The organism is Chryseobacterium sp. C2(2020) (assembly GCF_014218915.1).
Lineage (GTDB): Bacteria > Bacteroidota > Bacteroidia > Flavobacteriales > Weeksellaceae > Chryseobacterium > Chryseobacterium mucoviscidosis.
Genome location: NZ_JACLCT010000039.1, coordinates 1 through 41,969, shown reverse-complemented (window position 1 = coordinate 41,969; position 41,969 = coordinate 1). Strand labels below are relative to the sequence as shown.

General features: G+C 36.2%; 40 protein-coding genes. 17 read left to right on the top strand and 23 right to left on the bottom strand.

Annotated elements, in window-relative coordinates:
• Positions 1-94: 94 nt before the first annotated feature.
• The 3 genes from H6W52_RS17770 to H6W52_RS17760 form a co-directional block, all read right to left on the bottom strand.
• The gene (locus H6W52_RS17770) at positions 95-1,612 is read right to left on the bottom strand and encodes a hypothetical protein (RefSeq protein ID WP_116099449.1); all 1,518 of its coding nucleotides are present in this window, start codon (positions 1,610-1,612) and stop codon (positions 95-97) included.
• Positions 1,613-1,696: 84 nt separating this feature from the next.
• The gene (locus tag H6W52_RS17765; RefSeq protein WP_116099448.1) at positions 1,697-3,238 is read right to left on the bottom strand and encodes a glycine--tRNA ligase; all 1,542 of its coding nucleotides are present in this window, start codon (positions 3,236-3,238) and stop codon (positions 1,697-1,699) included.
• A 264-nt stretch (positions 3,239-3,502) separates the two neighbouring features.
• Entirely contained in the window at positions 3,503-4,015 is a 513-nt protein-coding gene (locus H6W52_RS17760) for a hypothetical protein (RefSeq protein ID WP_116099447.1), read from the bottom strand.
• Between the two features lie 153 nt (positions 4,016-4,168).
• Between H6W52_RS17760 and H6W52_RS17755 the strand changes: the two genes are divergently transcribed.
• From H6W52_RS17755 to H6W52_RS17745, 3 genes are all read left to right on the top strand, one after another.
• Complete coding sequence (locus H6W52_RS17755) at positions 4,169-5,224, top strand: alpha/beta hydrolase (RefSeq protein ID WP_116099446.1); 1,056 nt, start codon at positions 4,169-4,171, stop codon at positions 5,222-5,224.
• A gap of 23 nt (positions 5,225-5,247) precedes the next feature.
• Positions 5,248-5,943, top strand: a complete 696-nt coding sequence (locus H6W52_RS17750; RefSeq protein ID WP_116099445.1) for a pseudouridine synthase — start codon at positions 5,248-5,250, stop codon at positions 5,941-5,943.
• A gap of 278 nt (positions 5,944-6,221) precedes the next feature.
• Positions 6,222-7,259 carry a quinone-dependent dihydroorotate dehydrogenase gene (locus tag H6W52_RS17745; RefSeq protein WP_116099444.1) on the top strand — a complete coding sequence of 346 codons (1,038 nt, stop codon included), beginning with the start codon at positions 6,222-6,224 and terminating at the stop codon, positions 7,257-7,259.
• Between the two features lie 57 nt (positions 7,260-7,316).
• Here H6W52_RS17745 and H6W52_RS17740 read toward each other — a convergent pair whose 3' ends face one another.
• Complete coding sequence (locus H6W52_RS17740; RefSeq protein WP_116099443.1) at positions 7,317-8,561, bottom strand: DUF445 domain-containing protein; 1,245 nt, start codon at positions 8,559-8,561, stop codon at positions 7,317-7,319.
• 143 nt (positions 8,562-8,704) lie between these two features.
• Between H6W52_RS17740 and msrB the strand changes: the two genes are divergently transcribed.
• The 3 genes from msrB to H6W52_RS17725 all read left to right on the top strand — a co-directional run bounded on the left by msrB (position 8,705) and on the right by H6W52_RS17725 (position 10,425).
• Complete coding sequence (gene msrB / locus H6W52_RS17735) at positions 8,705-9,148, top strand: peptide-methionine (R)-S-oxide reductase MsrB (protein ID WP_108409118.1); 444 nt, start codon at positions 8,705-8,707, stop codon at positions 9,146-9,148.
• A gap of 14 nt (positions 9,149-9,162) precedes the next feature.
• Positions 9,163-9,561 (top strand): hypothetical protein, encoded by a 399-nt coding sequence (locus H6W52_RS17730; RefSeq protein WP_116099442.1) that lies wholly within the window; start codon positions 9,163-9,165, stop codon positions 9,559-9,561.
• A gap of 105 nt (positions 9,562-9,666) precedes the next feature.
• A complete protein-coding gene (locus tag H6W52_RS17725; RefSeq protein WP_116099441.1) occupies positions 9,667-10,425 on the top strand; it encodes a murein L,D-transpeptidase catalytic domain family protein in 759 nt (252 codons plus the stop codon).
• A gap of 175 nt (positions 10,426-10,600) precedes the next feature.
• Here the strand turns inward: H6W52_RS17725 and fabF are convergent, their stop codons facing one another.
• From fabF to H6W52_RS17645, 16 genes are all read right to left on the bottom strand, one after another.
• Positions 10,601-11,842, bottom strand: a complete 1,242-nt coding sequence (fabF, locus tag H6W52_RS17720; protein ID WP_116099440.1) for a beta-ketoacyl-ACP synthase II — start codon at positions 11,840-11,842, stop codon at positions 10,601-10,603.
• Positions 11,843-12,268: a PaaI family thioesterase gene (locus tag H6W52_RS17715; RefSeq protein ID WP_116099439.1), complete on the bottom strand. Its 426-nt coding sequence runs from the start codon at positions 12,266-12,268 to the stop codon at positions 11,843-11,845.
• Positions 12,269-12,273: 5 nt separating this feature from the next.
• A complete protein-coding gene (locus H6W52_RS17710) occupies positions 12,274-12,879 on the bottom strand; it encodes a TetR/AcrR family transcriptional regulator (protein WP_116099438.1) in 606 nt (201 codons plus the stop codon).
• Positions 12,880-13,163: 284 nt separating this feature from the next.
• The gene (locus H6W52_RS17705) at positions 13,164-13,583 is read right to left on the bottom strand and encodes an OsmC family protein (protein ID WP_116099437.1); all 420 of its coding nucleotides are present in this window, start codon (positions 13,581-13,583) and stop codon (positions 13,164-13,166) included.
• A 79-nt stretch (positions 13,584-13,662) separates the two neighbouring features.
• Positions 13,663-14,529: a helix-turn-helix domain-containing protein gene (locus H6W52_RS17700; RefSeq protein ID WP_116099436.1), complete on the bottom strand. Its 867-nt coding sequence runs from the start codon at positions 14,527-14,529 to the stop codon at positions 13,663-13,665.
• Between the two features lie 65 nt (positions 14,530-14,594).
• Positions 14,595-15,128, bottom strand: a complete 534-nt coding sequence (locus H6W52_RS17695) for a hypothetical protein (protein WP_116099435.1) — start codon at positions 15,126-15,128, stop codon at positions 14,595-14,597.
• On the bottom strand, positions 15,112-15,582 hold the full coding sequence (locus H6W52_RS17690; protein ID WP_116099434.1) for an N-acetyltransferase: 471 nt from the start codon (positions 15,580-15,582) through the stop codon (positions 15,112-15,114). The genes H6W52_RS17695 and H6W52_RS17690 overlap by 17 nt, the downstream gene beginning before the upstream one ends.
• Before the next feature lie 355 nt (positions 15,583-15,937).
• On the bottom strand, positions 15,938-18,625 hold the full coding sequence (locus H6W52_RS17685; protein ID WP_116099433.1) for a TonB-dependent receptor domain-containing protein: 2,688 nt from the start codon (positions 18,623-18,625) through the stop codon (positions 15,938-15,940).
• Between the two features lie 110 nt (positions 18,626-18,735).
• Positions 18,736-19,104: a hypothetical protein gene (locus tag H6W52_RS17680; RefSeq protein ID WP_116099432.1), complete on the bottom strand. Its 369-nt coding sequence runs from the start codon at positions 19,102-19,104 to the stop codon at positions 18,736-18,738.
• Between the two features lie 22 nt (positions 19,105-19,126).
• Positions 19,127-19,774 carry a hypothetical protein gene (locus tag H6W52_RS17675; protein ID WP_116099431.1) on the bottom strand — a complete coding sequence of 216 codons (648 nt, stop codon included), beginning with the start codon at positions 19,772-19,774 and terminating at the stop codon, positions 19,127-19,129.
• Between the two features lie 68 nt (positions 19,775-19,842).
• Complete coding sequence (locus H6W52_RS17670) at positions 19,843-20,529, bottom strand: response regulator transcription factor (RefSeq protein WP_027380477.1); 687 nt, start codon at positions 20,527-20,529, stop codon at positions 19,843-19,845.
• 85 nt (positions 20,530-20,614) lie between these two features.
• Positions 20,615-22,162 carry a sensor histidine kinase gene (locus H6W52_RS17665; RefSeq protein WP_116099430.1) on the bottom strand — a complete coding sequence of 516 codons (1,548 nt, stop codon included), beginning with the start codon at positions 22,160-22,162 and terminating at the stop codon, positions 20,615-20,617.
• 209 nt (positions 22,163-22,371) lie between these two features.
• Positions 22,372-22,713, bottom strand: a complete 342-nt coding sequence (locus H6W52_RS17660) for a hypothetical protein (protein WP_116099429.1) — start codon at positions 22,711-22,713, stop codon at positions 22,372-22,374.
• Positions 22,714-22,770: 57 nt separating this feature from the next.
• The gene (locus tag H6W52_RS17655) at positions 22,771-24,816 is read right to left on the bottom strand and encodes a S9 family peptidase (RefSeq protein WP_116099428.1); all 2,046 of its coding nucleotides are present in this window, start codon (positions 24,814-24,816) and stop codon (positions 22,771-22,773) included.
• A gap of 88 nt (positions 24,817-24,904) precedes the next feature.
• Positions 24,905-25,645 (bottom strand): uroporphyrinogen-III synthase, encoded by a 741-nt coding sequence (locus H6W52_RS17650; RefSeq protein ID WP_076391975.1) that lies wholly within the window; start codon positions 25,643-25,645, stop codon positions 24,905-24,907.
• Between the two features lie 12 nt (positions 25,646-25,657).
• Complete coding sequence (locus tag H6W52_RS17645) at positions 25,658-26,326, bottom strand: DUF4271 domain-containing protein (RefSeq protein WP_116099427.1); 669 nt, start codon at positions 26,324-26,326, stop codon at positions 25,658-25,660.
• A 75-nt stretch (positions 26,327-26,401) separates the two neighbouring features.
• On the opposite strand from H6W52_RS17645, the gene H6W52_RS17640 reads away from it, so the two are divergent.
• From H6W52_RS17640 to H6W52_RS17625, 4 genes are read left to right on the top strand one after another with little or no spacing between them, the layout of a single operon-like run.
• Positions 26,402-27,118, top strand: coding sequence for a polyprenol monophosphomannose synthase (locus H6W52_RS17640; RefSeq protein WP_087708623.1), 717 nt, complete (start codon positions 26,402-26,404; stop codon positions 27,116-27,118).
• The gene (locus tag H6W52_RS17635; RefSeq protein ID WP_116099450.1) at positions 27,115-27,492 is read left to right on the top strand and encodes a DUF4296 domain-containing protein; all 378 of its coding nucleotides are present in this window, start codon (positions 27,115-27,117) and stop codon (positions 27,490-27,492) included. The genes H6W52_RS17640 and H6W52_RS17635 overlap by 4 nt, the downstream gene beginning before the upstream one ends.
• 6 nt (positions 27,493-27,498) lie before the next feature.
• Entirely contained in the window at positions 27,499-28,632 is a 1,134-nt protein-coding gene (tgt, locus tag H6W52_RS17630; RefSeq protein WP_116099426.1) for a tRNA guanosine(34) transglycosylase Tgt, read from the top strand.
• Between the two features lie 22 nt (positions 28,633-28,654).
• Positions 28,655-29,767: an LptF/LptG family permease gene (locus H6W52_RS17625; RefSeq protein ID WP_116099425.1), complete on the top strand. Its 1,113-nt coding sequence runs from the start codon at positions 28,655-28,657 to the stop codon at positions 29,765-29,767.
• Here the strand turns inward: H6W52_RS17625 and H6W52_RS17620 are convergent.
• Positions 29,761-30,474: a biotin--[acetyl-CoA-carboxylase] ligase gene (locus tag H6W52_RS17620; protein ID WP_116099424.1), complete on the bottom strand. Its 714-nt coding sequence runs from the start codon at positions 30,472-30,474 to the stop codon at positions 29,761-29,763. The two genes, H6W52_RS17625 and H6W52_RS17620, sit on opposite strands and share 7 nt — an antisense overlap.
• 86 nt (positions 30,475-30,560) lie before the next feature.
• Between H6W52_RS17620 and rsfS the strand changes: the two genes are divergently transcribed.
• The 7 genes from rsfS to H6W52_RS17585 all read left to right on the top strand — a co-directional run bounded on the left by rsfS (position 30,561) and on the right by H6W52_RS17585 (position 38,537).
• Positions 30,561-30,923 (top strand): ribosome silencing factor, encoded by a 363-nt coding sequence (gene rsfS / locus H6W52_RS17615; protein WP_087708630.1) that lies wholly within the window; start codon positions 30,561-30,563, stop codon positions 30,921-30,923.
• 23 nt (positions 30,924-30,946) lie between these two features.
• Positions 30,947-32,959, top strand: a complete 2,013-nt coding sequence (gene ftsH, locus H6W52_RS17610; RefSeq protein ID WP_116099423.1) for an ATP-dependent zinc metalloprotease FtsH — start codon at positions 30,947-30,949, stop codon at positions 32,957-32,959.
• Between the two features lie 136 nt (positions 32,960-33,095).
• Positions 33,096-33,677 carry an LUD domain-containing protein gene (locus tag H6W52_RS17605; protein WP_076391567.1) on the top strand — a complete coding sequence of 194 codons (582 nt, stop codon included), beginning with the start codon at positions 33,096-33,098 and terminating at the stop codon, positions 33,675-33,677.
• A gap of 24 nt (positions 33,678-33,701) precedes the next feature.
• On the top strand, positions 33,702-34,574 hold the full coding sequence (locus H6W52_RS17600) for a phosphatidate cytidylyltransferase (protein WP_116099422.1): 873 nt from the start codon (positions 33,702-33,704) through the stop codon (positions 34,572-34,574).
• Positions 34,575-34,578: 4 nt separating this feature from the next.
• Positions 34,579-35,235 (top strand): phosphatidylserine decarboxylase family protein, encoded by a 657-nt coding sequence (locus tag H6W52_RS17595; RefSeq protein WP_108409246.1) that lies wholly within the window; start codon positions 34,579-34,581, stop codon positions 35,233-35,235.
• 349 nt (positions 35,236-35,584) lie between these two features.
• On the top strand, positions 35,585-36,562 hold the full coding sequence (locus H6W52_RS17590; RefSeq protein WP_116099421.1) for a helix-turn-helix transcriptional regulator: 978 nt from the start codon (positions 35,585-35,587) through the stop codon (positions 36,560-36,562).
• Positions 36,563-36,746: 184 nt separating this feature from the next.
• Positions 36,747-38,537: a hypothetical protein gene (locus tag H6W52_RS17585; RefSeq protein WP_123892006.1), complete on the top strand. Its 1,791-nt coding sequence runs from the start codon at positions 36,747-36,749 to the stop codon at positions 38,535-38,537.
• Positions 38,538-38,782: 245 nt separating this feature from the next.
• On the opposite strand, the gene H6W52_RS17580 is transcribed toward H6W52_RS17585, so the two are convergent.
• The gene (locus H6W52_RS17580; RefSeq protein WP_116099419.1) at positions 38,783-40,621 is read right to left on the bottom strand and encodes an ABC transporter ATP-binding protein; all 1,839 of its coding nucleotides are present in this window, start codon (positions 40,619-40,621) and stop codon (positions 38,783-38,785) included.
• Positions 40,622-40,793: 172 nt separating this feature from the next.
• Positions 40,794-41,714: a M28 family peptidase gene (locus tag H6W52_RS17575; protein ID WP_116099418.1), complete on the bottom strand. Its 921-nt coding sequence runs from the start codon at positions 41,712-41,714 to the stop codon at positions 40,794-40,796.
• Between the last annotated feature and the right edge of the window lie 255 nt (positions 41,715-41,969).

Here is a 41,969-nt window from a genome sequence, read left to right as displayed (position 1 = left end):
TTATTTTTGAAAAAAGGCTCAGATTATAAAATCCAAGCCTAACTTTTCTACTTACACACTTTACGGGATAGTGTCATAAAATTTAAATCAACGCTTAATAATTCAGTCTTTCCAGACGGATTTTATTGAATTTTTCTTTTTCGTTGAACTCGCGAAGCAGAATATAACCTTCTTTCGCAACATACGGCGTTACCACATAATTATCTTTTTCTGAAATAGGAACAACTTCCTGCTTGAATTTCCCGTCAATAATCGTATTGATGAAAAGATTCCACTTCTTTTCTTTGGTTACCTGATCTTTCTGATAATCGCGGAAGAAAAAGACAACATCTTTTCCGTCATTCAGATATTGAGAAAAAAGATAATCGCTGTTTACCCACTTGGATTTTTCTTTTTCAAAAACCTGTACATCTTTTACCCTAAAATCTTTATCGGTGTTAATGTAAACCAGATCAGTTGTTTTCGGAGCATTGTACTGTCCCGCAGGTTTGAATTTCTCCGAAAGAATTCCAACACTGCCGTCGCTCATAAAATACGCATCCTTCGTCTGAAGATAATAGCCGTTTTCTACGCCTCCGTCTGCACTCAGTTTTGGAATGTGGTTGGAAAGATCCGGTTTGTAGCTGATGGTTTTCAGATCTACATTATAATTGTTTTTATCAAGGATAAATCTTGCAAAGCCTCTGTTCTCTTTGGAAATATAATTTCTTCCCAGCAAAACTACTTTATCATCAAAAGTTTTATCATTATCAATTCCGCTTAAAGCATCAATATTATAAATGGTTTCCGGAGAAAGTCCCGTTATCGGCTTGTTGGAAAGTTCTTTTCCTGTCTTCATATCAATCACTACAAGAGAAAATGTTTTGTCGTCATCATTTACCTTTCTCAGGATTCCGTAGATGCGGTTTTCGTCCTTTTCCAAAATGGAAAGGTCGGAAAATACTTTTTTATCTCCGTTTGTATTGTAGCTGTATCGCCAGATTTCTTTCTTATTATCATCAAATTTTATCAGGCTGTTTTTATTGATGTATTTTCCGTAGTCGTTGTATTCTAAAGCCAGATAACCGCCTTCTTTAATTTCTCCGACCACGGAAACATAATTGTATCCTCTCTCTTTCTTCTCGGCGCGGTTTTCTTTTCTTTCTTCTTTAAAAGTTTTGGGCTGTGAGATTTCTTTAAACGTTCCGTCTTCCTGATAATCGTAATACACTTTGGGCTTTACTGTATTGGTTTTAGGATCAATAACCATAGAAACAGGAGCCGCTGCATCTTTGGAAAAAGCCTGAAGATAATTGATGTCCGAAGGCTGAAGAATAATCTGCCCTTTAAAATCCACATATCCGAAATAATTGGAAACCAGAAGTCCCGCTTCAAATTCTTTATTGGCAACCGGATTCAGGTTTTTATCTAAAATAACGTATTCGAATTTCTGTTTTTTATTGTCTGTTTTTCCGTAGGAATAGATAGAAACATAGCCGTAAAGATTGTCTTTGGTATCAAACAGCGCATTCATCCCTACATTTTTGCCTGAGGCTAAAGAAGCCAGATCCTGAGTCTGAGAATAAGCAATTGTCTGAATAAGACCAAAAACCAAAAATGTTAATTTTTTCATGGTTAAAATTTGAATTTCAAAAATAGCAAATTCGGGGATATGTTCTTAAAAAAATAAAAGCCCTGATTTCTCAAGGCTTTCGGTCTATATTTTAGAAAGTAAATTTCTGAAACTTGTCTTTTCGTCGATAATTCTTCTCAACTCTGAAACCGGAACTCTTTCCTGAACCATCGTATCTCTATCTCTTATCGTCACCGTATGATCGGTTAAAGAATCGTGATCGATCGTGATACAGTAAGGTGTTCCGATCGCATCCTGTCTTCTGTAACGTTTTCCGATTGCATCTTTTTCTTCGTAGAATAAGTTGAAATCATATTTCAGATCGTTGAAAATTTTCTCTGCATATTCTGCCAAACCATCTCTTTTCATTAACGGAAGAATCGCTGCTTTAATTGGCGCTAAAGCCGGAGGTAAAGATAAAACTGTTCTTTCGGAACCATCTTCCAAAACTTCGTCTCTTAAGCAATGAGAGAATAAAGCTAAGAACAATCGGTCTAAACCAACCGAAGTTTCCACCACATACGGAACATAGTTTTCGTTTCTTTCAGGATCGAAGAACTGAAGTTTTCTGCCTGAAAATTCTTCATGCGCTTTTAAATCGAAATCCGTTCTTGAGTGAATACCTTCCAGTTCTTTGAAACCAAAAGGGAAATTAAATTCAATATCCGCGGCAGCATTTGCGTAATGAGCCAGTTTTTCATGATCGTGGAATCTGTAATTTTCATCACCTAAACCTAAAGCCAAATGCCAGTTCAGACGTTTTTGCTTCCATTGCTCGTAGAATTCAAGTTCTGTTCCCGGAGCTACGAAAAACTGCATTTCCATCTGTTCGAATTCACGCATTCTGAAGATAAACTGTCTTGCAACAATCTCGTTTCTGAACGCTTTTCCGATCTGTGCAATACCGAAAGGAAGTTTATGACGGGAGGTTTTCTGAACATTCAAAAAGTTAACGAAAATTCCCTGCGCAGTTTCCGGTCTTAAATAAAGATCCATTGCAGAATCTGCAGAAGCACCTAATTTAGTCCCGAACATCAGGTTGAACTGTCTTACCTCCGTCCAGTTTTTAGAACCCGTGTCAGGATCAGCAATTTCCAGCTCTTCAATTAACGCTTTTACATCAGCAAGATCTTCATTTTCTAAAGATTTTGCTAGTCTGGAAAGGATTGCTTCCCTTTTGGCTCTGTATTCCAAAACTTTTGGATTTGTTGCCACAAACTGTTCTTTATCAAAAGCCTCACCGAATCTTTTCGCTGCTTTTTCAATCTCCTTATTCTCCTTATCTTCAATTTTAGCACAGTAATCTTCCACCAAAACATCTGCTCTGAAACGTTTCTTAGAATCCTTATTATCAATCAATGGATCGTTGAAAGCGTCTACGTGTCCCGAAGCCTTCCATGTAGTCGGGTGCATCAGGATCGCCGAATCAATACCCACAATATTTTCGTTAAGCTGTACCATCGCTTTCCACCAGTATTGCTTGATATTATTTTTTAACTCGGCTCCGTTTTGTCCATAATCATAAACAGCGGATAAACCATCGTAGATCTCACTCGAAGGGAAAATAAAACCATATTCTTTAGCGTGAGAAATCACTTTCTTGAAAACATCTTCTTGCTTTGCCATAATTTTTTAACGTCTGAAAGTGCAAAAATATGAATTTGAATCCCAATTCCATGAAATTCAATAAAAAAAGCCGTCAATAGACAGCAAATATTTACATTTTTAAATTTCAGGAGTCGGGAACCTGCTTTCACTACTCGCTTTTTTCTGTTTTCAGCGCGGCGGAGCCGCCGCGCTGAAAACAGAAAAAGAGCTCAGACATGCCGTTCAATCAGGACTACTAAGAACAGCAAAAAAAAGCAGTTGTAAAAACTGCTCCTGTATATCTTAGAAATTGTAGGATAATCCGATGCTGTTTCCTGTGATGTCTAACCTGTAAGAAGCGGTTTTTGTTTCTCCGCCTTCCGGATTCTGGTTTTGCGTATCCACAGCTTTCTTTAGATTTTTTCCGGAACTGATCGCAAAAGGAATCCCGATTCCCACAAATCCTGCTCCGATTCCTACCAATCCCCAACCGCTTTTATCTTTTACTTTGTAGGCTACACCATTGTGATAAGCCGTTTTGGTACGTAATATCTGTTTTGCTAATCCGAAACCGATAAAACCACCGCCAATTGCTCCGAAAATCTGAGAAACCGTACTGTTCGTGTTCGCTTTCTTCATATAGTTCAGCGCTTCAGGATTGGTGAACACTTTTTTATACTCGGAAAACTTAAATTTCTGATCTCCTTTGATAAAAAACTCTCTGTTGGATTTTCCCAACTTCAGTGAATCTGAATTCTGGGCAAAAGAAATTAATGGAAAAATACTAAGTAATAAAGTAAATAATAGCTTTTTCATAGTTAAAAATTTGCGCGAAAATAAAGATTCTCTCTTTTATCAAAAGAATTTAAAATGTTAATTTTTTTCAATATCAGAGGTATGAAATCATTTTAATTATTATTGTCTTAATTTGAGACAATTTATCGTAATTTGCTTTATCAAAATTGAGTCATGAAAAAATCAGGATTATTAATTGTTATTTTTCTTTTGGTAAGTCATTTGTTTTTTGCGCAGAAAATTTCAGAGGGAAAGATCGTTACAACTTATATTACTGCTAAAACATTACAGAATAGTGCAGGAGAAAATCCTAAGCGAAGAGTAACCGTTTATCTTCCGCCGGATTATGAAAAATCCTCCAAAAGATATCCCGTTATTTATTTTTTACACGGTTTTTTCTGGAGCGACAGTTTGCTGGTGAGCAACGATAAGATCAATCATATTTTTGATCGGGCGATTTATTCAAAAAAGATAAAACCCGTTATCGTTGTCATGCCCGATGAAAGCACCGTTTTTAAAGGAAGTTTTTACGCCAATTCAAAATCTTCAGGAAACTGGTCAGATTTTACGTCTGTTGAGCTGGTCGATTTTATTGATAAAAATTACAGAACAATAGCAAATAAAGACAGCCGCGGAATTTCAGGGCATTCCATGGGCGGAAACGGAGCGCTGAGAAATGCCATACTTCATCCCGAAGTTTTTTCTTCTGTGTATGCACTGTCTCCCGGAATTTTAGACGCCCGTTTCTTTGCACTTTCAGAAATGGAACTCTATAAAAATGCTGATCAAATTAAAAACATTCAGGATGTATCCAAACCTGAAAATGCAAGGTTAAATATTGTCTTTGCCATCGCAAGAGCTTACAACGGAAATAAAAATAAAGCTCCCTTTTTTGCAGATCTTCCATTTTCTTTTGAAGGTGAAAATGTAAGGATTAATTCAGCCATTTTAGACGAAATGAACAGAAACTCCACTTCAGAACTGCCTTTTTCACAATATGAAAATCTGAAAAAATTAAAAGCCATAAAATTCGACTGGGGTAGAAACGACGAGCTGAAACATATTCCGCCAAGCTGCCTGAATTTCAGCAAAACACTGGAAATGCTCGGTATAAAACATGAAGCTGAGGAATACATAGGAACGCACGGAAGCGAAGTAAGCAAAGAAAACGGAAGAATTGAAAATCAGATGCTGCCGTTTTTTAATATACATCTTAAGTTTGAAGAATAATATAAAACTTCTACTTTTGCCGGATGTTAGAAATTCTTTATCGCGACGAACATCTTATTGCCATCAACAAACCGAGCGGATTGTTGGTTCATAAATCTTTTTATTCCGGAGAAGCGGATACGTATGCGATTCAGGAACTGAGGAAGCAGATCGGACAAAAAGTGTATCCTGTTCATCGCATAGACCGGAAAACTTCGGGTGTTTTGCTGTTCACTTTAGATAAAGATACACTGAGAATGATGAGCACTCAGTTTGAGGAAAAACAGGTTGAAAAGAAATACATTGCCATTTTGCGAGGCTGGACGAAAGAAGAGGAAACAATCGATTACGATCTGGTTAACGAAAACGAAATTACGCAAAATGCAATCACATACTATCGCCGTCTGCAGACTTCAGAGATCGATTTACCCTTTTTAAAACATCAGACTTCCAGATACTGCTTAGTAGAAGCCATCCCTGAAACGGGACGATTTCATCAGTTGAGAAAGCATTTTAAACATATTTTACATCCGATTTTAGGCTGTCGAAAACATGGCTGCAACAAACAGAATAAATTGTGGCTTCAAACCTTTGATATTAATAAAATGACACTTCACGCTCATCAACTGACATTTAATCATCCGGTTTCCAACGAAAGAATCACGGTAAATGCGACTATTGATGATGATTTCAAAAAAGTAGGGGATATTTTGAAACTGGATTTGAGCGCATATTCTTAATTTCTTAAACTTCCATCAACTTTGTGAAGACTTCTCACATTTAAATTAATGACCGAGGTTTAGCCCCGATTGTAATGAAAATCCTTTTTTGCAAAAAAAGATTGTAATGGAAAGCGGGAAATAGCTCCTGAAAGCAATTTAACAAACGATCGTAGCTTTAGCACATTACACAGATCTTATGTTTTATAGATACCATTGATAATATCTTTTTCCATAAAATATCATACATTAACCGAACGTTAATTTTAAAATGAGTACTTTTGTAAAACTTTTTTTCAATGTACAAATCGTTCATTCGCCCGATTCTTTTCAAATTTGATCCTGAAGAAGTACACCATTTTACTTTTTCGATGCTTAAAAATTTCGGATTTCTTACCAAATTATTTTTTCCAAAACCTATTGAAGACAAGCGTCTGGAAAGAGAAGTTTTTGGCTTGAAATTTAAAAATCCTGTTGGTTTGGCGGCAGGTTTCGATAAAAATGCAGTTTTGTTCAATGAATTGGGAGATCTTGGTTTTGGATTTGTGGAAATTGGAACCGTAACGCCGAAAGCTCAGGCGGGAAATCCTAAAAAAAGACTGTTTCGTTTAATTGAAGATGGCGGAATTATCAACAGAATGGGCTTCAATAACGACGGTCTGGAAGCAGCGATTGAAAAACTGAAAGGCAATAAAGGAAAAATCATCATCGGTGGAAACATCGGAAAAAATACGAATACTTCTCCCGAAAATTACACGCAGGATTATCTGGAATGTTTTGAGGGGCTTCATCCTTATGTAGATTATTTTGTGCTGAATGTAAGCTGTCCGAACGTAGGAAGCCACGCCAAACTGGAAGATGTAGATTACCTTCGTGAACTGATTACGGAAGTGAAAAAAATTAACCAGTCGAAATCTGTACAGAAACCAATTCTCCTGAAAATTGCTCCGGATCTGAATAACAATCAATTAGATGAAATTATTGAACTGATTGCAGAAACAAAAATCGACGGAATCGTAGTTTCCAATACATCAGTGAACAGAGAAGGGCTGAAAGCGTCACCTGAAGTTTTAGCAGAAATCGGAAATGGTGGTCTTAGCGGAAAACCTATTCGTGAAAGAAGCACAAAAATGATCAAATATCTTTCTGATAAAAGCAACAGAGCATTTCCAATCATTGGAGTTGGCGGAATTCATTCTGCAAAAGATGCGCTCGAAAAACTGGATGCAGGAGCAACGCTGGTTCAGTTGTACACAGGTTTTATCTACGAAGGTCCGGAATTGATTCAAGATATTAATAAGGAAATTTTGACAAGAGCAAGTCGCCTCTCTGTATAATTTGTTGAAATTTCTGAAAAACAAAAAAGAGTTCTCCTGAGCTCTTTTTTTATGATTTTAAAGGAAAAAATGCGCAATCGTATAAATAATCAGCCCCACCAAACCACCGACGATCGTTCCGTTCACACGGATGAACTGAAGATCTTTCCCTACTTCCAGCTCCAGCTTTTCGCTTAATTCTTTTCCCTGCCAGTTTCCGACGGTCGAGCTAATGAGGTTTCCGAATTGATGGGTATTTTTTAGAATATATTTGTAAGCGGTAACACGAACCCAGTCGTCGATTTTTTTCTGAAAATTTTCGTCATTTTTTAAATTCTGTGAAAATTCATTCAGATTTTTAGATAAATATTTCTTTAGTGAAGATTCATCGTCCTGAAGTTCTTTCGTTAACGTATTTTTAATGGAAATCCAGATGTCGTTGGAATATTCATTCAGCTTGTCGTTTTTGAGGAGATCATTTTTAATATTTTTAAATTCCTCTTCCCATTTCGGATCCTGTTTGAGTTCATTGGAGAAATCATAGATTTTCTGGGTGATCAGATTTCGTATTTCGTGGTTCGGATCTTGTTCAATCTCTTTGAAAAAATCTGAAAGTCCGGAGGTAATTTTATCAGCAATTTTATTATCCACAAAAGCAGGGATAAAAGTATAGCTTCCTTTTTTCACGCGGTCTTTAATCATTTCATCATTTTCAGCGATGTAATTTTTAATCTGAGAAGAAAGATTGGTAATAATCCTCTGATGATCGTTTTTGTCTAAAAGATAGTTAATTCCGTTGCCTAAAATGGCGTTCAGTTTGATGGTATCTGTCATTTCAGACACTTTGTTGCTGATAAAACGGCTTACTTCCGAGTCATCGAGCTTATTTAAAATATCCAGAACAATATCCGAAAGGTTTTTAAGCAAAACATCCTGATTCTTTTCTTTTCCGAGCCATTCTCCCACAAAATTCGAGATTTTTAATTTCTGGATATAAGGTCTGATGTTTTCCGGAGAAAGAAAATTAGTTACGACAAAACTTCCCAGATTGTCTCCCAGTTTCTGTTTGCTGTTTTCAATAAGATTGGTGTGCGGAATCGGTAATCCGAGCGGATGGCGGAAAAGGGCTGTTACGGCAAACCAGTCTGCCAAAGCTCCCACCATTGCCGCCTCGGAAAAGGCACGAACATAACCTATCCAGTGCGAGTCTATGGTTTTTTGCAATAAGGTAGTCCCGATAAACAGAACTGCCATTAACACAAATAATCCTGTGGCAAATGCTTTGTATTTTCTGAGCTGTTTTCTTTTGGCTTCATCATTCATATGCTCAAATTTAGTAAATTTGGTTGTGAATTTTCAAGGACAAATTTTGCTGTAAAAAAATAGTAATTTATATGTCTGATTTCTCAGAATCATTGTTTTTACGGCTTAAATTTTGTCTCACTTATAAAAATATTTAAAATTCTATGGAAAACCAAGCAAAAAACAATCCATACTACTCCAGAACAGATACTTCAAAACTCGATATTTCCAATGAAGAATGGAGAAAAATCCTGTCTCCGGATTTATATGCCATTGCCAGAGAAGCCTCAACGGAAAGACCATTCACCGGAAAATATAATGAATTTGATGAATTGGGAGAATATTACTGTGCGGTGTGCGGAAACCATTTATTCCGTTCCACTTCGAAATTTTCTAGCAGTTGCGGCTGGCCAAGTTTTTTTGAAGCAGATAAAGAAGGAGTGTATTACAAAAGAGATACTACCTATGGAATGGAAAGGGTAGAAGTACTCTGTAAAAGATGCGATTCCCACTTAGGACACGTTTTCGATGATGGTCCTCAACCAACAGGATTACGCTACTGTATGAATTCCATAAGTCTGGAATTTGTTGCAGATTCTGAAAAATAATATCATGATGAGCTATGAAAGAAGTTATTAATTTTGATGAACGGAAACCTATTTGGATTGCATTATCTGATCTTTATTTGGATACGGAATTAAAACAGGATTTTCATTTAAAATATATAGCTACCACAATATCCCAAAGCTCGTATACTTTTGATGAGGTGAAAAAAATTAATAAGTATGAAGTTTTTCCTGTACTTTTTTCAAATTTGCTGCTTCCAGCAGGCGAATGGTTTGCGTTTGATGAAAGGATAACTATAAATAGTATTATAGAGTGGATAGAATCAAAAAAAACTTTAGATTTACTGGCTGTTGAATGGGTTTATATGGTATATAAAGACATCAATGAAGAATATTGGGATGAAATTGAATATCTATATAATAAAATAAGAAGTAGCTCATTATCTGGTAGTTAAAATTTCTTAAATTGCGTTAAACTTTGTGGAGTTATTGCGCTTACCCTAATTATGTTTTATACATTTGCTGACTCAATTGGATTTAACATAATAGTGAAATAGTGAATGAAAGCATTGTATAGCTTATTAGGTGCAGCTTACATCGTTACTACTTCATTCTATTTGTCTCCAAAAAAGGCAATCGAAAAGAATGAAATCAGTACAACAAAAATTGTAAGATTAGCCGACACGAAATCTGAGAAATCTGCGGCAACAGCAGAAAGTTCATCAGAAGAATTATACAAATCTATTGTTTTCGAGCAGGGACACGAACTTAATGAGGAGGTTTTTTTCAAAGCAGTAACAGGTTTTGAAAATATGAAGAAAGCAGGTTTGCTTAACGGGGATTCGCATTTACTTACGGTATGCGATTTTTCTATGTCTTCGAACACAAAAAGACTTTGGGTAATTGACATGAATGAGAAAAAGGTATTGTTTAATTCATTAGTGGCGCACGGAAAAAATACAGGCGAAGAATTTGCTACGAATTTTTCTAACACGGAAAGTTCGTTGCAGAGCAGCTTAGGATTTTATATCACGGATGCAACGTACGACGGCGACAACGGCTATTCTCTTAGACTACTTGGAATGGACAAAGGATTTAATGATGCAGCCTACAGAAGAGCCATCGTTATGCACGGCGCAGATTATGTAAGCGAAGAATTTGCCGCCATGCACAAAAGAATCGGCAGAAGTTGGGGTTGTCCCGCAGTTCCGAGAGATTTAACAAAACCGATCATTAATACCATAAAAGGAAGAAATCTTCTTTTTATTTATTATCCGGATCAGAATTACCTTTCCAAATCGGAGTGGTTAAAAGCATAACAGAAAAGCAGTCGGATTTGACTGCTTTTTTTATTTCTATTAAATTAAAAATTTCCTGCACGTTTGTCATTCTGACGAGGGAAGAATCTATTAAATTACTATTTTTCGTTCATTAAGAGCGGATGATACAGAATTGTTTTATCTGCTCAATCTTCCAGAGATTTATTCAAAAAGCTTAAGAAAACTTCTTAAAAATCAACGTGGCATTGTGTCCTCCGAAACCAAAAGCATTACTCAATGCATAATTGATATTCTTTTCTTTCGCTTCTCCAAAAACAATATTCAGGTCTTTCGGGATGTTTTCATCAATATTGTGAAGATTAATGGTTGGCGGAATAATTCCTTTTTCTATCGCTTTGATTGAAAGAATGGCTTCCGCAGCTCCGGCAGCTCCCAGCAAATGTCCCGTCATGGATTTTGTGGCACTAATGTCAAGATTTTTACTTCCTTTAAATAATTTATTGATCCCGTTTAATTCTACCAAATCTCCCATTGGAGTAGAAGTAGCGTGAGGATTAATATAATCAATATCTTCGGTGTTGATTCCAGCTTCCTGTAAAGCCAGTTGCATCGCTTTAATGGCTCCGACTCCATCGGGATGAGGTGCTGTCATGTGATATGCGTCGGCTGTCATCGCAGCTCCTGCCAATTCTGCATAAATTTTTGCGCCTCTTGCTTTGGCGTGTTCATATTCCTCAAGAATTAAGGCTCCCGCTCCTTCTCCCATCACAAAACCATCTCGTTCTGCATCATAAGGGCGGCTTGCGGTGGCAAAATCATCATTTCTTGTAGACATGGCTTTCATAATCGAGAAACCTCCAATGGAAGCGGGAGTGATCGCAGCTTCAGAACCGCCGCTCACAATCACTTTGGCTTTTCCTAATCTGATGTAGTTAAAAGCATCCATCAAAGCAGTATTTCCTGTTGCACACGCTGAAATGGTTGTATAATTGATTCCCTGAAGTCCGAATTTCATTGAAATCATTCCCGAAGCCATATTCGCAATGAATTTTGGAACAAAGAAAGGATTGAATCTTGGCGTTCCGTCTCCTTTGGTAAACTCCATCACTTCACTTTCGAACGTCCACATTCCGCCCTGTCCGGTTCCCCAGATTACTCCGGTGTCGAAAGGATCCATTTTTTCAAGCTCCAATCCGGAATCTGTTAAAGCTTCTGCTGTGGAATACATCGCGTATTGTGAAAAAAGATCACTTCTTTTGATTTCATTATGTGTTAAATGGACTTTCGGATCAAAATTTTTAACCTCACAGGCAAAATGAACTTTAAATTTTTCTGTATCGAAGTGGGTGATTTTGTTGGCTCCGCTTATGCCGTTGATGCTGTTGTTCCAGAATTCTTCAACATTATTTCCTAAAGGCGTTACTGCGCCAAGTCCTGTAATGACAACTCTTTTCATTTAGTTACTGATTTTGAATAAATTAGAGGTTCCTCTTGCAATTAAGCGCGTTTTATCTGCATTCCAGATTTCGCACTCTGCGTTTACAAACTGCTTTCCTCTTTTGATGATTTTCGTTTCAGCTACAATATTATCATTTTCTTTTGCTGTTGAAAAATAATCGATGCTGTTATTTATGGTTACGATAAAGTTTTTTTCGTTTAAAGAGAACATAGTGGCTCCGATAACATCATCAAAAATGGCTGCGGTAACCCCACCGTGAAGATTTCCCATGGGATTCAGCCATTCTTCCCGTACTGTATACTGAAATTCCAATTGTCCTTCTTCTGCCGAAAGAACAACAGGATTCAGCCATTTCATAAAGGGAGAAGGAGATTCTGTAAACTCTTTTCCGATGAATGATTTTAATATTTGTAATTTATCCATATGAATTATGAGATATTTTGTTTAATTTCTTTGTCGATAACCTGTAAGATTTTGTCTAAGGCGATGTTGAGATATTTTTCGTCTTCTATGGTTTTGGATAAAAGAATACCGCCTTCAATCATCATGATGAATAAGGATGCAAATTCCTCCGCATTAATTTCAGGCTTAAATTCTCCGTTTTTTTGTCCTTCCCCGATAGTATCTGAAATCATTTTTATCCAGTCCTGAAAAGAATGACGGACCTTTTTTCTTAATTCCGGAAAGGAATCATTACATTCTGTGGCAGCATTCATTAAAGGACAACCCCCGTGTTGAAAGACAACTTTCCAGTTTTTTCTGTAAAATGCAATAAAAGCATACAGTTTGGCAGACATCGTAGGATATTCTTCACCAAAAGATCTCTGCATATTTTTCTTAAGAATTCCTGCATTGAACTGATATACTTCAAGAGCCACTTTATCTCTGTTTTCAAAGTTTCCGTAAATGCTTCCTTTGGTTAAACCCGTCGCTTTTGTAATGTCCGAAAGGGATGTAGAGGTATAGCCTTTGGTATTAAACAAAGAGGCGGTTTTCTCAATGATGAATTGTTTTGTCTTTTCTGGTTTTGACATTTTTATGCTGAATTCCTGCAAAGATACAAAAATATACCAATCGGTATATTTTATAATAAGATTAAATGTATCCGTCTATATTAAACCATTAAGATTTTATTTAAGAAGTTTAGATTAATTAAGTTGAATATTTTATTTTTTAAATTTTGGCTAAAGCCTTATGGTTTATTTTTTGAATGAAAAAACGGGCTGAAGCCCGTTCCTATTCATGTTGATATTAAGATTTTAAATAATTTATGTGAAGAGCTTAATAGTCTTAACTAAAATCTTAATCGTTCAAACTCTTACTTCGCCAAAGTAGCTTCCAAAGTAATTTCGAAATTGAATGCTGCACTTACAGGACAACCTTCTTCCGCGATTTTTGCATATTTCTGGAATTCTTCTTCTGAAATTCCCGGAACTTTAGCTGTTAACGTTAATTCAGATTTTGTAATTTTTCCTGCGCTTGGATCCAAAGTAATAACAGATTTTGTCGTTAATTCTTCCGGAGTATAACCTGCCTGAGAAAGTTCTGCACTTAATTTCATGGTGAAACAACCTGCGTGAGCCGCTGCCAGTAATTCTTCAGGATTTGTTCCCACTCCGTCTTCAAATCGGCTGTTAAATGAATACTGAGTCTGGTTTAAAGTGGTGCTTTGTGTGGTAAGATGTCCTTTTCCTTCTTTAATAGTTCCGTTCCAAACGGCTGTTGCGTTACGTCTCATAATGTTTTTGTTTTAATATTGTTATTTTGATGTGACAAAGGTATTGCAGATTTCGTTCCAGATAAATACACAAAAAGAACTAACTATTGTACTTTTTTCCCGAATTGTAATTTTTTTTGAAATTTGCAGGAGTACTTCCGATTTTTTGCGTGAAAAGACGGTTGAAATAAGCAGGATCTTCATAGCCCAGATCGTAAGCGATTTCTTTTACGGGTTTATCGGTATAAAATAAAAGCCTTTGGGCTTCCAATAAAATTCTGCTGATGATAAACTGGTTAGGAGATTCCAGATTCAGATTTTTGAATTTATGCGTGAGTGTCTTTGGAGAAATATGAAGCAGTTCTGCATAATCAGCCACATTATGTTTTTCCCGAAAATAAACTTCAAGCAAACGGCTGAAATCCCTGAAAATATCCAGTTCGTGCGCCGGAATTTTTATTTCATCATTATTCAGATTCTGCTTTTTCCATTTTCTGGTGGCGCGAATGATGATTTGTTTAACGTAGGTTCGGATCATTTCCTCTGCGGAAGAATCTTTCCATTCCAGTTCGTTTTTAATGTTTTGAAATAAATGTTGAATTGCAGAATTTTCTTCGGCATCGAGTTCAACAAAAGGAATTTCAAACACGTTATGAAAAAGCAGTCCGTCGCAGGCGACTTCCTTATCATGAATCTGAATACAATAAAAATCGCGGTTATAGTAGATCAGATGCGATTCGTTGCTTCCATTTTCAATTTGCAGATGCTGATTCGTCAGAAAAAATAAAGCCGGATTTTCTGTTTTATAATGTCTGAAATCCACAGACAAGTCATATCCCGCAGGAACATAGAAAATTTTAATTTCAGATTTGTATTTGTTGTCTTTAAAATCGTGCAGATTGTTTTTGGAAAAAGTTTCGAATCCCAGTTTCTTGTACTGGTCTTCAAAGATAAGTGTTTGCGACATCCTTTTGCTTTCCTATAAATGTACAAAAAAGCATGATCTAAAATAATCATGCTGTAAATTTAATATTAAAAAGTTTCATTGAACTTTACCTGTTTTTCTATTTTGGGACGCCATTCTTTTTGATTAGACATAGTCGCAAATATCTTGTCCTGAAAATAAATCTCGTACCAGATTGTTTTATTAAATTTACCAAGGTTTTCAAAAACTTTTTCAGAATGTATGATAAGTTTAAGGATGAATTCCTCATTGGCATCACGATGATTATTAATGATCTGGCTTAGTAAGATGGGAGTGATATTTATATCTTTAGCAAATTCATTTCGTTTTGAATAAATGGTGTCAATATATGTTTCTAAAAATGCAGTAAAATGGTTTTGGTGATCGTATACAGGAGCTTTAAGATAGCTATCCATCTTTAATTTTAATTGCAAAAGTTTGGCTCTTATAATTTGTTCTTTGGAAGGTTTGTTTGCTCTTTCCAAACGGGCTTTTACTATAGCTTTATAGTCTTTTTTTCTTTCTTCAATGCCGGTATATCTTGAATCGACACCATACTCGGCATTTTCGTTTACTTTGTTTTTATTAGTGATCGTCTTCATATTCTTTAATTATATCTAATATTTCAGGGACTTCCAAACATAGTGACTGCCCTGCAATGTACATTTTATATTTATCTATATAGTGTTGATATATAGCTGTTTTAGGCTTTAGAGAAACACAGGCAAACTCTCCAAATTCCTTTACGGCAATTTTTGCAACATAAGCAATTAAGTTTCCTGCTATTTTGTCATATTTTTTATTTTTTCCTTTATTTTCTGCTGAAACAGTAAGAAGTCTGATGTGAACTCTTAACTCTTCCGGAATAATTTCAAAAGAGATTAATCCTAAAATATCCTTTGTCCTTTTAATGATGAGTTTACAAATATTTTGCTCTTTTTCTTCTTTCCAATTAAAGAAATACCTTTCCTTGTTTAATAAATTGTAGTCTGCGCTTTCTAAAGGCAGAATCTCTATCGGAAAAATTTCTCCTGTCGAAAGCTCTACAATATTCATGTAATAAATATACGAAAAAGTTTCCAGATTGTGCAAACTTTTTTGTTCCGTTTTTTATATCAATATTAAATAAAAAGCATGATTCCAACACTATTAAATTATTGAAACCATGCTTAATAATATACATTTAATTGCTGAATTTTCTGAACAATTAAGAGGATTTAAGTTGTTAAGTTTAGTTTAGAAAATCAAATTGATTTTAATAAGGATAAAACTAAAAATGCGAAGCTCATCTTAATATTCTAAACTCCTTAACAGAAATCTTAATAATTTAAACTCATTGCAAATAATATTAATTCTGGTTTTCAGCTTACAACTCAAACTCAATAACTCAAAAACCCTCAAACTCTCAAACTTAAAAAGTAACATCCAGTCCCACATAAAAATTAGCTTTCATGATCGGAGCATACACCATTCCGCCGTCAAAATAATTTCCGAAAGGATTTTTAACATCAACAATGGCATTTTTCTGATAATAGGAAGTTAAATTTTCTCCTCCTAAATACGCCCTGATTTTCTTATTGAAATTCCTTGAAATCTGTGCATTTAAAACCGCATAGGATTCGGAATAGGAAGGAAGCTGAAACTCTGCAGGATTCGATGAAGTATTGGGAAGCCTCTGTTTTCCGACTGCATTCAGTGTGGTGTCGAAACTCCAGAATCCACCTTTGCTGTTTTTGTTGGTAGAATAGGCAAAATTCACAAAACCTCTGTGTTTCGCCATGAAAGGAACTTCACGTCTTCCATCCAGATAATCTGCCTGAACATCGTAATATTTGTAAGCCAGTCTCACCTCAAAATTTCTGAAAGGAATGAAATCCCACTGAGTCTGGAAAGAATTTGCGAAAGACTTTCCCTCAAGATTATAGAAAGTTAATTGTTGAGGAGACCGGTCCAGATCCACCATCACCTGATTCTGAAAATCCGTTCTGAAAAAATCAGCAACAACGGTAGATTTTCTTCCGAAAAGTTTGAATTCCTGCTGTAAACTGGCTCCATAATTCCAGGCAATTTCAGGTCTTAAACCGTAAATATTCCCTCCGTTCTGCAATACCTGAATCGATCGGTTGGATGCAAAATACTGCTGACTTTCGGCAAAAATATTGGCTGTTCTGAATCCTCTTCCTGCGGAAAGTCTCAAAATCGTCTGCGGGGTAAAATCATATTTAAAATTCAATCTCGGAGTGAACTGTGTTCCGGCAAGATTATGAAAGTCTACTCTTGCTCCGGCAACTAAGGTGTACTTTAAACCCGTTAAAGTATATTCCGCAAAAGCTCCCGGAACAATCTCGTTTCTTTTGATCGTTGAGGTTAAGTATGTTTCGTCATATCCATCATACATGAAGCTTGCTCCGGCTTTGTATTTATGATTGGTATTTCCCAAAATACTTTCAAAAATTAAATTGGAATAATACGTCTGCTGCTTTCCGGAATAATTTCTCAGTCCGAAAAAGCTGTCCTGCTGATGAAAAGTGTACTGGTTCATCCAGCCCAGACTCTGATAAGGTTTTCCTTTAAAAACATAGCCTGTTTTATTCCAGACCTGAAATCTGGAGATGTCAATTCCAACTCCGTACAGCGACTGCTTTTCCTGTGGCACTTTTTTATCGAATCCGATCTGTCCCGAAGTTCTTTCGTCTTTGATGAAATTAATTCCAAAATGCGAACCCAATCCTGAGTTCTCCAAATCGTTGTAATTCAATAAATAAGCTGCGTTTAATTGAGTTCCTTTCGGTCTGTCCAGAAATCCGTCATCATTCATATCAGTATCTCCGAAAGTTCCGTTTCCATGCAGTAAAAATGTCTGCGACCATTTTTTGTTGATGGGTGAAACACTGGTGATATTGGCTTCTGCTCTTCCGTTAAAATCTGAAAATAAATTCAGTGAAGTTTCCGGCTTTTCTGCATTTTTCAGCAATTCTGTATTAATTTGTCCTGTAATGCTTTCATAACCGTTCGTTACGGTACTTCCGCCTTTGGTAAGCTGAATGCTTTCAATCCATCGTCCGGGAATGAAACTCAGTCCGTAAGCGGAAGCCAATCCGCGGATTTCGGGAAGTAATTCTTTTGTTAAGCTTGTATATTTTTGGTCTAAACCTAACATTTTCAGTTGTTTTGTCCCTGTAACGGCATTGCTGAAAGAAACATCAACCGTTGCGTTGGTTTCAAAACTTTCAGAAAGGTTACAGCAGGCTGCTTTCAGGAGTTCTTTTTTATCAATATTAAAAATAAGTCCTGCTTCTTTTTTGTTTAAAGACGTTGCTGCTTTTGATCCGGTTACCGTAACGCCTTCAATATTTTTTTCATGACTGCCGTGATTTTCACCCGCTTCTTCATGATCACTGTGGTCGGTGTGTTCCGAAGGATTTCCTTCTTCCGCATGAACTTTCGGATTTGCTTCTCCAAAAGGAGTTTCTCTGTCATACAGACAACAGGAAGGCAGGTTTTTATAGGTATTATCGCTGGATTTATACTTCTCGTTATCATGACCAACTTCCGCAATTTTCTTTAAAATTTTGTCTGATGATGTTTTATTCGGATCAAAATTCAGCGTTACAATTTGTCTTTCGGCATTCCATTCTGCGGAATCTGCTCCGGCATCTTTTGCCGCTTTTTCAATTCTTACTTTGCAGGATTCGCAATTGCCTTTTACATAAAATTCATTCTCTTTTTTAGCATGATTTTCATGATTTTCAATGGTTTGCGGTTGTAAATCTCTGGTGTAATGACAACATCCCGGAAGAGCTTCATACGTTTCAGCAGAGGCTTTGAATTTTTCATTGTCATGACCTGCTTCGGCGATTTTTTTTAAGATTTCATCAGAAGAAGCATTGTTGTCTGTTTCAATGGTTAATGTCTGTAAATCAATTGAATAGATTGCTTTTTTTGCACCTGCTTTCTTAGCGGTATTTTCGATTCTTTCTTTGCACATTTCACAGTTTCCTTTTACTTTGAACTGGTTTTTTGAAAGATTCTGGGCAAAAATACATTGTACGGATAATAAGAATACACCAAGAATAATCCTGGAAATATATAATTTCATTTTGTTTAAAATTTAGATTAATTAAAGCTTGAATGCTGCAATATAAACATCAGGTCGGTAACCAGTCATTGTGATGCCGGTCAACCGATGTTTAGTAACATTATTTTTAATTAAGCTATTTTCGGCGGCTGCCAGATTTCTTTTAAACGGCTTGAAAGATAAGGATCAGAATATTCGAACTGTGAATTTTTATTCGATTTGTAATACGAATATTCTAACTGTAAACTCTTTGAAAAAGGAGTTTCTATAAAAGTATAACAGGCTAAACACGTTGAGCAGCAATCGTCGTTACAATTTGATTTCTGTTCTTTTTTGTGATGATTGTTTTCGGAATTTTGAGAATGATCTTTTTTACAGCAGCTCATTTCAGCATCTTTTTTGCAACAGTTTTCCTGCATATTCTGTGCATAGAAACTGTCTTTAGGAACTAAAAAAATTCCCAAGCAGAAAATAATTAAGATGATCTGAAAAAATTTCATTACTACAAAAGTACAAAATTTCTTACAATGGCTCTCCAACTTTCTTCGCACAGTCATGCCAAGGCTCTCCATGCGGAGGATTTACTGCCGGTTTCGGACCTGTTGGAGCAGGTGTCGGAGCCGGAGCCGGAGCGTTTTGTGCGATATTTTGCTGTACAGGCTGCTGAACCGGAGCCGGTTTACTGTTCAAAGGTTGTCCTACCGGAATGTCGCATCGATGTCCCGGTTCTCCGTGAGGCGGATTCATCCCTTTCGGAGTTTTTACGGTTTTTGCTTTTCCGCTTTGGTCTACGGCAAATTTTCCGGGTTGTAAAGAATTCGGATCAATCTGAATGGTCTGTCCCTGCGGAGCATTTACCGCAACATTCTGAGTTCCCTGTTGAGGTTGTGCAGGAGCAGAATTTAATGGCTGTCCGACCGGGATATCGCATCTGTGGCCGGGTTGACCGTGTGGCGGATTCATTCCGGGAGAAGTGACGGTTGACGTTCCCGATCCTGTTGTTGTTTTAATTCCCGCCTGATCCAGAATAGAGGCTTTAGGAGTCTGATTAACCGCTACAGGAGCTTGCTGAACTCCGGCTTCTTCTTTAAGATAAGTAGCTCTCTCATCTTTCTTACACGATACAGTAAATATAGAAATGGCAAGTATGCCTAACAATGTATTTTTCATATAAAACAAAATTAGCAAAACATTTTTAAATGCTTTGCCAATTTTATAATAATAGTGATATTTTAGAATTAATTCTTAACTAAAAGTCTGAATCCTTCTCCGTGTACGTTGATGATTTCCAGTCCTTCGTCGTCTTTCAGAAGCTTACGAAGTTTAGCAATATAAACGTCCATACTTCTTGCTGTAAAATAGTTTTCTTTCTTCCATATCTTTCTCAATGCTAAGTCTCTCGGCATGAAATCGTTTCTGTGGATGCAAAGAAGCTTCAACAGTTCGTTTTCTTTTGGAGAAAGCTTGTATTCGTTATCGCCAACTCTCAGTTGTCTCAGCATAGAATCAAAGAAAATATTGCTGATCTTGAACTGTTCCTGCTCTTCATTTTCTAAGGTGGAACTTCTCTGAAGAATTGCTTTAATTTTATATAAAAGAAGCTCGGTATCAAATGGTTTTGTAATGTAATCATCTGCTCCCAACTGATATCCTTTTAAGATATCCTCTCTCATATTTCTTGCGGTTAAGAAAATGATCGGTGTATTTTTATCTATTTTTTTTACGTCTTCTGCTAATGAAAAACCGTCTTTTTTAGGCATCATCACGTCGAAAATACAGATATCGAATTCGTTTTCTGTAAATTCTTTCAACCCCTGTTCTCCGTCTGTAGCAAGAGTAACTTCGAAGTTATTTATCGTTAAATAATCCTTCAGCACTGCCCCAAAACTCTGGTCGTCTTCTACTAATAATATTCTGTTGCTCATAGTTTTAACTATTAATCGTTAATAATTTTGAATGAACAAGTCATTCTCCTCTTTTCTAATATTTGTTTATTGGTTAAATTTTTATCTATGCCATCGGAAGCTTTATTGTAAATGTACTTCCTTTTCCTTTTTGTGAATCTACAATAATCTGTCCTTTATGGAGTTCCACAATCTTTTTAACATAGGAAAGTCCTAAACCCTGTCCTTTCACATTATGAATATTTCCTGTTTCTTCCCTGAAGAATTTTTCGAAAATTTTCGTTTTATTCTGGGTTTCCATTCCCATTCCTTTATCCGAAACTTCAATTACATAAAAATGCCCTTCGTTTCTTGTTTTAATAGAGATTTCAGGCGTTTCCGGAGAATATTTATTGGCGTTGTCCAAAAGGTTTACCAGCATGTTCGAGATGTGAAATTCATCAATTTTAAAATTATAATTCGTTGCATTAAATTCTTCTCTCAGTGTACCGTTTCTCTGCTTTACAATAAGGCTGAAAGATTCCGCTGTTCTTCTGATGAGTTCTCTTACATTGGTTTCCTTCAGGAATAATTTTACCTCATTACGCTCAAGTTTAGACATATTCAGAACGTTTTCCACCTGCTTTTTCATCCTCAGATTTTCCTGCTTAATCAGTTCCGAGTAGTATTTTACCTTTTCCGGATTGGTTGCAATCTTATCATTCGCCAAAGAGTCTGTTGCCACGGAAATCGTTGCCAGAGGAGTTTTGAACTCGTGAGACATATTGTTGATGAAATCTGTCTTTACTTCCGCCAGTTTTTTCTGCCTCATCATATAATTAATGGAAATAATATAAATTCCCAAAATGGTAAGCAGAGAAAGAAAAGTTCCCAAAAGCATCGGCCAGTTGTTCATGGCTAAAGAATAATCTTTCTTTGGAAATACCAGAGCGAGACTGTAAAGTGTTCTTTCTTTCTGATCCGTAAAAAGCGGATAACTATATGTATTATTGTCTTTTTTCTCCTTATAATCTTTATTGAAAACTTTGGTGAGATTATTATTCTTATCAATAATTCCGTAACCAAATTTCGCGCTGATTCCTCTGATTTTTAATTCTTTGGTAATAACAGAATCTAAAATTTTTGCATCAACTCTTTTGCTGATTGGTAAATTATTTCCTATAATCTTCGCATATTCCTTCATCGCATAATCTCCATTCTCCAGATCCTGATTAATGTCTGCGGTAAGGATTTCCCGATTAGTCGTATCTCTTTTTATTTTATAAGCAGCTTCGTCAGAATATAATTTTGTAAGCTTGATGGAATCTCCCTGTTTGGAAATCGGAAGCTGACTTTTTTCAATAATATTTTTAGAGTAAATAATCTGTCTCTGCGTTCCGGAATCTTCTACCTGCTGAATCGTCGTTAACGTAGGTTGATCGCTGTTTGCTAAAATATTGTTTCTGAAATCTTTATTGTCAATATTTAAATATTTATCTACTTCAATTTCTTCCATGTTTTTGGAAGTGCTTTCCAATGCGGAATACACTTTATTGGAAAACTCCTGTTCCAGTGCACCGTAATAATTTTTCAGCCAATAAAACTGGAGCGTAACAAAGACAATCAGTGAAATTGTCATAAACACCGAAATTATTGGGATGAACTTATTATTCATTTACTTTATTTTAATCGATTTTGAAATAATGAGTGTTAAAATTAATTATTTTATGACTTGATAAACAAAAAACGCGCCAATAAATTGTGTAATTTTTCTTAAAAACGCGTTATTTAACATTTTTTTATAAATTTTTAATTTTTTATTATAACAACCGCTGTGCATTAAAATAAAAAAGGAAAGTAAAATGTACTTTCCTTTTTTTATCACTAAAATATTTCCTCATCCTGAAAATACTGAATAATTGCTTTCTTCATTAAAAGCTGCTGTTCGTTCGGTTTCAGTTCCGGAAGATCTTCCAGCTTATCAAAGTGTGGATATCCATCATCATCGTAATGCGAAAATTTATAATATCCGAAAGGCTCCAGTAATCTGCACACTGCAATGTGGATTAAATTCACCTTATCATCTTTTGTATATTTCTGCTGTCCGCTTCCCAGTTCCTGAAGTCCGATCAGGAAAAGGTAGGTTTCTATCGGAGCATTTTTTTCCGTATCGAAATTTTCAATAAAGAATTGCTCTATTTTTTGCCATAGTTCCGCTTCGTTCATTATATATCAATTCTTTTTATTGTTTATTCTGTTTTTTCGGGAAAATAAACATAATCCCTATATTTTGCCTTCCAGCTTCATCAGGAAAGCATATTCCAAAGCATCTTCTTTCAAAGATTCAAATCTTCCGCTCGCTCCGCCGTGACCTGCGCTCATGTCTGTTTTGAAAATCAGGATATTGTCATCCGTTTTCAGCTCTCTCAGTTTTGCCGTCCATTTTGCAGGCTCCCAATATTGTACCTGCGAATCGTGCAATCCGGTGGTAATCAAAAGATTTGGGTAATCTTTAGCTTCTACATTATCGTACGGCGAATATTCTTTCATATAATGATAATATTCTTCGTCATTCGGATTTCCCCATTCGTCGTATTCTCCTGTCGTTAAAGGGATGGTTTCGTCCAGCATGGTCGTTACAACGTCCACAAAAGGAACCTGTGCTACAATTCCGTTAAACAGTGAAGGTTCATAATTCATTACCGCTCCCACCAATAGTCCTCCTGCGCTTCCGCCCATGGCGTACAAGTGCTTTGAAGAAGTATAATTTTCTTTAATTAAAAATTTTCCGGCATCAATAAAATCGAAGAATGTATTTTTCTTGAACAGCATTTTTCCGTCTTCATACCATTCTCTTCCCAGATATTCTCCGCCTCGGATGTGGGCAATCGCGTAAATAAAACCTCTGTCTAAAATAGAAAGTCTCACGTTCGAAAAACTTGCATCAACGGTATGTCCGTAACTTCCGTAGCCGTACAGAAGTAAAGGTGTATCCGCAGATTTTGGGGTGTCTTTATGGTAGACCAGAGAAATAGGAACTTTGGTTTCTCCGTCTCTTGAATCTGCCCAGATTCTTTCAGAAATATAATTTTCGGCAAAGAATTTTCCGCCCAAAACTTCCTGCTGTTTCAGAAGCTTTGTGGTTTTTTCCTTCATATTATATTCGTAGGTGGAACTTGGCTGTGTAAGAGAAGTGTAGCCGTAACGTAGAACTTCCGTATCAAATTCCAGATTTACTCCGATGTAAGCGGTATAAGTAGGATCTGAAAACGGCAGATAATGCGATTCCTGCGTTTTTTCGTCAATGATCTTAATCTGTAACAGACCTTGTTCTCTTTCCTCAAGAACCAGATAGTTTTTAAAGATCTCAAAACCTTCCAGCAGAACTTCCGGACGGTGCGGAATAACATCCACCCAGTTTTCCATTCCGCAGTTATTAATCTTTGTCTTTACAATTTTGAAATTAAAAGCATCGTCTGCGTTGGTAATGATGTAGAATTCATCTTCGTAATGCTCAACCGAATATTCCAGATCATCTATTCTGGGCTGAATAATCGTCCAGTCTGCGAAAACATCATCCGAAGGAATAAATCTGTGCTCATCCGAAATGGTACTCGAACTGGCAATGAAAATATATTCCAGAGATTTGGTTTTGAAAACATTTACATCGAAGGTGTCATCCTCTTCATGGAAAATCAGCACATCATCCGAAGAATCTGTCCCCAGTTTGTGTCTGTACACCTGAAAAGCTCTTAAACTTTCATCTTTTCTGATGTAGAAAATATGTTCGTTATCATTTGCCCAGACTGCTTTTCCTGTAGTGTTTTCAATTTTATCAGGAAGAATTTCTCCGTTCTGTAAATTTTTAAATTTAATGGTGTAGATTCTTCGGCTCACATTGTCCGTTGAAAATGAAGCCAATTGGTTGTTTGGAGAAACAGCAACATTTCCGACTTCAAAATAACTTTCACCTTCTGCCAAAATATTAACGTCCAGAATAATTTCTTCTTCGTTTTCGAGACTTTGGTATTTTCTGCAGAAAATAGGATATTCTTTTCCCTCTTCGTAACGAACGATGTACCAGTATTCGTTAAAAAAATAAGGTAAAGATTCGTCATCTTTTTTATAACGGGCTTTCATTTCCTCAAAAAGTTCTTCCTGAAAAGACTCTGTATCCTTCATGATGAAATCTGCATATGCATTTTCTTCTTCAAGATATTGTATCACTTCCGGATTTTCTCTTTCATTGAGCCAGAAATAGGGGTCAATCCTTTTATCACCGTGTGTTTCAAGTATTTTTTCTATTTTTTTTGCCTTTGGAGCTTCCATTCAATATTAATTCTTGTTCAAATTTAGTTAAAAAAAAACCATCTTTCCGGTAAGAAAAGACGGTTCCTGTATATTTTTGTATTAAAACTTACTTGTGTAGCGCTTTAATATACTTTTCCAAAGCCATCGTCATGGACGGAGTTTCCTTTGTAGGAGCCATTAAATCTACTTTCAGCCCTGCTTCTTCTGCTGCTGCTGAAGTGGTTGCGCCAAAAACGCCGATTTTTGTTTCTTCCTGTTTGAAATCCGGAAAATTCTGCTGTAAAGACTTTATTCCCTGCGGACTGAAGAAGATCAGCATATCATAATCTTTTACATTAATGTCTGTAAGATCGCTGCAAACCGTTCTGTACATGATGGCTCTTTTCCAGTCTACATTAGAAGCCTCCATTGTTTTGGTAATATCCGGACTTAAAACATCTGATGAGGGCAAAAGATATTTTTCGCTCGGGAATTTTTTAAACAGTGGAAGAAGGTCCGAGAAATTCTTTTCCCCGAAGCTGATCTTTCTTTTTCTGTATACAATATGCTTTTGAAGATAATTCGCAATGGCTTCCGACTGACAGATGTATCTCATCGTATCAGGAACCGAAAAACGAAGCTCTTCAGCTAATCTGAAGTAATGGTCGATCGCATTTTTACTCGTGAAAATAATTCCGGTATATTGTGTAAGATCGATCTTTTGTGTTCTAAGCTCTTTATTGTCAACTCCTTCGACGTGGATGAAAGGGCGGAAATCAATCTTTATCTTTTCCTTCTTTGCAATTTCCAGGTACGGAGACGACTCACTTGGCGCTGGTTGAGAAACCAATATAGACTTTATTCTCATCATTGACAGTTATTAAAAAAACAATAGTTTCCAAAGCAACAAAACGGGTGCGATTTGGAGCGTGCAAATATACAAAAATTTATAATACCATTTCTCGGGTAAAATGTTGTTCTTATGAAATAAATAGAAAAACACCTTGAAAATGAATACAAAAGAGAAAAAGAAAATGTAATATAAAAACATTTTATTTCTGTCGATCGGGAAATAATAGTGGGTTACACATAAAATTATTAACAAAAAAGACAGGATAAAATAAAATTTTGTAGAGGTAAAATAAAAAACAGTCCATTTTTTTCCGTCACCAATGCTTTGGAAAAATAAAAATCCTAAAGTTGATTTTACTGCATAAAAAAGAATAACTGCAATTAAACAGAATCCGAATTTATTAAGCTGATATCCCAAAACCTGAAGATCAGCAACAAATTTAGGAACAACAGGAATATACTGTGAGATTAAAACCGAAAGCGTAAGAGTGATAACACAGGAAGTGATTACCCAGCTCGGAAGGTTGTTACTGGCATCAAAATATTTTTGAAGCAGAAAGTCTTTCAGGTTGGCTTCTCTTTCTACAACGTTCATCATAAAAAGGTATAAAAAGATACAGCCCAGCAATATAAAGATTACCCAATCGTTATTTTCAGGTATTCTTACATGATTTATAAATGTTTGTGATAACGGCAACGGAATTTTTTTGCAAAATTATAGATTATTTTGTATAAAATAAAAAGGTTAAATAAACTATCTTTGCAAACTGAAATGAAAAAACTGGTCATAATTCCGACTTACAACGAAAAGGAAAATATTGAAAATATTATTTCCGCAGTTTTTGCATTGGAAGATGACTTTCATATTTTGGTAGTGGATGACTCGTCTCCTGATGGAACGGCGGATCTGGTGAAGGATTTACAGAAAAAATTTCCGCACTATCTTCATCTTTCGGTACGAAAAGTGAAAGATGGTTTGGGAAAAGCATACATTCATGGTTTTAAATGGGCAATCGAAAACAAGTATGACTATATTTTCGAAATGGATGCCGATTTTTCTCACAACCCGAATGATCTTCCTAAACTGTATGAAGCCTGTTTAAACGCAGATATGGCAATCGGTTCCCGGTATTCCAAAGGAGTAAATGTGGTAAACTGGCCAATGGGACGCGTTTTGCTGTCTTATTTCGCTTCAAAATATGTGCGGTTTGTTTTAGGACTTCCGATTCATGATACCACGGCAGGTTTTGTCTGCTTTTCAAGAAAGGTGCTGGAAGAAATTGGTTTGGACAACGTAAAATTAAAAGGATACGGATTTCAGATCGAAATGAAATTCAGGGCTTTTAAAAAAGGATTCAGAATTGTAGAAGTTCCTATTATTTTTACAAACAGAATTCTGGGAGAAAGCAAAATGAATGGCGGTATCATTCATGAAGCCGTTTTTGGAGTTTTAAATTTAAAATGGAAATCCATCATCAACAGATTATGAAAAAGCTGATCTTCATTTTCGTTCTGATGTGTCTGTTTTCATGCGGAGACTACATCGATAAGCCTAAAAATCTGATCCCGAAAGATCAGATGGCAGAAATTATGGCTGATCTTTCCATCAACGATCAGGCGACTTTCATGTATCCCAACACAAATCTGGAGGCAGGAACAAGATATATCCTGAAAACGCACAACGTAAAATCTCAGGATTTTGTGGAAAGCTTCAAATATTATGTTGTGAAGGAAGAGATGAGCGGTATTGCAGATGATGCCCAGAAAATAATATTAGAGAAAGATCCGAAAGCGGATCAGTATGTAAAGGATAAAAAAAATAAAACAGGAAATCTTCAGAATCCTCCTGCTTTATCGAGATAATTTAAGATGCAAAAGTTTTTTAATATAGAAAAAACCTCTGAGAGAAAGGCAAGAGCCGGAGAACTTACCACAGATCACGGTACGATTCAGACGCCTATTTTTATGCCTGTAGGAACCGTTGCAAGTGTAAAAACCGTTCATCAGAGAGAATTAAAAGAAGATATCAAAGCTCAGATTATACTGGGAAATACTTATCATTTATACCTTCGTCCGGGAATGGAAGTCATGCAGAAAGCAGGAGGTTTGCATAAATTCATGAACTGGGATCTGCCGATTCTTACGGATTCGGGAGGTTTTCAGGTGTTTTCGCTTGCAAGCAGCAGAAAAATGTCTGAAGAAGGAGCCCGATTCAAATCTCACATCGACGGAAGTTACCATATGTTTTCTCCCGAAAAATCCATGGAGATCCAGAGACAGATCGGAGCCGATATTTTTATGGCTTTTGATGAATGTGTGGCGTATCCGTGCGAATACAATCAGGCAAAAACATCAATGGAACTTACACACCGTTGGTTAAAAAGATGTATTGAATGGACGGAAAACAATCCTGAGTTGTACGGTCACAAGCAAAGGCTTTTCCCCATTGTTCAGGGATCTACTTTTTCAGATTTAAGAAAAATTTCCGCAGAAGTCATTGCGGAAGCGGGTGCTGAAGGAAACGCAATTGGCGGTCTTTCCGTAGGCGAACCTGAAGAGGAAATGTACAGAATTACAGATGAGGTTACCGATATTCTGCCAAAAGAAAAACCGAGATATTTAATGGGAGTGGGAACTCCGTGGAATATCCTGGAATCCATCGGTTTGGGAATCGATATGATGGATTGTGTGATGCCGACAAGAAATGCCAGAAACGCAATGCTTTTCACTTGGAAAGGGGTAATGAACATGAAAAATGAAAAGTGGAAGAAAGATTTTTCGCCTCTGGACGAATTTGGAACAAGTTTCGTAGACAGAGAATATTCTAAAGCGTATGTAAGACATTTGTTTGTTTCTAAAGAATATCTGGCAAAACAGATTGCTTCCATCCATAATTTAGCTTTTTATCTGGATCTGGTAAAAGTGGCAAGAGAGCATATTATGGCAGGAGATTTCTATCAGTGGAAAAATTCGGTGGTTCCAATTCTTCGTCAGAGATTATAATTAAAAATAAAAACGCAGTAAAATGCTTAAAATAATAGACCGATATATCGTTAGAAAATACCTTGGAACATTCAGTTTCATGCTGATATTGCTGTCTATTGTTGTTTTGGTGATCGATGTTCAGCAGAAAATTCCAAGAATTGAAAATGCAACAGCATTAGACCCAAAACTTAACGTTACCTATTTCCTGATTCACTTTTATCCTTTCTGGATTGTGAATCTGGTGATGACGTTTCTTTCGATTCTCGTCTTTATTTCGGTGATTTATTTCACCTCAAGAATGGCAAACAATACCGAGATTGTTGCCGTCATCAGCAGTGGAGCGAGTTTTCACAGGTTTGCAAGACCGTATCTGCTTACGTCGTTGTTTATTGCTGTTTTATCGTTGGGAATCAATCACTTTCTGCTTCCGTGGGCGAATATTCAGAAAAACCAGCTTGAAGCCTATACTTACAATGCAACCAATAAAGAGAAAGTTTTAGGGACGGCTCCGGTTTCTGCGCAATTAAGCAAAACCGAATATATCTTTATCAATTCATGGAATAAAAAAGACAAAAGAGGTTCAGGATTCGTCTATCAGAAGTTTGATAAGGACAGAAGAATGGCGTACGAGCTGAAGGCTTCCGATGTTTCGTGGGATAAAGACAAAAAAGAATTTGTCCTGAATTCCTATACGGAAAAAACCATCAATAAAGACGATACAGAAAAGTTGTCCAGCGGTTTCGATCTGAAGAAAAAATACGGTCATGATCCGGAAGAACTTTTCCCAAATGAACTTTTAGGGCAGAATAAAACAACACCGGAACTGATAAAATTTATTAAAAGAGAAACCGAAAAGGGAAACAGCAACTTAAATGCGCACTTAAACGAGCTTCATCAGAGAACCTCAATGCCTTTTTCTATCGTTATTCTTACCTTTCTGGCGCTCTCACTTTCTTCGCAGAAAAAACGAGGCGGATTGGGGATTAACTTAGCTCTGGGTATTTCTTTAGCCTTTGTTTTCGTATTTTCCTTTGAGGCTTTAAAAGTGGTTTCGGAAAATAAAAGTATTTCGCCGGCTTTGGCGATGTGGCTTCCCAATATAATCTTTTTCCCGCTTGCTGCTTTTCTTTACATTAAAAGAGCCAATCAGTAAAGTAATTTTACCTCTTTGTGATAGAAAGACTGTAGTCCGTCATTTTCAAGATCAATCCAGAGTTCACCTTTTTCGTCAGCCTTTTTGATGATGCCATTTTGGCGCGTTTTTTCAATTTCGAAAACAGATATTTCGTCTTTGCGGAACAGGTTTGCATTGAAAAGCTTGAGAATTTCCTCTTCCGAAGGAATATTTTTCAGTTTTTCGGTTAAAAAATCATGAAGTTTTATCGTAAAATTATTCAGGTTAAAATTTCTTCCGGTCTGCGTTAAAAGCGATCCTGCATTGGAAATTTCAAATTTTTCCTGAAGAATATTAAATCCTGCTCCTACGATGAAATATTGATTATGATTAAATTTTTTCTTTTCAATAAGGATTCCGACGATTTTTTTACCTTTAAGAATCATATCGTTCGGCCATTTTATTTTCACGCCACAGTCAGTCAAATTGGCAAGGAAATCCCGTATTGCAATTGCGGTATAATAATTGAACATAAAATCCGAGACTGTAAAGTTTTCAGCCTTTACAGCAAGAGTATACGCCAAATTTTTTTCAGCCGTTGAAGACCATGTATTTCCGTACTGTCCGCGACCTTTCGTCTGATTGAATGTATGAACTGCAATAAAATCTGAATCTCCGTAAAGTAAAAACTTAGATATTTCGTCATTAGTAGAAGAACATTCTTTCAGATAAAACAGTGCACTCATTTAAGAAAACTTTAAGACTTTAAAAGGCTAAAAATAAGGCTAAAGTAAAAGAAAAACAATAAATTTGCAGATTATAGTATTTTTTAATGAATAAAACAGTAGAAAAACAAGCGCTAATAGATAAAATTGTAGAGGCTATCCAGGATGTAAAAGGTGAAGATATCATGATCTTTGATCTTTCCAATATCGAAAATTCAGTAGCAGAAACGTTCATCATTTGCAGCGGAAACTCAAATACGCAGGTTTCGGCGTTGGCGGGAAGTGTAGAGAAAAAAGTAAGAAACGACCTTAAAGACAGACCTTGGCACGTAGAAGGTACCGAAAATTCCATGTGGGTTTTGGTAGATTACGTTTCCGTGGTAGTCCACATTTTCCAGAAAGAAGTAAGAGAGTATTATGATATTGAAGAACTTTGGGGAGATGCTGTGATTACGAGAATCGAAAATTAATTATTAAATTTTAAAAAGTATAAATGAACAATAAAGGATTTAACTGGTTTTTTCCTATCATGATTGTAGCACTTGTGCTGTTCTTTGTTGCCAATTCTATGGGCGACAGCACAGGTAAGACAATTGATGAAGACGGTTTCTTCAGAGAAATGCAGGCAGGAAAAATCCAGAGAGTTTTAATTGACAAACAGGCTCAGAAAGCTGATGTATTTTTAACGCAGGCTGCCAAAACAGCTACCGTAAAAAAAGACGATAAATCTAATCCTTTTTCGGGGCTTATGATGGCTCCAAAGGCAGATTACTCGCTTAAATATGGAGATCTTAGACTTTTCCTTGAAAAATTTGATGCCATCAGAATGCAAAATCCGGCGATAAAAACGTCTAAAGATTATGCGGAAGGCGAAAGTCCGTTAACGAGCTTTTTAATTCAGGCTTTAATCTGGATTGCGATTTTAGGAATTTTCTATTTCCTTCTTTTCAGAAAAATGGGAAGCGGAGGCGGACCCGGCGGACAGATTTTCTCCATCGGAAAGTCTAAAGCGAAACTTTTTGACGAAAAAGAAAGAATTCAGGTAACATTTAAAGATGTTGCAGGTCTTGAAGGTGCTAAAGAAGAGGTTCAGGAAGTGGTGGATTTCCTTAAGAACTCAGAAAAATATACCAAACTGGGAGGTAAAATTCCGAAAGGGGTTCTTTTGGTGGGACCTCCGGGAACCGGTAAAACATTATTGGCAAAAGCAGTAGCCGGAGAGGCAAAAGTTCCTTTCTTCTCGCTTTCAGGTTCAGATTTTGTGGAAATGTTTGTCGGGGTAGGAGCTTCAAGAGTAAGAGATCTTTTTGCTCAGGCAAAAGCAAAATCTCCTGCGATTATCTTTATTGATGAGATCGATGCCATCGGACGTGCAAGAGGAAAAAATAATTTCTCAGGCGGAAACGACGAAAGAGAAAATACGCTGAACCAGCTTTTAACTGAAATGGATGGTTTCGGAACCGATACGAATGTTATCGTAATGGCTGCAACCAACAGAGCGGATATTCTGGATAAAGCTTTAATGAGAGCCGGACGTTTTGACCGTTCCATTTATGTAGATCTTCCGGAATTGCACGAAAGAAGACAGATTTTTGATGTTCATTTAAAGAAAATCAAACTTGATGATAATGTAGACCGCGAATTCCTGGCAAAACAAACACCGGGATTCAGTGGAGCGGATATTGCGAATGTTTGTAATGAAGCAGCATTAATTGCCGCAAGAAATAACCATACTTCGGTAACGAAACAGGATTTTCTTGATGCGGTTGACAGAATTATCGGGGGTCTTGAAAAGAAAAATAAAGCCATTAAACCTTCTGAAAAAAGAAGAGTTGCTTATCATGAAGCAGGGCACGCCACGATTTCATGGTTGGTAGAACACGCTTCACCGCTATTGAAAGTAACTATTGTTCCGAGAGGACGTTCTTTGGGAGCAGCTTGGTATCTTCCGGAAGAAAGACAGTTAACAACTACAGAACAAATGTTGGACGAAATGTGTGCAACATTGGGAGGTAGAGCTGCAGAGCAGGTGATATTCAATAATATTTCTACAGGAGCGCTTTCTGATCTTGAAAGTGTAACGAAAAGAGCTCAGGCAATGGTAACCATCTACGGTTTGAGTCCGAATATCGGGAATATCTCTTACTATGACAGTTCAGGGCAGTCTGAATATTCTTTCGGAAAACCTTATTCTGAAGAAACAGCGAAGAAAATTGATATTGAGATCAAAGGAATTATCGAAAATCAGTATGACAGAGCAGTTCAGATTTTAACTGAGAATAAAGACAAGCTTGATGCTTTGGCAAGTAAGCTGTTAGAAAAAGAAGTAATCTTCCGTGAAGATCTTGAAGAAATTTTCGGAAAAAGAGCATGGGATCCCGAATTAACAGAGAAACCTGTTACCAATACGATTCCGGATGGTAAAGAACCACAAGAACAGATTCTTGTTGAAGAGAAAGAAGGAGACAGCGAAATTCAGGCTCCTGAAAGCCCTACACAGCTTTAAAATTTCTTAGAATTTAAATAACACAAAACCTGACAGTTCCAAAATTGTCGGGTTTTTTTATATTTCTCGGTATGTTTTTGGATTTCTATATGATTAATTTATATTTTTGTATAAAGTTGACTAAAAATAGATCAAATTGAATTTATTTAAGAAGATTGTAAGCAAACTTACCAACCAGCCTGAGCAGGAAGAAAAGCAGAGTCTGGAAAAGTTAGGAGATTCCCTGAAAAATGCGGATCTCGACTATAAGTTTGCCCAACTGTTTACGCATTCCGGAGGTTTTTTTAACTACTGTGCTGATGAAGCGGAGGCGTTACAGACTTTGAACCAGATTATTAAAATTGAAGGAATTCACAATATATTCTGTTGGGATAAAGACCTTCAGAATTTCCTGAATGTGGTAAAGACACCGTATACTTCTGAACTTCAGAGTAATAACGATGCAAGTTTCATTACCTGCGAATATCTTATTGCGTACGACGGAAGAATTATGCTTTCTCACAATAATATCCTTCATTATCATTCTTCCAGACTGCCGGATAAAATTATCATTATGGCGAATATTTCACAGATTGTGAACAACCTGAATGATGCCATGGGAAAGATCAAAAGAAACGGAAATATCAAAAATCTTACTTCCATCAGCGGCGGACAGTCGAAAATGGATACTTCTTCCCATACCAACACAAAACTGTTTTTATTGTTGCTTGAAGATTAAGCATCAGATTTAAAATTTAACATCTTGGACAAAAATCTCATTCAAAGAACCTTATCAGGAATTGTTTACGTAGCAGTTATTATTCTTTGTACCACTCCGCTTGGAGCCCAGTTAATCAACAGTATTTCTCCGGATCTTGTAAAGCAGCAATATCTTTATTATGGATTAATTTCTCTTTTAATGGGAGTCGGTTCTTGGGAATGTTTTAAAATCATGAAATTCGGGAAAGGCTATGAACGATTTGTTGTTTTTCCTTTGGTGATTTTTATTTTTTATGTCTTCTCGAAAAGGTATTTCAATTTTGATTTCTTTTTTGATTTCAGACTGAGTGAAATCCTTGCAATGGTTCTTATCGTGATTGCTGCCGTTACGTTATTTAAATTCCCGAACGAATTATATTTTGACAGCGGAAAGCTTATTTTCACCGTAATTTATGTAGCGCTGCCTTTCAGCTTTGCTTTGGGACTTCCTAAATTTACAAGCTATGACGACAGTTTTTCTTTAGAAGTTCTGTTTCTGTTCATCCTGATCTGGAGCAGTGATACCTTTGCTTATTTAACCGGAAAATTCTTCGGAAAACATAAAATGGCGCCTAAAATTTCTCCTAAAAAAACATGGGAAGGTTATATTGGTGGTGTTGTTCTTACTTTAATCCTGTCTTACTTTGTAGAACATTATCATCCGGATCTTCGCGGAAACTGGATGGTGGTAGGTTTTCTGGTTGCTGCCTTCGCGCCGATCGGGGATTTGGTGGAAAGCCAACTGAAAAGAAATTTTGCCGTGAAAGACAGCGGAAACATCATTCCGGGACATGGAGGCGTATTAGACAGGCTGGATAGTTTTATTATTTGTGTTCCTGTCGTATATTTGTACTTTATTTTAGAAAAATTTATTTAATCTCATGAAATTACACAGAGAATCAAAAGGAACCATTACCGTTGCCACCATTCTGTTCATCATTTTGGGCGCATTGGCGATTTATTTTCTTGAAATGTGGTCGTTGGTGATCATTCTGCCATTACTGGTAATCTACAGTTTAGTATTTTGGTTCTTCAGAGTTCCGAATCGTGAAATTCTCGATCACAAAGAGAATGTAATTGCTCCGGTAGACGGAAAAGTGGTAATGATAAAAGAAGTAGAAGAGGATGAGTTTATCAAAGGAAAAGCCATTCAGGTTTCTATCTTTATGTCTCCGCTTAATGTACATATCTGCCGATATCCGGTTTCAGGAAACGTAATTTATAAGAAATACCATCCGGGAAAATATCTTGTGGCATGGCATGAAAAATCTTCTACGGAAAACGAGAGAACAACCGTTGCGGTGGAAAGTTTAACCAATCATAAAGTGGTTTTCAGACAGATTGCGGGATATGTGGCAAGAAGAATCGTTTTCTACTGTAATGAGGGCGATACGGCAAAAGCAGGACACGAGTTCGGTTTCATTAAGTTCGGTTCCAGAATGGACGTATTTCTTCCGTTAGATACAGAAATTGTATGTAAGATCGGGGACATTACGAAAGGAGGTCTTGATGTGATCGCCAGAATGAAGGAAGAATAGAATCTGATACAAAATTATTATAATACAGAGAGAGGTTTTTTAGCCTCTCTTTTTGTTTTTTTAAGAGTTTGCACAGTCTTTTATTACGCTTTACTACGCATACGTATAATTGAGTGGAGGTGTAGTGTGTAAAAGATCCTCTGATCTGCTAAATTTACCTTTAATTGACACCAGACAATTTACCAATAATTTCGATGTATTACTTTATTGGAATTTATTCTTCAATGTAAAAATCGGGGTTTTAAGATGTTTGGGTTGAAGGTAAAAATAGTTTATCAGGTTTTAGTATATTTGCAATATTGAATTTAAAGTACTAAACGATAAATTCAGTTCTAAAAAAACACACTCAATGATTTACAAATTTTTCTTCCATAAAGGAGAAAAAGTGGATAATTCTGAAAATGGTTATGATCAGTTAATTAATCGCTATTTACTTTTTCTTTTTTTTATATTTTTATTTTATTCTCTTTTTATAATTACTTTTTACAGGGATATTATTGCTTCTGTTTTTCTGATCATCATTACCTTGTTCTGGATATTGATGATCTCAATTGAAGATAAGGTAAAAAAGTCTCATAAGAATATCAAGATAACAGTTACCAGCATTCTTGTATTCCTTACTCTTATTGTAAGCTTTTTTAATATCTATACATCAAAAATGGCAGGGATAGAATATTTCTATTTCAGTATTCTGTTTGCCATACCTCTTTTCTTCAATTATCGTAAAGACAAGATTGAAATTTATTTTTTAGCTCTGTTCATCAGCTTTAATTTTATTATCTGTCTTTATTATGATTTTAGCTTTTTACCGAGAAGCAAATTTTTACAAAACAAAGATTACATTACCATAAAACTCATTAATATTTTATTTTCTATCGTTTCTTTTTTAATAGATATGGTATTTATAAGCCAGAAAGATGAACTTATCAACGGATTAATGAAAAACACAAAAATTAAGGATTCAACAATTGAAGACCTTATAAAAACCAATACTCAGCTCATGAAAAACCAGATGCTGGTGAATCATCTTACGGACGAAAATATTGAGGAAATATTCAGACTGGCAGAGAAAAATTCAGTTTTGTTTTTTGAGAGATTTCAAATCTTTTTTCCGGGTTTTATCCCCGCTATTTTAGAGATTAATCCTAACCTCATTCATTCTGAACTCTATTTTTGTGCATTAATGAAACTGGATTTTGATACGAAAAAGATTGCCCAGTGTACCAATAACAGCATAAGAGCCGTTGAAAGTAAAAAATACAGAATACGAAAAAAACTGAATATTCCTTCCGATATTAATATCAACAGCTTTCTTCTTAAAATATAAGACCATGCAGTTTTCAGATTTTTATCATCCGGAATTCTGAATTTGTGTTAAAATATTAATAATGTGTGAGTTTTACTACGCGTGAGTAATATTGCGTATCAAAAATTTTGTTACATCATTTTTACAGAGACTAATTTTGCAGAGATTATAATCTTTATTTAAAATTTTAATCTAAAAATAAAAAATGATGAATACAAAAATTACCAGATGTTTAGCAAGAACATTACTGATTGTTCTGTTCTTTGCTTTTGAAAATTTTTTTTCGCAGTACAACGGAGCAGTAGGGATTAATACTTCTTCGCCCAATACCAATTCTGTTCTGGACATTGTTTCAGGAAATAGCAATAAGGGAATTCTCATTCCGCGTCTTACAGAAACTCAGCGAAATGCCATAGTCATCAACTCGGCAAATGATGATGGTCTTACGGTTTACAATACCACAGAAGACTGCCTGAACTATTGGAGCCTTGCAGATAATGAATGGAAAAGCGTCTGCGGACAGATAGGAAAATCGGTTTTTACAATCGATTGTTCTAACACAAAAGCTGTGGGAAGTTACGTAAAAGGAAAAGAATTAACAACATCCAATTACCTTAGTGTGACGGTAAATGTTACTAAAATAGGAAATTATACGATTATGGGCACCACAACTAACGGTTACAATTTCTATGGAACAGGAGTTTTTTTGAACACAGGTATACAAACAATACAAATTCCGGGACAGGGAACTCCTGCCGCGATACAAACAGACACAGTACAGCTTTCTGCCAATGGAGTTGATGTTACGTGTACACCACCAGTTACGATTACTGTTCTAAGCCCTGCAGCAACCTATACAATGAGTTGTGGAAAAGCAATAGTAAATGGTGTATATAAAGTAGGAACACCTCTCACGGCTTCAAATACAATAACATTGCCTGTAAATGTTACTTCTCTGGGAAGTTACACGATTACCACTAATACAGTTGATGGAATTTCTTTTAGTGGTTCCGGAACTTTTACAGCAACTGGAAATCAAAACATTACTTTACAAGGAACGGGCACGCCTACTTCTACTTCGGTTAAAACAATTACCATAACTTCTGATAGCCAAGGTGGTGTATCTACAACATGTACGGTAAGTGTAGTTGTAGTTATTCCAATTAAAAGATTACTCGCAGTAGGAACGTCAGAAAATGTATATGGGTATAATTTTTCAGGAATAGCAGCATCTGGACGAATGATTTCTACAGCCTCAAATTTTGGGACTACAGCAACAAGTGTAGTAAAAGCAGAAGGGTTTACAAGAATTAATGGTGGAAATAGTCCTAGTATTGCTCAGTTACAAGGTTGGCTTTCTGGTTCAAGTCCTGTTGATATTATGGTTATAGGATATTCATGGGCACCTTCTGATGCTGAAGCAGATATTATTGCAGATTATTTGGTGAAAGGAGGAGTTGTTTTGGCATTCAGTGAATCCAATGCAGGTATGCAAAGACTTTTTAGGTATGTATTTAATGATAATACCATTACAACAGGTGGTGTAAATGCAGCAGGTGCTTTGTACAGACTTCCTGTAATTAATGATGAAATTATAAACGGACCTTTTGGTGATGCAAGAGGCAAGACTTGGGGAGAAGATGCTTCAGCAACTACTTATGCATCAGGTATTCCTTCCAGCGAAATAGATATATATTCTACAGATTCTGATTTATCACAGGCTTCACCTGGAGGTACAGCGGGAAGAGTCACTGCATTTAAGCATAAAACACTGAATTTCATGTGGATTGGTGATGGTGGTTTTAATTCAAATTGTGGTGCTTCTGATACTATTTGTCCTTTTGAAGTAAACGGAAGTAATTTACCGGTTGTTAAAACTTCTTATGGAAGAGGAGGAGATGCATTAGATCAGGATGTTTATAATTCAATTATCTCTGCGAATGCTTTTGCATGGGCAATAAAACAAGCTGAATTTAATGGGATAAATACACAATAAAGAATATAATAGTCACAATTATATAGTTTTTAAAGGTCGCTTCTGCATCGTTCATGTTGCAGAAGCTTTTGTTTTGTAGAAATAATAAGCTTAAATGAAGCCATAATTGGAAATTTGAAAACCTGACTCATAAAGATATTGGTTTTTAATCTTGCATTGAAACTGAATCCGTTTAACAAAAAAAGAGTATTCCTCAGGTTTTAACCCTTTCGAAATACTCTTTCTTAATTTTATTGTAAACAGAACTAATCGAAATTCTGCAGTTCTACAAGTTTGTGATAAACACCTTTTTTCGCGATAAGATCGTGATGCGTTCCCTGTTCTACAATATCCCCTTTTTCCATTACCACAATCCAGTCCGCTTTCTGAATGGTAGAAAGTCTGTGGGCAATAACCAAAGAGGTTCTGTTTTCCATCATCTTTTCCAGTGCATCCTGAACAAATCTTTCCGATTCGGTGTCCAAAGCAGAAGTCGCTTCATCCAGAATCATAATCGGTGGATTTTTCAGTACGGCTCTTGCAATGGAAACCCTTTGTTTCTGACCTCCTGAAAGCTTTCCTCCGTCATCTCCGATGTTAGAATCATATCCATCCGGAAGATTTGTGATAAAGTTATCTGCATTGGCAATTTTAGCTGCTGCAATTACCTCTTCTCTCGTCGCTTCAGGTTTCCCCATCAGAATATTATTGTACACCGTATCATTAAATAATACAGATTCCTGGGTAACCATCCCGAGAAGCTTACGGTATTCTTTTAACCTTAAATTTTTAATATTTACCCCGTCAATCAGAATTTCCCCTTCGGAAACATCATAAAATCTTGCCAGAAGATTCGCGATCGTTGTTTTTCCGCTTCCGCTTTGTCCGACAAGAGCTACCGTTTTTCCTTTTGGAATACTTAAAGAGAAATTTTTAAGAATGGCGTGTTCTTTATCATAATAAAAACCGATATTTTTAAATTCAATGGCTTTATTAAGCGTCGAAATACTTACAGGATCAGCAACTTCTTCAATTTTTACATCAGCTTCAAGAATTTCCAAAACCCTGTGCAAAGAAGCTTCTCCTTTCTGCACGTTAGAAATCGATTGCGATAAACTTTTTACCGGAGGTAAAATCTGGAAGAACATTCCTAAAAAAACCAAAAAATCCTGTGGCGCAATGCTGTGTTCCACAACAATCTGCTTTCCGCCATACCATGCAATGATTAAGAAGGTAACAGAGCCCAGAAATTCGCTGATTGGAGATGCCAGTTCTTTCTTTCTTCCCAATCGTATTGAGCTGTTGATCCATCTCTGCATAGAACCCATAAAGCGGTTATCCATGATCTTTTCTGCACTGAAAATCTTAATTACTTTTGAAGACTTTAAAGTTTCATCAACAATAGAAAATATCGTTCCCATTTCATTCTGCGCTTCGTGGGAATCTTTTTTAAGACTTTTCCCGATTAACGCGATTAAAGTTCCCATCACCGGTAAAACCAGAAGGGAGAAAAGTGTTAATTCAGAACTTAACAGAAACAAACTTATTAAAGTACTCACAAGCATAAACGGAGCGTTAATAAGCTCCACTAAACTTCCTAAAATACTGCCTTCCACTTCGCCTACGTCATTAGACATACGCGACATCATATCTCCTTTTCTGCTCTCTGTAAAAAATGAAACCGGCAAAGCTAAAACCTTACGGTACATTTCTCCGCGCAGATCTTTGGTAACGCCAACACGATAATTAATCAAAAGGAAAGATCCTAAATATCTGAAAAGATTTCTCAGCAAAAACATAAATGCCGTGATGACGCAGAGCCAAGCCAAAACATTCAGCGTACCATAATCATCCACCAAAGTCTGGATGTAGTAATTGGAGTAGTTTTTAAGATAAGGAAATAAATCTGTAAGGTTTCCGGAATAAACAGGCGGAGATTCAAAATCTTCTCTTTTAATAGTTCCGAAAAGCATTCCCAAAACAGGAAGAATGGTTCCTAAAGAAGCAATCTGAAATACAGAATATAATAAGTTGAAAAATAAACTTCCGAAAATGTATTTCTGGTGTGGTTTGGCGAATTTTAATATTTTTTTATATTCGTTCATTCAATGAAAAAATTGGATAGCAAAATTACGTAATTAAAATGATAAGACGTTTTTAATCGACTTTTACTTTATAATAAGTTGATGTACTACGTATTTTGTTACAGATTTTCGTGCAGATATTTCTCAGAAAAAACAAAGCCACCCGAAGAAAGGTGGCTTTAGATATCGAATTTTAAAATTTCACTTTATCGTTATACTTCGGTTCAAAATTCTTTGGCGAAAGTTTGTCTAAAGTCTTCCCGAAATTATTGATGATGGTGGTTAAATTCTCGAAATCCACCACATTTACATCATCGTTTTCATGATGATAATGCGTCGCTTTCGTCATATCAACCGTAGAAAAAGAATGCGCGATAATTTTTTTCTTAACGAAACTCACATTGTCTGATCGGTAGAAAAGCTGTTCCGAAGCGTAAGGATCAGGATTTATTTTTAAGCCGTTTGCCGCATTTTTATTGAACAGTTCATCAAGATCCGAAAATTCATCACCCGTCATAAACAAAGCGTTTTTTCCGAATGCAGATTCTGTTGCCACCATTTCAAAATTAAACAGCGCAGTCATTTTATCATAAATCGGATTTAAATTTTCGTCCTTTGAAATGGCTCTGGAACCCAACATTCCTTTTTCCTCTCCGTTAAATGCCATGAAAACCAAAGAAAACTCAGGTTTTTTATTTTTGAAATAATCTGCAATTCCTACCAGAGTGGTAATTCCGCTTGCATCATCATCTGCACCATTATAAATATTGTCTTGAGGATTGTTGCTGGTTCCGATATGATCAAAATGTCCGGAAAATCCTAAGAATTTTTCTGTTTTACCCTTTTTTACGCCGCATACATTATAAGCTGTTTTTCCCTTGTAGTCAAAAGGAACGAGATAAGAATTTCCGGTACAGAAATCTAAATTGTTTTCTTTAAAAAGTTTTGCGATATAATTGGCGGCGTTATCATTTTCAGCAGTTCCGATTTCTCTGCCTTTCATTTCATCGGAAGCCAGAGTTGCAAGCACAGTTTGCACTCTTTCTGTCGAAACTTCCTGCGCAAAAGAAAATATTGAAAAGAGCGAGAAAGTAAGATAAGTAAGTTTTTTCATTTTTAATAATTTATAAACAATCTGTCGCAATATAAACGGAAATGTTGCACGGAAAAATATATTCAGTTGAAAAATAATAGGAATACATCTCCTGGATCAGTCTCAAAAGTTGGGGAGGAATGTTAAGTAGTTTTATCTTTGTATAATGCTAAACGATCAAGAATTACTAAAGTTTTTGCTTCCTGAATTTTTAGTTGAACACTTTGATATCCTCAAAGCAGAAACTCATGATGCAGAACTTCATCTTTATTTTGA

Coding starts and splice junctions, on each gene's coding strand:
- H6W52_RS17595 (WP_108409246.1), top strand. CDS start 34,579: ATGAAATTACACAGAGAATCAAAAGGAACCATTACCGTTGCCACCATT.
- H6W52_RS17755 (WP_116099446.1), top strand. CDS start 4,169: ATGAAAAAATCAGGATTATTAATTGTTATTTTTCTTTTGGTAAGTCAT.
- H6W52_RS17765 (WP_116099448.1), bottom strand. CDS start 3,238: ATGGCAAAGCAAGAAGATGTTTTCAAGAAAGTGATTTCTCACGCTAAA.
- H6W52_RS17580 (WP_116099419.1), bottom strand. CDS start 40,621: ATGAACGAATATAAAAAAATATTAAAATTCGCCAAACCACACCAGAAA.
- H6W52_RS17590 (WP_116099421.1), top strand. CDS start 35,585: ATGATTTACAAATTTTTCTTCCATAAAGGAGAAAAAGTGGATAATTCT.
- H6W52_RS17670 (WP_027380477.1), bottom strand. CDS start 20,529: ATGAGCAACAGAATATTATTAGTAGAAGACGACCAGAGTTTTGGGGCA.
- fabF (WP_116099440.1), bottom strand. CDS start 11,842: ATGAAAAGAGTTGTCATTACAGGACTTGGCGCAGTAACGCCTTTAGGA.
- H6W52_RS17715 (WP_116099439.1), bottom strand. CDS start 12,268: ATGGATAAATTACAAATATTAAAATCATTCATCGGAAAAGAGTTTACA.
- H6W52_RS17770 (WP_116099449.1), bottom strand. CDS start 1,612: ATGAAAAAATTAACATTTTTGGTTTTTGGTCTTATTCAGACAATTGCT.
- H6W52_RS17585 (WP_123892006.1), top strand. CDS start 36,747: ATGATGAATACAAAAATTACCAGATGTTTAGCAAGAACATTACTGATT.
- H6W52_RS17650 (WP_076391975.1), bottom strand. CDS start 25,645: ATGAGAATAAAGTCTATATTGGTTTCTCAACCAGCGCCAAGTGAGTCG.
- H6W52_RS17740 (WP_116099443.1), bottom strand. CDS start 8,561: ATGAATGATGAAGCCAAAAGAAAACAGCTCAGAAAATACAAAGCATTT.
- H6W52_RS17695 (WP_116099435.1), bottom strand. CDS start 15,128: ATGAAGACGATCACTAATAAAAACAAAGTAAACGAAAATGCCGAGTAT.
- H6W52_RS17685 (WP_116099433.1), bottom strand. CDS start 18,625: ATGAAATTATATATTTCCAGGATTATTCTTGGTGTATTCTTATTATCC.
- H6W52_RS17730 (WP_116099442.1), top strand. CDS start 9,163: ATGAAAGAAGTTATTAATTTTGATGAACGGAAACCTATTTGGATTGCA.
- H6W52_RS17575 (WP_116099418.1), bottom strand. CDS start 41,714: ATGAAAAAACTTACTTATCTTACTTTCTCGCTCTTTTCAATATTTTCT.
- msrB (WP_108409118.1), top strand. CDS start 8,705: ATGGAAAACCAAGCAAAAAACAATCCATACTACTCCAGAACAGATACT.
- tgt (WP_116099426.1), top strand. CDS start 27,499: ATGCAAAAGTTTTTTAATATAGAAAAAACCTCTGAGAGAAAGGCAAGA.
- H6W52_RS17705 (WP_116099437.1), bottom strand. CDS start 13,583: ATGAGACGTAACGCAACAGCCGTTTGGAACGGAACTATTAAAGAAGGA.
- H6W52_RS17750 (WP_116099445.1), top strand. CDS start 5,248: ATGTTAGAAATTCTTTATCGCGACGAACATCTTATTGCCATCAACAAA.
- H6W52_RS17675 (WP_116099431.1), bottom strand. CDS start 19,774: ATGAAAAATACATTGTTAGGCATACTTGCCATTTCTATATTTACTGTA.
- H6W52_RS17710 (WP_116099438.1), bottom strand. CDS start 12,879: ATGTCAAAACCAGAAAAGACAAAACAATTCATCATTGAGAAAACCGCC.
- H6W52_RS17640 (WP_087708623.1), top strand. CDS start 26,402: ATGAAAAAACTGGTCATAATTCCGACTTACAACGAAAAGGAAAATATT.
- H6W52_RS17745 (WP_116099444.1), top strand. CDS start 6,222: ATGTACAAATCGTTCATTCGCCCGATTCTTTTCAAATTTGATCCTGAA.
- H6W52_RS17665 (WP_116099430.1), bottom strand. CDS start 22,162: ATGAATAATAAGTTCATCCCAATAATTTCGGTGTTTATGACAATTTCA.
- H6W52_RS17635 (WP_116099450.1), top strand. CDS start 27,115: ATGAAAAAGCTGATCTTCATTTTCGTTCTGATGTGTCTGTTTTCATGC.
- H6W52_RS17760 (WP_116099447.1), bottom strand. CDS start 4,015: ATGAAAAAGCTATTATTTACTTTATTACTTAGTATTTTTCCATTAATT.
- H6W52_RS17690 (WP_116099434.1), bottom strand. CDS start 15,582: ATGAATATTGTAGAGCTTTCGACAGGAGAAATTTTTCCGATAGAGATT.
- H6W52_RS17625 (WP_116099425.1), top strand. CDS start 28,655: ATGCTTAAAATAATAGACCGATATATCGTTAGAAAATACCTTGGAACA.
- H6W52_RS17620 (WP_116099424.1), bottom strand. CDS start 30,474: ATGAGTGCACTGTTTTATCTGAAAGAATGTTCTTCTACTAATGACGAA.
- ftsH (WP_116099423.1), top strand. CDS start 30,947: ATGAACAATAAAGGATTTAACTGGTTTTTTCCTATCATGATTGTAGCA.
- H6W52_RS17700 (WP_116099436.1), bottom strand. CDS start 14,529: ATGTCGCAAACACTTATCTTTGAAGACCAGTACAAGAAACTGGGATTC.
- H6W52_RS17725 (WP_116099441.1), top strand. CDS start 9,667: ATGAAAGCATTGTATAGCTTATTAGGTGCAGCTTACATCGTTACTACT.
- H6W52_RS17680 (WP_116099432.1), bottom strand. CDS start 19,104: ATGAAATTTTTTCAGATCATCTTAATTATTTTCTGCTTGGGAATTTTT.
- H6W52_RS17660 (WP_116099429.1), bottom strand. CDS start 22,713: ATGAACGAAGCGGAACTATGGCAAAAAATAGAGCAATTCTTTATTGAA.
- H6W52_RS17655 (WP_116099428.1), bottom strand. CDS start 24,816: ATGGAAGCTCCAAAGGCAAAAAAAATAGAAAAAATACTTGAAACACAC.
- rsfS (WP_087708630.1), top strand. CDS start 30,561: ATGAATAAAACAGTAGAAAAACAAGCGCTAATAGATAAAATTGTAGAG.